Raw genomic sequence first — 41,143 nt, forward strand, 5'->3', positions numbered from 1 at the left:
GGCGGACAGGGTCGTCCGCCCCTACAGGCCCTCTCAGTCGGCTGCGCCGACAGCTCTCCCAGAGGGAGAGCCAAGGCGCGGGGTATAAAAAGGCCGTCCGGCAGGTGCCGGACGGCCTGTTGGCGTGTTCAATTATTCTCCGTAATGGACGTGCAGCAGCTCATGACAGCGGTCGGGACCGTAGTCCTCCAGCAGACGGGTGACGATGGGGTTCTTCTCCGCCCGCTTGAACATGGCGGAGGAGTCCGCCTCGTACAGGCCCGCGCCCCGGCGCTTCTTGGCCGCCGTCAGGCCATAGGGCTGACCGGCGCCGCCTACGCAGCCGCCCTGGCAGGTCATGACCTCCACCAGGTGGTAAAAGCGCTTTCCGGCCTCCACGTCGGCGATCAGCTCCTTGGCGTGGGACAGGCCGTTGACGATGGCCAGGTGCAGCTCCTGCCCCTCCACGGTGAGGTTCACCTCACGGATGGCCCCGTCGCCCCGCAGGTCCGTGACCCGGATGGCCTGAAGGGCGTTGTTGCTCTTGTCCGGCAGACAGTAGCGCACCACGGCCTCGGCCACGCCGCCGGTGACGCCGTAGATCACGGCAGCGCCGGAGCCCAGGCCGAAGGGCAGGTCCGGGGCCTCCGGCTCCAGCTCCGTCAGCTGGATACCGGCCTCCCGGATCATATCCACCAGCTCCCGGGTGGTGATGACCAGGTCCACGTCCGGGCGGCCCTCCTGGGTAAACTCGGGCCGGGCGGCCTCCATCTTCTTGGCGGTGCAGGGCATGATGGCCATGTGATAGGTGCGGCGGCCGTCGGCGGCGTCCTTCTCCCGGTACTTATCCCGCAGCACGGCGGCGAACATCTCCATGGGGGACTTGCAGGAGGAGATGTTGTGCAGATACTTGGGGTCGTTGAGCTCCAGATACTTCACCCAGGCTGGGCAGCAGCTGGTGAACATGGGGAAGGGACCGCCGTTTTTCAGCCGGGCCAGGAACTCCTGGGCCTCGCTGATGGTGGTCATATCGGCGGCGAAGTTGGTGTCGTACACCTCCTCCACGCCCATGAGCTTCAGGGCCTTCACCAGCTTATCCATAACGTTGGCGCCGGCGGGCAGGCCGAACTCCTCGCCCAGGGCCACACGGACCGCCGGGGCGATCTGCACCACCACCCGGTTCTTGGGGTCGTGGAGGGCCTGCCAGGCCTGGCCGATCTGGTTTTTCACGGTGATGGCGCCGGTGGTGCACACGGCGGCGCACTGGCCGCAGCCCACGCACTTGGTCTGGTCCAGCTTCTTGTCAAAGGCGGGCATCACCTGCAGCTCGCTGCCGCGATGGGCATAGTTCAGGATGCCCTGGCCCTGGAGCTCCTCGCACACCCGGACGCAGTCGCCGCAGAGAATGCACTTGTTGGGGTCCCGGAAAATGGCGGGGCTGGTGTTGTCCTGCTCATAGCGCTCCCGGGTGTCCGGGAAGCGGACCCGGCTGACGCCGAAGCGCTGGGCCAGGGCCTGCAGGCGGCAGTTGCCGCTTTTGGCGCAGGTGGTGCAGCTGCAGTCGTGGGAGGCCAGCATCAGCTCCAGGATCATCCGCCGGTGCCGCAGCAGCCGGGCGGTGTTGGTGCGGATCTCCAGCCCGTCCCGAGGCTCCATGGAGCAGGAGGCGTCGATCTTGCCGGTTTTCACGTTTTCCACGATGCACATCCGGCAGGCGCCGTGGACCGAAAGCTCGGAATAGTAGCAGAAGGTGGGCATGTCGATGCCCGCCTTGCGGATCACGGAGAGGACGTTTTTCTCCCCGTCGAACGGCACCCGCTGGCCGTCTACGATCATGATTCCCTTGGCCATGGTCATACCTCCTCCTCAATGGCGTCGATAGCGCCGAAGGGGCAGGCTCCCCAGCAAGCGCCGCAGTGGATACACTTGGTGGTGTCGATGACGTGGGGCATGCGGATCTGGCCGGAGATGGCGTCCATGGGGCAGTTCCGGGCGCACTTGCCGCAGCCCTTGCACAGCTCGGGAATGATCTCCAGATGGCGCTTGCGGCCATTGCAGATGGGACAGTGGTGGTCCACCACATGGGCCAGATACTCGTCCCGGAAATAGCGCAGGGTGCTCTGCACAGGCTTGCAGGCGCTCTGGCCCAGGCCGCACAGAGCCGTCTCGGTAATGGTGTTGGACAGATTCTCCAGCAGCTCCAGGTCCTCCATGGTGCCCTCGTTGCCGACGATGCGGTCCAGGATCTCCAGCATGCGCTTGGTGCCCTCCCGGCAGGGAACGCACTTGCCGCAGCTCTCGTTCTGGGTGAAGCTCATGAAGAAGCGGGCAGTCTCCACCATGCAGGTGTCCTCGTCCATGACCACCAGGCCGCCGGAGCCGATCATGGCCCCGATCTTCTTCAGAGAGTCGAAGTCCAGGGGCAGGTCCAGATGCTCGCTGCTGGCGCAGCAGCAGCCGCCGGAGGGGCCGCCGATCTGCACGGCCTTGAATTTCTTCCCGTCGGGAATGCCGCCGCCGATGTCGAAGATGACCTCCCGGACGGTGGTGCCCATGGGGACCTCGATCAGGCCGGTGTTCACCACGTTGCCGGTCAGGGCGAAGGCCTTGGTGCCGGGACTCTTCTCGGTGCCGATGTGCCGGTACCAGTCCACGCCGTTGCGGATGATCAGGGGAACGTTGGCGAAGGTCTCCACATTGTTGAGGACGGTGGGCTTGCCCCACAGGCCGTGCTCAATGGTGCGGGGAGGCTTCACCCGGGGCATGCCGCGCTTGCCCTCGATGGAGGAGGTCAGGGCGCTGCCCTCGCCGCAGACAAAGGCGCCTGCGCCCCGGTTCACATGGAGGTGGAAATTGAAGCCGCTGCCCAGAATGTCGTCCCCCAGCAGGCCCAGCTCCTGGGCCTTGGCAATGGCGGCTTTCAGCCGGGACACGGCCAGGGGATACTCGGCCCGGACGTAGATATAGCCCTCGTCGCTGCCGGCGGCCAGGCCCGCGATCATCATGCCCTCCAGCACGGAATGGGGGTTGCCCTCCATAATGGAGCGGTCCATGAAGGCGCCGGGGTCGCCCTCGTCGCCGTTGCAGACGATGTACTTCTTGTCGGCCTTCTGGCGGCGGGCGCCGTCCCACTTGCTGCCGGCGGGGAAGCCGCCGCCGCCCCGGCCCCGGAGGCCGGAGTCGATGATATCCCGGCAGATCTGCTCATCCGTCATCTCGAACAGGGCCCGCTCGAAGCCGGAGTAGCCGCCCTTGGCGATGTACTCCTCGATGTCCTCGGCGTCGCTGGTGCCGCAGTTCTCCAGCACCACCCGGTGCTGCTTCTTATAGAAAGGAATGTCCTCCTGCCGGGGATAGGCCACGTCGTTCAGACGGTACACCAGGCGGTCGATGATCTCGCCGCCCAGAACGGTCTTTTCCAGGATCTCGTGGCAGTCCTCGGGCTTGACGTGGATGTACATGATGCCCATGGGCTCGATGTGGACCAGGGGGCCCATCTCGCAGAAGCCGTGGCAGCCGCTCATCTTGACGTGCAGGCTCTTTTCCTCGTCGGTGTCGTGCTTGAGGCCGATGTACACCGGCAGATTCCGGCTTTCGCACTCGGCCCGGAGGTTTTCATAGATCTTCATGGCACCGCCGGCGATGCAGCCGGTACCGGCGCAGATCAGCACGGAGGGGGTCTCCTTGCTGCGGCGCAGGGCCCGCTGGGCCTCGTTGCGCAGGTCGCAGAACGCGTCGCGGGTGAGCTTCATTGGGCGGCCTCCTCCTTCCGGATCTTCTCCAGCAGCTCCAGGGCGCTGGTGGGGGACATTTTGGCGTGGACCTCGCCGTCCACGGTCATCACCGGGGCCAGGCCGCAGGCGCCGAGACAGGCCACCGTCTCCAGGGTGAACATGCCGTCGTCGCTGGTCCTGCGCTTGCCGGACAGGCCCAGATACTCGTAAATGGCGTCGTAAATGGGGCCGGACTTGCGGACGTGGCAGGCGGTTCCGGCGCAGACCTTGATGATGTGCCTGCCCTTGGCCTCCAGGGAGAAGTTTTCATAGAAGGTGGCCACGCTGTATACCTTGGACACGCTGATGCCCAGGCGGTCGGCCACCAACGTCAGGTTGGCCTCGCTGAGATAGTTGTATGCCGCCTGGATGTCCTGCAAAATGGCGATGAGGTTCTCCGTCTTGCAGCCATACTGCTCCACAATGGCGGCAGCACGATCAGTTTGGGGGTTCATTCCTTTCCTCCTCTATGTTTCGTTGGAGATTTTCGTTCCAAATCGTTTTTCATTAAACGATTCGTCTAATATTTTATCATATGGGGAAAATTTTCGCAACATGATTTTGTGAAATTTTTCATAATCATGGTAGTTCTTCACAAATAATGAACACAGTGTGCAAGTGTGCGTTTTATATCCCGGCCAGGCTGGCAGATCGACTGCGCTGCACCCGTTTCGGCCAGCTCCTCCGGCGCACCCGGCTGGATGAGCTGCCCCAGCTGTGGAACATCCTGCGGGGCGACATGAGCCTTGTGGGGCCCAGGCCGGAGCGTGCCTATTTCTATCGGGAGTTTGAGACGTATATCCCGGGCTTTTCCAACCGCATGATGGTGACCCCCGGCCTGACCGGATGGGCTCAGGTCAACGGCGGGTATGATCTGAGGCCGGAGGAGAAGATCGTATACGACATGGAGTATATCGAGCGTCAGTCCGTCCTGCTGGACGTGCAGTGCCTGCTGAAAACGGCTGCTCTCGTATTCACCCACAGGGGAGCCAGATAGATATCCAGCAGATGCTGGGCCTCAGCGTTCTGGCCAGCATCCCCTGTGCCGATGGGAAAAAGACGGGGAAATACGGCTGCTGCCGGGCCTATGGCGCCAAGGAGCGCAGGCCCTATCAAGAGAAGAAGCGGGGGGCAAAGGCGAAGTGAACAAGACTGTTTTAACGCTGCTGGGCACGGTCCGGGAATCGTATGACTATGTGCTCATCGACCTTCCGCCGCTGGGCAGCGTCATCGACGCGGCGGTGGTGGCCGCCAAGTGCGACGGAGCGATTCTGGTGATCTCCGACCATCAGGTGCGCTGCCACCAGGCGGTGGAGGTCGTGGACCAGCTGAAAAAATGCGGCAGCCGGATCCTGGGTGTCGTGCGCAACAACATCCACACAAGCAGCAGCGGCTATTATAAGAAATACTATAAGGACCGCTATCAATAACGTTGACTTATAGAGCTGCAAAAGCCCTCCCTCTGCCGAACGGCAGAGGGAGGGCTTTCGTGCTTCCCTTCCGCTTGTCTGCTGCAGAAGGACAAAATTCTGCAAAGCTATACAGTAAATGGCAGGTTTATTCGGAGGAAAATGTGGAGTTTACAACTTGACAGACGGCCCTGAACGTGATAAAGTACACGATACTGGGGTACCAGGCCGCTGCTTGCAGCGAATGGGCCCAAAAGTTTACAAATCCTTCAAACTTTTTATGATATAATGTCCCGAGAGTAAGATTTTTCGGCCCCGCACCTGACAGGAAGGGATGCGCCGGGCCAGGATGATGAAAAAAGATTTTCCAAGTATCTAAAAAGGTAGTTTCTGCGGTAAAGGAGCGCAGTGTGCTATGTGGATGCCGTCTCTTGATCTGGCGACGGGCCTGTGGGCCCGGATGCGCCGGACTTTGTATACGCTTTTTTCCCGGCTCAGCCGGGCCGCCCAGCGCTTTTGGATGAGCCGGGCGTATTTTCCCGTTCTGCTGACCATGTCTGCGGCGTTCATGGCCGCCGGCGAGCCGGTCTACGGCGTAGCGGCCCTGGGGTGCATCGTCATCTGGCTGCTGGCCGCCTGCCCGGACCTGCTGGCCCCGGTTTGCCCGTTTTTCATGGCCTTTCTCATGTCCACCCAGTGCTATGGCCAGCTGTCGGATTTTCTGCCCTGCGCGGCGCTGGTGCCGCCGCTGGTGCTGGCCCTTCTGTGGCACTTCGCCGTCTGGCCGATGACCCTGCGGATCGGCCGCAGCGGCCTGGGCCTGGCGCTGGTGTCCATCGCCGCCCTGCTGGGGGGCTGCGACGTGGTCTCCCGCAAGCAGGCCATGGAGCCCCTGTCCCTGTACTATACCCTGGGCCTGGGCGTGGGGATGCTGGTGCTGTATGTGCTGTTCCGCTCCCACCTGACGGAGAAGCGGTCCTATGACCTGCACCGCCGGTTCGCGGAGATTTTCTGCGCCCTGGGCCTGTGCATGGCCCTGGCGGTGCTGCTGGCCTATGGCAAGGCCTGGGCGGCCAGCGGGCATATCGGCGGCGTGCCGTATCTGTCTTACCGCAATTTTGCCACCTCTGTGCTGCTGACGACCTTGCCCATGCCCTTTTACCTGAGCCTGCGGCACCGGGGTCACCTGGCCACCGCCGCCGTGCTGGCCCTGGCCCTGGCCCTGACGGGCAGCCGCAGCGCCCTGCTGTTCGGCGGCATTCTCCTGGCCCTGTGCTGCGTGTACCTGATGCGCAGCGGCGTCATCAGCCGGCGCTGCCTGATGCTGCTGGCGGCGGCCGCCGGCATCGGCATCCTGGCCCTGGGCCCGGCCCTGCTGGAGTGCGTGTTACATAGCCGCATAGGCGAGGACATTCAGGACAGCAACTCCGACCGGCTGCAGTTTCTGGCCCGGGCGGCGGACGATTTCCTGCGCCACCCGGTGTTCGGTATCGGCCTGTGCAGTACCCGCAACGCCGACGTGTTCACCGGCGTGGAGGGCAGCATGGTGTTCTACCACAACAGCCTGGCCCAGGTCATGGGCAGTATGGGCCTGGTGGGCATCGTGGCCTATGGCCGCCTGCTCCACGACCGCATCGCCCTGCTGCGCCAGGGGAGCCGGGACCCCTTTGTCCGGATCCTGACCCTGTCCTATCTGGGCATGTTCCTGATCTCCCTGTGTAACCCCGGGGAGTTCTGCCCCTTCCCCAACGCCGCCCTGATGGTGATGGTGTTCGCCCAGGCGGAGGAGGCCGTGGGGGATGTGGCCGTTCCGGTGCGGCAGCTGCTGGCCCGCCATCTGGGGGCCCCGGCAGGCTTCCTGCAATTCTGAATCCGATAACCAAAAGGCCGTCCGGCAAAAGCTGGTATGTGGGGGCAATTGTCCCGGCAAAGCAGCTGACGGAGGCGGTCCAGCAAAAAAAAGCGGTGCAGAACAGAGTTCTGCACCGCTTTAGCTTGTCAAAAAAGGACGGCTTGCTCCGTTATTTTTTCAGCTTCAGGCCGTCCTTGAAGGCCTCGCCCACGCGCTCCGTGACCCGGTAATAGCCGTGGGTATAGGGGTCAAAGGCAATGGCGTCCACCCGGGAGATATCCACCTTGCCGTCCGCCATGACCCGCTCGTCGGCGGTGACGTTCACCACCCGGCCGACGCAGAGGCGTACCGCTGCCGCCCCCTTACTCCCCTGCCAGATAAGCTGTGGCGTGGTTCTTGTCCATTCTGTAATCACAGAACCAGAAAGCCGTGAGGCTTCGGAGGATGTCCGGAGTCTCACGGCTTTTGCTGCGGGGTCAGTCCCGGCAGAAAACGTGGATATCGAAGCTGATGGTCACGTCCAGCGCCGTCAGCGCCGCCAGACGCTCCGCCCCGGATCGGGGCGTTTTCCAATAGTATGGTGTCATCTGGAACAGGGCGTGGATGTCCTCCTGACAGGGCAGATGGATCACCGACTCCACGTGGCGGATCTCCCGGTATGAAAACCCGGGATAGGGGGTCTGCTTCACCTGGTTGGGGTAGGGCCGGTCATACAGCACCTGCTTCAGCTCCCACAGGTGCTTTTCCGACGGCACCACATACACGAAAGCGCCCCCCGGCGACAGCACCCGGCGGAACTCCTCGATGGCCAGGGGGGAAAAGCAGTTCACCAGCAGGTCCACCGCCCCGTCCGCCACCGGCAGATGATACGACGACGCCACGGCGAACTCCACGTCCTTCTCCCGCTTGGCGGCCCGGCGGAGGATGGCCTTGGAGATGTCCGTTCCCGCCATGGTCACGGACCGCCCCGCCCGGACCAGGGCCCGGTACACCCCGCTGGTGTAATACCCCTCGCCGCAGCCGGTGTCCAGCACCGACGGCGCGGGCCCGGTATTGGCCAGGGCGATGCTGCACAGGGCGTCCCGCAGGGGGGCGTAGTAATCCTTGCTCAAAAAGGCCGCCCGGGCGGCGGCCATGCCCTTGTCGTCGCCGGGCATTTTCGAGTGCATCCGGTTGGCGGGCAGCAGGTGGACATAGCCCTCCCGGGCCAGGTCGAAGCTGTGCCCCGCCGGGCAGGAATAGGCGGAAGGCCCCCGCTCCAGGGGGCCGCCGCAGATGGGACAGCAGAATAAGCTCATGGTCGATTCTCCGTTAGGTGATATAGTCTGGTCAGTCGGACCAAAGCGGTTCCGGGTATTCCACAATGCTGCACGCGTGGCCAAACTGCTTGTACAGATCGCCCACCACCAGGTCCTGGTCGCTGTCTGCCTGGGGGAAGGTGGTAATGGTGTGGGGGATCACGAAGATGGAGCACTCCACCATCCAGTTTTCCGAAAGGTATTCCACGCGGATGCACTCATCCACCGGTACCTGGGTGGCGGCGTCGCCGTCGATCCGGCGGAACTGGCCCAGGTTCACAGCCCGGGACTCCGCCCGGTAAACCCGGAGGATCTCCGGGCGGTCCTTGAGCAGGGCCTGGGCAAAATCAAAGGCATCCGACCGCAGAGCGCCGATGCAGAACTCGGGATTCCCGGCCACATAGCCTCCATCCAGGGCATTGGCCCGCAAGGAAAAGTAGCTGCGGATAGGCTCGGCGCAAAAGGCGTCGTCCCGGTGGTTGGTGGCGTAGCCGCTTTCCATGCGTCCGAAGTCGCTGGAAAATGCGTCCCAGGCGACGGTCCAGTTCTCACCGGCCCCGGACAGAGTCAGCCGGTGCTCCTCGGAAAAGTCGATGGACTCCAGATTGGCGTCGCTGGTAAAGGACGTCCGGGAGATGTCCCGGCAGGATTTCAGCGCCGTTTTCAGGCCCGCCGTCACCCGGACCGTTCCGTCCGGATATGTCTCCGGCCGGCTGAGGGTGACTTGTATACTGATCCGGGGATACAGGTTGGTGGAGGCCATCCATCCATAGAGGGTCAGCTCCTGCAGGACCTCCTCCGAACAGCAGACGCTTTCATAGGAGGCCTCCGGGGCGGCGAGGATCGTCCCCATCAGGGTGAAATACTCTGCGGCCAGCGTCCGGATGGCTTCCTGGCCCTCCGCCTCCTCCGCCCATCGGACGGAAACGGTGATGTCCGGATGCTCCACGGCGGCCCGCGCCGTTTCAGGCGGGTCAAATCGCTCCGCCTTTGCCCCGGCGGGGGATTCCAAAGGGTTCTGCCGGGTGGACTGCGCCTTCGCCCCGCATCCGGCCAGCAGCAGGACGCACAGCAGGGCGGTGATGATCTGCAAACAGCGCTTTGACATAACCTTCATTCCTTCCGTTTCGGATTTGGATCGGGAGTCTTATGAGCTTTTACAAATCAAGTATACCGCCGCGTGCGCCGCAATTCAATTACAAACCGGTTACAGATGCTGGGAATTTGGTTACAACTTGATGACAGAATTATATGAAAGTTACAGCTCCCCCTGGGGCAGGGTGACGTCGTGGATCCATTTCCCGGTGCGGATGCGCAGGGCGCACAGAGGCACCTTCAGCAGACTCTCGGCCTGGATGGCCGCGGCCACCAGCCAGTAATTGCTCTTGAACACCAGGGCAAACAGCGCCGTCAGCGGCAGGGCCACCAGCCACTGGGGCGCAATGTCCAGGGCCGCCGACCAGGCCACGTCGCCGCCTGCCCGCAGCACGCCGGTGACGGCGGAGATGGAGTAGGCGTGCAGGGGGATCATCACGAAGGACGTCACCGCCAGGGCGGCGGCAATGGCGGCGGACTGCCCCGCCAGCTTGAACAGCGGGAACACCACCGGCACGAACACCGTGGGCACCAGCGCCAGGGACACCGCCGCCAGCCCCGTTCCCACCAGCAGGGTGAACGCCAGCAGCGTCCGGCTCAGGTCCATGACCTCCCGGTGGCTTCGGCCTTCGCCGATGGCCTTGCCGATCATCACCGCCGTGGCCGCGCCCAGGCCGAAGCACACCACCAGGAACAGCCGGTTCAGGTTGCCCATCACGGCGTTGGCCGCCAGCATCTCCACGGAGTTGTCGGTATAGCCCAGGATCACCGTCAGCAGGCTGTTGCCCAGGCCCCAGGCGGTCTCGTTGAGGATCACCGGGGTGGAATATTTCACGAACCGCCGCAGCATCTCCCACCCCGGCCGGAGGAAGGCGGCCAGGTCCAGGGGCAGAATGCGGCTGCGCAGGGCGCACACCAGGCAGATGAGAAACTCCGCCACCCGGGACAGCAGCGTGGCGATGGCCGCGCCCTGGATGCCCAGGGCCGGCAGGCCGCATTTGCCGAAGATCAGCAGATAGTTCATCCCGGTGTTCAGCAGGGTGGACACCCCGAACAGCTTCATGCCGAAGCCGGGGTTCTCGGCGCTGCGCATGGCGCTGACATAGATGGACGAGAGCATATTGAACACATAGGAAAAGCCGATGAGCTTCAGATACGGCGCGCCCAGCACCGACAGCTCATGCTTGTTGGACAGCAGGTCCATGATCTGCACCGGCCACAGAAACAGCACCAGCGCCAGCACCAGGGTGATCCCCGTGCCCAGCATGGCCGCCACGCCGATGGCCCGGCTGATGCTCTCCATGTCCTTTTTGCCCCAGTATTGGCTTACCAGGATGCCCAGGCCGCTCTGGACCCCGAACACGATGGAGATCAGCAGGAACACCGGCACGTTGGCGGTGGTCACGGCGGCCATCTGGGTGTTGCCCAGCCAGCTGACCATCAGCGTGTCGATGAGGCCCAGAGAGAAGGTAATCAGATTTTGCAGGGCAATGGGACCCGTCAGCCGCCACAGATACCCGTAGAAGCCCGGCCCTCGTTTCAGATATTTCAGCATATGTCACCTCACAGCATGGGAAAACGTTGATTTTTGTGGTCCAGCAGGGCCTGATACAGCCCGTCGATATCCGCCCGGGTGGTCTCCGGGCCGAAGCTGACCCGGATGACCCCGGCGGCGGTTTTCTTGTCCAGGTGCAGGGCCGACACCACATGGCTGGCCTTGCCCCGGTGGCAGGCGGACCCGGCGGAGATGCAGATGCCCTTGGCCCCCAGGTCCGTGACGATGTTGGCGCTGGGGTACCCCACCAGGGACACCGCCAGGATGTGGGGGGCCTCCCCCTGCCCCACCGGCACCACCCCAGGGATGGACAGCAGCCGCTCCCGGCAATAGGCTTTGATGTCCGCCATATGCCGGAGCTTCTCCGCCAGATTCTCCTGCCGCAGGACCACGGCCCGGGCAAAGCCCGCGATCTGGGCGGTGGCCTCGGTGCCGGACCGCAGCCCCCCCTCCTGGCCGCCGCCGGGCAGCAGGGGCCGCAGATTCCGCAGGGCCGGAGCGGTATACAGAGCGCCGGCGCCTTTTGGCCCGCCGATCTTGTGGGCGGACAGGCTCATCAGATCCACACCCCAGCCCACCGGGTCGCAGGGGACCTTCAGAAAGCCCTGCACCGCATCGCAGTGCAGCAGGGCGCGGCTGTTTTTCTCCCGCAGCAGGCGGGCCACCTCCTGCACCGGGAAGATGCAGCCCGTCTCATTGTTTACCAGCATCATGCTCACCAGCACCGTGTCCTCCCGCAGGGCTTGGGCCACCTGCTCCGCCGTCACATGGCCGGTTTTGTCCGGGGCCAAGTACGTCACCTCGTACCCCTGCTGCTGCAGCAGCTTACACGGCTCCAGCACGGCGCTGTGCTCCACGGCGGTGGTGATGATGTGCCGCCCGGTGTGGCGGCCCTGCCACACGGCGGCGGAGATGGCCCAGTTGTCCGACTCCGTGCCGCAGGAGGTGAAGTGCAGGTTCTCCGGCCGGCACCCCAGGGCCCCGGCGACAACGGCCCGGCCCTCCTCCACCAGGGCCTTGGCCTCCCGGCCCAGGGGATACTGGGAGGAGGGGTTGCCGAACTGCTCCGTCAGCACCTGATACATGGCGTCCGCCACGGGCCGGGGCACCGGCGTGGTGGCTGCGTGATCCAGATAAATCATATGCGTTTCCTCACAAATCCTCCGCCGCCGCTTGCCACCGGCGGCAGAATGCTATATAATAAGACACAAGTCTTATTATTATACCGAATTTACCCGAAAAGTGCAAGGAGAATCCCCATGCGAGCTGCCATTTACACGTTGGGCTGCAAGGTGAACCAGTACGAGACCCAGGCCATGGAGCAGGAGCTGCGCCGCCGGGGCCACGAGCTGGTGGACTTTGAGGACAGCGCCGACGCTTACATCATCAACACCTGTTCCGTCACCGCCGTCAGCGACAAAAAATCCCGCCAGATGATCCGCCGGGCCAGGCGGCGCAGTCCCGGCGCCGTGGTGGCCGCCTGCGGCTGCTATGTCCAGACCCACACCGACGAGGCAAAGACCCTGGGCATCGACCTGATCGGCGGCACCGGGGACCGGATGGCCTTTCTGGACCTGCTGGAGCAGGAGGTCCGGGACCGCACCCCCCGGGTGGCGGTGGACGACTCCCTGCGGCGGCGGAGCTTCGAGGTGCTGCCTGCCGGGGGCCTGGCCGCCCGGACCCGGGCCATGCTGAAGGTGGAGGACGGCTGCGTGAACTTCTGCACCTACTGCATCATCCCCTTTGCCCGGGGTCCGGTGCGCTCCCTGCCCATGGACCAGGCCGTGGCCCAGACCCGCCAGCTTCAGGCCGAGGGCTATCGGGAGCTGGTGTTCACCGGCATCGAGATCTCCTCCTGGGGTCAGGATCTCCACAACGGCACCGGCCTCATCGACCTGATGGAGGCCGTTTCGGCGGCCGCACCCCGGCTGCGGCTGCGGCTGGGGAGCCTGGAGCCCCGGACCATCACCGAGGACTTCTGCCGCCGGGCGGCGGCTCTGCCCAACCTGTGCCCCCATTTCCACCTGTCCCTGCAATCCGGCTGCGACGCCACCCTGCATCGGATGAACCGCCGGTACGACACCGCCCGGTTCCGGCAGTCCGTGGACCTGCTGCGGCGGTACTTTGACCACCCCGCCATCACCACCGACGTGATCTGCGGCTTCCCCCAGGAGACGGAGGAGGAGTTCTCCGCCACCCTGGCGTTTCTGGAGGAGTGCCGCTTCGCGGCCATGCACGTGTTCCCCTACTCCATCCGCCCGGGCACCAAGGCGGCGGATATGCCCCAGGTGCCGGGGCCGGTGAAGGAGGAGCGTGCCGCCCGGGCCGGGGCCCTGGCCGCCCGGCTGCACCGGGCCTATCTGGAGGAATGCGTGGGCCGGACCTATCCCGTGCTGTTTGAGCAGCCAGTGGCGGGCCGTTACGGCGGCCACGCGCCCAACTATATGGAGGTGGCCGTGTCCGGTGGTGAGGACCTCCACAACCGGGTGCTGCCGGTGCGCATCACCGGCACCGACGGAGAAATTCTATGGGGGGAGCTGGAATAATGCACCACTTTTTCGCCTATATGGCTCGGATGCGGTTCATTGACCGCTGGGCCCTGATGCGCAACAGCTACACCGAGAACATCCAGGAGCACAGCCACCAGGTGGCCATTCTGGCCCACGCCCTGTCGGTGCTGCGCAATGCGTATTTCGGCGGCCAGGTGGACGCCGGAGCCGTGGCCGTGGCGGCCCTGTATCACGACGCCAGCGAGATCCTCACCGGCGACCTGCCCACGCCCATCAAGTATTATAACCCCGACATCCGGGACGCCTATAAGCAGGTGGAGGCCATCGCCTGCCGCAAGCTCACAGGGATGCTGCCGGAGAAGCTCCGGGGCCTGTACGCGGACCTGCTGACCCCGGCAGACCCCCAGGTGGAGGAGCTGGTAAAGGCGGCGGACAAGCTGTCGGCCCACATCAAGTGCCTGGAGGAGGAGAAGGCCGGCAACCACGAGTTCTGCGCCGCCGCCCGCCAGACCCGCCAGGCCCTGGCGGATATGCACCTGCCGGAGGTGGACCTGTTTTTAGAGGAATTCCTGCCCAGCTTCCGCCTGACCCTGGACGAGCTGGAATAATGAGAGGGGAATGCTTATGACACCCCTTTTCTGCGTGGACATCACCGAAAACAGGAACAATGACCGGATCAATGGCTGCGATACGGAGCTGCTGGAGCAGCGGCGGGAGGATTTCCGGGAACAGTGCCTGTGGCAGCAGCTGACGGAGCTGCTGCGTCAGGCGGAGCTGGACTGCGAAGATCTGTATATGCAGGATTGATATAGAGCCAAAAAATCCCCGGCTGCCTGGCAGCCGGGGATTTTTATGCAATTTGCGGGGTTAAGGCTTTACCGGGCGGCTTCCATGCCGGCGATCAAAGCCTTCTTGTTGCCCTCCAGGAAGCGGGCCTTGCGCTCACCCAGCTCGATGCGGATGGCCTCGGTCATCTGCTCCACGGTGGTGACGGGGACCTTCTCCAGGACAGCGCCCAGAATGGCCACGTTGGCGCCCTTGGGATTGCCGATGGACTCGGCAATGGCGTTGGCGTCGCAGTACACCACCTGGATGTCGTCGCGGACGGCCTTGCGGTCGATGATGCTGCTGTTGATGACCAGCACACCGCCGGGCTTGACGTGATCCTCGAACTTATCCAGGGAGGGACGGTTCATGGCCACGATGACGTCGGCCTTGTCCACCAGGGGGGAGGCCACGGGCTCGTCGGACACGATGACGGAGCAGTTGGCGGTACCGCCGCGCATCTCGGGGCCGTAGGAAGGCAGCCAGGAGACGTGCTTGCCGTCCAGCATACAGGCCATCGCCATGAACTTACCGATCAGGAGCATGCCCTGACCGCCGAAACCGGCGAAAATAAAGGTCTTTTCCATGTTACTTGGCCTCCTTGTCTTTGTAAACACCCAGAGGATAGTAAGGAATCATGTTCTCCTCCAACCAGGTCATAGCCTCCACGGGAGACATACCCCAGTTGGTGGGGCAGGTGGACAGAACCTCCACCATGCAGAAGCCCTTGCCCTCCTTCTGATAACGGAAAGCCTTGGCAATGGCCTTCTTGGCCTTGACGATGTTGGCGGTGTTGTTGACGGCCACGCGCTCGATGTAGTAGGAGCTGGGCACAGCGGCCAGCATCTCGCTCATCTTGATGGGGGCGCCGCACCAGGCCTCGTCACGGCCATAGGGAGAGGTGGTGGTCTTCTGGCCGATCAGGGTGGTGGGGGCCATCTGGCCGCCGGTCATGCCGTAAATGGCGTTGTTGACGAAGATGGTGACGATCTTCTCGCCGCGGTGGGCGGCGTGAACGATCTCGGCGGTGCCGATGGAGGCCAGGTCGCCGTCGCCCTGATAGGTGAACACCATGGTGTCCGGGCCCATGGCGCGCTTGACGCCGGTGGCCACGGCGGGGGCGCGGCCGTGAGCGGCTTCGTACATGTCGCAGTTGAAGTAGTCATAGGCAAACACGGAACAGCCCACGGGGGCCACGCCCACGACCTTGCCGTCCAGGTTCATCTCGTCGATGACCTCGGCCACCAGGCGGTGAATGATGCCGTGGTTGCAGCCGGGGCAGTAATGGAACTGCTTATCGGTGAGCAGCTTCGTCTTTTCAAATAATACGGCCATGTTACTTGCCCTCCTTCATGCTGAGAATCTTCTCGACGATCTCATCGGTGGTGGGCATCTGGCTGCCGCAGTGGCCGGTGAAATCGATGGGCTTGGCGCCGTTGATGGCCAGCTTGACATCCTCCAGCATCTGGCCCTCGTTCAGCTCCACGTCCAGAACCGCCTTGACGGAATCCTGGCTGGCGGCCTCGCGGACGGCGTCGTAGGGGAAGGGCCACACGGTGATGGGACGAACCAGACCCACGTTGATGCCCTTGGTCTTCAGCTCGGCAATGGCGCTCTTGGCGATGCGGGCCACGGTGCCGAAGGCGGTGATGATGTACTCGGCGCCCTCGCAGTTGTAGGTCTCCACCATCTGCTCGTTGGCCACCACTTCCTTATACACGGCCTGCAGCTCGTCGTTGTGAACGGCCAGGCTCTCGGTGTCGATATAGATGGAGTTGATAACGCCGCGCTTGGCGGGATCGTCGCCGGGCTTCCAGCCGGTGCAGGCCCAGGGCTTCTCCTCGGGGTCGACCTTGTAGTCCACCATCTCGGGCAGCTCCACGGGCTCCATCATCTGGGCGATGATGCCGTCGGCCAGGAACAGAACGGGAATACGATATTTTTCAGCCTTCTCATAGGCGAACATCATGATGTCGATGAACTCCTGGATGGAGGAGGGAGCGTAGGTCAGCAGGTGATAGTCACCGTTGCCGCCGCCCTTGACGCCCTGGAAATAGTCGCCCTGGGAGGCCTGGATGTTGCCCAGACCGGGGCCGCCGCGCATGACGTTGACGATCACGGCGGGGACGCGGGCGCCTGCGCAGTAGGAGATGCCCTCCTGCTTCAGGGACACGCCGGGGCTGGAAGAAGAGGTGATGACGCGGGCGCCGGTACCGGCAGCGCCGTACACCATGTTGATGGCCGCCACTTCGCTCTCGGCCTGCAGGAAGCAGCCGCCGATCTCGGGCATACGGGCGGACATGTACTCAGGGATCTCCGTCTGCGGAGTGATGGGGTAGCCGAAGAAGAAACGGGCGCCTGCGCGAATGGCAGCCTCCGCGATAGCTTCGCTACCCTTCATAAGAGTCAAAGCCATTATAAATCCTCCTTAGTCTTTTTCGATGCGGATGACCACATCAGGGCAGGTACGCGCGCAGGATGTGCAGCCGATGCAGGCCTCCATATCAGTGACCTCAGCCGGGTGATAGCCCTTCGCGTTGATCTTCGTCTTGGACAGGGCGATGATGTGCTTGGGACAGGCCCGAACACACAGGCCGCAGCCCTTGCAAAGATTCTCGTTGATAGTAACTCTTACCACACTTTACACCTCTTTTCTGGATTTTTGCCTTTCCAATGGGTATCTATAAAAATCCCGCTTACCGGGGGTCGCGCGTTAATAGATCTCCTTCCGGGGATCGGTGGTGTTCAGACCGTGCTGGATGTAGGAATCCCAGTCGCGGTGCATGTACACGTCGATGGGGACGGGCGTTCCCACATAAGCGGGGTCCGGGTTCCGGGCCAGGAAATCGTCCAGGAACTCCTTTTTGCCGGTGGTGTACGCCACGGGGATACCGGTGCGGTCCGCCACCTCCCGCAGCACCAGATAGCCGTCCCACAGGTCGTCGGCGCTGGTCATGGTGGAGAGGTTGGTGTTGTTGATCATGCCGGTGATGGTCAGCCGGGAGTGCAGCTGCATGGCGTCCTGCAGGTGGTGGATTTTCTCCGGGGTGCTGGCCAGAGGCCGCCGGATATTCACCACGTTCAGCACCTCCAGAGCGCCGGGCTCCAGGCTGACAAAGTCCTGGTGATAGCGGCCCAGGGCCGTGGCGCCCACGTCGTCGCCGCCTACGTCAAAGATGACGCTGTCCCAGTCCAGCACGAAGGCGGACGACACCTCCGCCGGCAGGGACAGAGTCTCGATGCCGGAGCAGGCAAAGTTGGGGGACACCAGACGGATCTCCTTCTGCTCCACCAGCTTGCCCCGCTCGGTCAGGCGGAAGTAGGTGTTCACCATATCCAGGTCCAGAAGCTCCGTTCTGTCGCCCCGGGCAGCGGCCCGGATGGCGAAATTCAGCGCCAGCTCGCTTTTGCCGCTGCCGTAGTTGCCGATCAGCACCTTGACGTTTTTCATGGGTCAGATTCTCCTTAAAATAGTAACGCTTGCATCAGAAACGCGGGATTACCGCAGGTTTTCGCGAATGGTCTGGCACAGAGCCGTGATGCCCTGGACGATCTTCTCCTCGGGCATGCAGCTGTAGTTCAGACGCAGGGTGTTCTCATGGTTGCCGTTGGGGAAGAAGGAACCGCCGGGAACGAAGGCAACCTTCTTTTCCAGGCACTTCATCTGCAGCTCCTTGGCGTCCATATACTCCGGCAGCACCACCCAGGCGAACAGGCCGCCCACGGGGTGGGTGAAGGTGCAGCCCTCAGGCAGCTCCCGCTCCAGAGTCTCCAGCATCACCTTCCGGCGCTTGTCATAGCAGGCCCGGATGGTGGCCACATGGGCGTCCAGATCGAACATGTCGATCCACTTGGAGGTTTCCATCTGGCCGATGGTGGAGGCCTGCAGGGAGGCAGCCTGCTCCATGAAGTTGTACTTGGCCAGAATGTGCTCCTCGGCGCAGACCCAGCCGATGCGGTAGCCGGGGGCCAGGATCTTGGAGAAGGTGCCCAGATAGATCACCAGGCCCTTGGTATCCAGGCTCTTCAGGGCGGGCAGATACTCGCCCTCGAACCGCAGCTCACCATAGGGGTTATCCTCGATGACGGGGATCTCGTAACGGTTGACGATCTCCATGAACTGGTGGCGGCGCTCCAGGTCCCAGGTGCGGCCGGTGGGGTTCTGGAAATCGGGGATGACGTAGATCATCTTCACCCGCTCGGTGGTGGCCAGGATCTTCTCCAGCTCCTCCATGATCATGCCGCCGTTGTCGGTGGGCACCTCGATGAACCGGGGCTCGCAGGCCTTGAAGGCGTTGACGGCGCCCAGATAGGACGGGCTTTCCAGCAGCACCACATCGCCGGGATTCAGGAACACCCGGGCGGAGAAATCCAGACCCTGCTGGGAGCCGGAGGTCACCAGGATGTGGTCGGCGTCGGTGTGGATGTTGTTCTTGGCCAGCATCCGCTCGGCGATCTGCTGGCGCAGACGGGGATGACCCTCGGTGGAAGAATACTGAAGAGCCGCGCGGCCGTTCTCCTCTAAAACGGCCCGGGAGGCCTCCATCATCTGCTCCACGGGGAACAGCTCCGGTGCGGGCATGCCGCCGGCAAAGGAAATGATGTCGGGCTGTGCGGTGAGCTTCAGCAGCTCACGGATTTCGGACCCTTTCAAAAGGTCCATCCTTGTTGAAAATTGTACCATGAATGCTTCCTCCTCAAATTCATAGCCATGTGCTTGTGCAGATTGCCGCCTGCACGCATATGCTTCCGGCTATATTTAAGCACAAATTCACAACGATGTAAAGGAACAGAGGGGGGAAAACCGGGTCCGAAAGGGCCTGATTCCGTAAGTTTGGAGACTGGCACAAAAATTCCGGGAGGAATAACGGCATTTTCCACAAAGGAAACTTATGTGATTTTTTTGGCAAAAATGTTAAAAACATGGCAATTAAAGGCACCAACCCGGTAGGATTATACAGAGTCCCCCGGGGGTACGTTGACTTTTCCCGGCGGGAACGGTATAGTAAAGGAAACTTATGGGGAGGATGTGCAGAAATGGAAGAACATACGCTGAAGGGTGAGTATATTTCCGTCCTGAAGGATGGCCGCCTGTCCTATGGCGGCAGCCAGCGGTGGTCGGACAGCCCGGTTCTGCGGGGGTATGGCTGCGGGGTCATCGCGGCCCTGGACCTGCTGCTGTATCTGGCGCGGCAGCGGGAGGTCGGCTCAGCACGGACGATGCCTGCCGGGGGGCCGGTGCCCTGGACCCTGTATGACCGGTGGGCCAGACAGCTGAGCCGCCGGTATATGCCGGCGGTCCCGCCGGTGGGCACCAACGGCTGGGCCATCGCCCTGGGGCTGAACGCCGTGTTCCTGCGTCAGGGAATCCCCCTGCGGGCCTCCTGGGGGGTCAGCCGGGACCGGCTGTGGACCCGGATGGGGGAGCTGCTGGACCGGGACGTGCCGGTGATCCTGTCCATCGGCAGGAACTTTCCCCGGGTGTGGCGGAACGTGGAAACCGCCTTCTACACGCCGGGCCGGGAAAGCGGCCCTCCGGCCTGCTCCACCAACGCCCACTTCGTCACCGTCACTGCCATGGATGAGGACTACCTCACCGTCTCCTCCTGGGGACACCCATACCGCCTAAGTCGGGAGGAGTTTGACGCCTACAGGAGGGAAGCCAGCGCCTCCCTGCTGTGTACGATATTGGACGTGCGGGAAAAATAGGCGGTGCTTATCATTCCAGGCATACCGGGCCGCGGCCCGGTATGCCTGGATGGGGCAGTGTCGCTTACACCAGCTGCTCCATCTCGTCCACCAGCTCGCCGAACAGAGCCAGGGCGCTGTTGACCGGCTCGGGAGAGCTCATGTCCACGCCGGCGATCTTCAGCAGGCTGATGGGGTCGGTGCTGCAGCCGCCGGACAGGAACTTCTTGTAGTCTGCCACGGCGGGAGCGCCTTCCTTGAGGATGCGGTTGGCAATGGCCACGGCAGCGGAGAAGCCGGTGGCATACTGGAACACATAGTAATTATAGAAGAAATGGGGGATCCGGGCCCATTCCAGAGCGATCTGGTCGTCGGACACCATATCCGGGCCGAAGTACAGCTTGTTGAGCTCGTGGTACTTCTGGCACAGGGCGTCGGCGGTAAGGGCCTGGCCGTTTTCGGCCATCTTGCCCATGGCCAGCTCGAACTCAGCGAACATGGTCTGGCGATACACGGTGCCCTTGAACTGGTCCATGAAGTGGTTGATGAGATAGGCCCGCTGCTTCTTATCGGTGGTCTTTTTCAGCAGGTGGCGCATCAGCAGCACCTCGTTGCAGGTGGAGGCCACCTCGGCCACGAAGATCACATAGTCGCTGGTGCTGACAGGCTGATATTTGCAGCTGTGATAGCTGTGCAGGGCATGGCCCATCTCGTGGGCCAGGGTGAACTGGCAGTCCAGATTGTCCTTGTGGTTCAGCAGGACATAGGGGTGGGGACGGCTGTTGCCGGAGGAGTAGGCGCCGCTGCGCTTGCCGACGTTCTCGTACACGTCGATCCAGCGGTTGCTGAAGCCCTCCTTCAGCAGGTCCACGTAGTCCTCACCCAGCACCTGCAGGGCCTCCAGCACGGTCTCCTTGGCCTGCTCATAGGGGATGGCCTGGTCGGCGTCGGCCACAATGGGGGTGTACACATCGTACATATGCAGCTCGTCCACGCCCAGCAGCTTCTTGCGCAGGGCCACGTAGCGGTACATCTTGTCCAGGTTGTTGTGAACGGCCTCGATGAGGTTCATATACACAGGCACGGGGACCTCGGTGGCGTCCAGGGAGGCCTGGATGGTGCTGTCATAGTGGCGGGCGTTGGCAAAGAAGCACAGCTGCTTGAACTGACCGTCCAGGGTGGCGGCGATGGTGTTCTTGTACTGGCCCAGCTGCTTGTAATAGGTCTCGAAGGCCCGGCGGCGCAGCTCCCGGTCGGGGCTGGTCAGCAGGGGGACGAAGGTGGCGTCCGTCAGGGGATGGACGCTGCCCTGGCTGTCGGTGACGTCAGGGAAGATCTGGTCGGCGTTGCGGAAAACGCCGGCAATGTTCTCAGAAGCGTTGGCCATCTCACCGGCGGAGGCCAGCAGACGCTCCTCGGCAGGGGAGAGAATGTGGTCCTTGCGGCGGCGGATCTGGTACAGGCTGCGGCGATAGGTCTCCAGCTCCGGCTCCTGTGCGTAGAACCCGTTCAGGGTCTCCTCGGGAATGGCCATGATCTCGGGGGTGGCAAAGGCGGCGGCGCTGGCGATGGACACATACACGTTCATGGCCTTGCCCCGGACGTCCTGATAAAAGCTGTTGCCGGTGTCCTCGTCGCCCTTGCAGCTGGCATAGCCCATGAGCACGCTCAGCCGCAGCTCGATCTCGTCCTGCAGCCGGAACCAGGCCAGCAGGTCCCCGGCGCTGCGGGCCAGGGTGCCCTGAAAGGCGGCGATTTTGGCGGGGAACGCCTTCATGGCCTCGTATTCCGTCATCCAGGCCTCGTCGCTGGCGAACATGTCCTTCAGGTTCCAGGTCATCTCCTCCGGAACTTCACTGCGCTTGGGAATAGTCTGATTGGTCATAAGATTACCCCTCCATAAAATTTGTCGGATTCCACCGAATCAATTCGGTGAACATTATAGCACACCTATATTTTATTTGCAAACTTTCTTTGCCTGAATTGTGAAAAAAATTTCCCTGCCGGTGGCTGTCTGCCCTGTGCGCACATATACTGGGGCGGGAGGAGGCGAGACATGGATTTCGGAATCGCGGGCGTGGCCGCCATCACGGTGATCGCTTATGCGGTGGGGCAGGCCATGAAGGCCTGGGGCCGTCTGGACCGGTGGATTCCCACGGTGTGCGCCGCCCTGGGCGGCGCTCTGGGGGTGGCGGGACTGTATATCATGCCGGGCTTCCCGGCGGGGGATGCCATCACCGCCGCCGCCATCGGCGTGGTGTCGGGCCTGGCGGCCACCGGCGCCCAGCAGGCGGTGAAGCAGCTCTGCACCGGGCCGGACTGCGGCAAGGGGAAGTGAGCTTCGCCGGTGGGAAAAGGGGCAGCTTTTGCCCCCTCCCCCGGCTTCGAAAAAAACTGAAAAATTTTGAAAAAAGTTGTTGACAAATGGGGCCGGACGTACTATACTAAGCAAGTCGACAGCGATGAGCCGCGGCGCAGAACTGAATCGGGGGTATAGCTCAGCTGGGAGCCCGGTTGAAGCGGTAAACAACCCCCGCACTAATTGAATAAGAAATTACTCAGCGCACCCCTTATATGGGGGTATAGCTCAGCTGGGAGAGCGCTTGAATGGCATTCAAGAGGTCAGCGGTTCGATCCCGCTTATCTCCACCAAACGGGTGCGCTGAGTATTCTTAATAAAGACTTGCTTTGAAAAAAGCGAGTTTTTTGTTTTATGCCCACTTCTCTTTTGAAGCGGGCTTTTCTTATGCGGCGATTGCCGAAATGTCCAGCCCGGCGCTGAACTGCTCAAAGTCAATGTTGAAGTCGATATGCAGCCGATAGTCCCGATACACCTCCACGCGCCGGATCAGGCAGCTCACGATCATTTTCTTTGACTCCATGCTGGCGCTATCATACATTTCTGCCCATGATATAATATCGTCGTATTGAGCGTTTAAGGCATCCAGCATGGCCTGTCCCTCGTCGTAGGCCGCCTGCGCTGTCTCCATAGTATGCTGAACTTCGAGACATTTTGTCTCACAGTCAGAGATCAGAGAACTAAGCAAGTCCTGCGGAAAAGCGCTTTCGCCCCGGAGGGATTTAATGACCTCCGCCCGGAGCGTATCAAACTCGGCGGCAGCCTTGGCATAATCGGATTTAGCGCTTTTGAGAAGCGCCTTCCGTTCTTCCATCTTTTCACGGTAGCGGATATTGACGATCTCGCTTTTAGGGATTGCTTTCATCCGCTCAAAGATCTGCCGCACCACCTTATCAATGATACCGTCAAGTATATGCGCCGTGTAGCCCGTTTGCCCGTCACATTCGGTTTGCTTTCGTGTCTTGCCGTAGCAGATATACCGCACACGCTTTACAATGCGGTGAGCATCTTCCTTACACGGGTAAGCCTTGCCGTTGGTGGTGAGCGCCAGCCGGGAGCCACAATGCCCGCAAAAGACATTCCCGGCCAGCAAGGACTGACCACGGGTATTCAGCGGTACACGCCGTTCCTGTTCGGCGGAGTTGGCGCGGGAAGTACGAATGTGCTGTGCGGCCTCAAACAGCTCCTGTTCTATAATCTGTAAGTGGGGTAGCGTTTGGGAGCGGCTTTCACCGCTGCGAAGCACCCCGGTATATGTCAGATTGCAAATGATACCCCGGATGCTGGCGTGATGCCACATTTTACCCGTTCTCGCCCGATAGCCGAGGTTATTTAAGTAGGTGGAGATCCGTTGAGCACCGAAACCCTCATGCACATATTTGTCAAAGATGATCCGTACCACAGCGGCCTCGGCCTCGTTGACAGCCAGTTCAAAAACCTCGTGCTTGCGTTTATTGAAGCGCCCACTCTTTACAAGGTCATATCCATAAGGAGCAAGACCGCCCTTGAAACCGCCGTCCTCGACGAGCTGGCCAAGAGCGGTTTTTGTTCGAATTGAAGTCTTTTCGCTTTCGCCGTCGGCCTGCCAGAAGCGAATGTAGTTGGTGAGCTTGTCCGTGTGATTATCAAAACGCTGCTCACCCTCCTGCGTACTCCAGACCCGGATGCCGTTCTTGACAAACCATTCCACTACAAAGGGCGTTTCGTCAGCGATACGCCCGATGCGGTCAAACATGAACACAAGCAGAATATCGAATTTTCCCTGCTTGGCTCGTTCCTTGATGATTTGCAGCTTGTCCCGGTTTTCGGCTCTAACCTTATGCCCGGACACACCGTCCTCCTGTTCCTCATGAACAATCGTCCAGCCCATTTTTTCACAGAAGCGATGGCACTCTCTGCGTTGCATGGGAATGTCGGCTTGGCTTTTGTCGTTGTAGTCCACCTGCTTGTCGGTGGACACGCGGTATAGGCAATCAACTCGATTACCTGTCATCATTCTGTTTTCTATCATATTGATCCGTCCTTTCATTTGTCGATGGGTCAATGAAAAAACGCAATCAATACGCGGGGAATATGAAGTTTTCAAGGTACATAGGGACTACCCCCACTATTATTATCCCTCTGTTCGGGAGGGATTGCAAGGATGTCGCCGGAGCTATTTTTTGCCGTATTGTTGGCAAAGGAAGATAGTAAAATCTGCTTTATATGATGGAGCGCTGCCGCATTTTTGCAGTCTGCAAAGCTGGCGGTGATGGCGTAGCCATCCACAGCAAATGCGGTATGTTGTTTTCTCTGCTGCATAAAGACCTCCTTTTCAATTCTTGGCAACAGGGAAAGGCCAGCGCCTCATAAAAGCGCTGGCCTACGGCTTATGACCTTGGGACGAAATGTCCCAAGGTGTTTTTGAAAGGCGGGAGCGCCGCACCCGCTCCTGTTGGCCTGTCATAAGACAGCTCATATTCAATGCGGCGCTCCCTCACAGCGGACAGCGACGATCCGTGACGGAGCATCAACTACCTTGCTGCGGAGAAGTGAAAACTACCTCTCATATACCAAGGACAAAAATCGGGCAAATGGAGCCCCGCTCACAGAACTTTTTTCAAATATTTTTTCATAGCAGCTATGCCGCGCTTCACCGAGCGTCGGACAACGCTCTTGTCCACATCCTGCTCTTGGGCAATCTGGCGGTAGCTCTTGCCGAGGATCAGATGCGCCTCCACCCGGATGCCCTGCACCTCCGGCAGAGAGTTGAGGGCGTTCCACAGGTGGATGAACAACTCCATGCGATCCAGAAGCTCCTGCGGCGTCGGCTCATGCAGGCAGGCCGAGTATTCGATCCCATCGTCACAGTCGAGGGAATACTGCGCCTTGTTGCGGGTCGTGCGCCGCTGATAGGCTGCCTCATACAGCTTGTCCGCCTTCAGCTCGGCGGCCACTTCGTCGGAAACTTCGATGTATTCATCATGGGTGTACCAAGCGTAAAAGTCCTTCAGATTGATGGTCGTCATTTGTATTTCCTCCATTCAGTTCATGTGTGGGTGGGTGAACAGAACGGAGGAACGGCGGGGATCGGCAGCCGGGGCTGGTTGCTTTGGGACAAATTGTCCCAAGGTGCGGGCATATAAAAACGCCCGCATAGCATGACGCTATACGGACGCAAGCAAATAAATATCCTGTTACATGATGTTTAATTTCACTTTCAAAGCCGGACTGCTCCGATGGAGGGGCTACGCTTTTTTTAGCTGGTGCAGATCATGAACGCTATGGAAAAGTAAAATGGACACGGCAGATTAACCTCCAATCGGCTACCGTGTCCCTGCAAGTCGTCATCAGTTTGTGCAAGCGCAAAGAAACGGCGGCTCTGAAATTCAAAGCCGCCGTTTCATATAGGCGTGTTGATGGGACTGCTGTACGACGGCTTTTTTTCTTTTGCCGTCGTGCAGCAGATTTGGCAGAGTTAGTGCAACGCTTTATTACAGGTTATAGTTAATTTATTCATACTTCTTTCCAACCACATATATTGGCAACAGCACACCGCAAAGGAACATAGCCAAGAAAACATATTTCCCTATGTTTTCCCATACATCTGCTACAATGCTGCCCGCCACGATGTTGATAATCGGGAATAGTATCATACACAGGCACAAACTCAAGCGGAGAGTTCTCACAATATGTGGCCAGTTGCGATTATTGAATTTTACTCCCGGCACATTCATGCGGAATGGGCCATCATAAAAAATGTTTACACTGTTTTCATCATAAAAGCTTGATAACTTAGTGCGGACGAAGCAGCAAAAGTACGCGCCGAATACCGCACTTAGAAGCGCAAGCGTTTCCAAGGTTTCCATGCAGGGCTGCGCCGTTGTATAGTTCAGAAATGTACCGATACAACAAATCAAAAGGGAAAATCCGTAAAAGACAATCCACTTGCTCTTTACATGATATGCCCTTTCAGGGCTTTCGTCCGCATAAGTGATTGCCGTCTTAACAATATCCTCAACTTTATCAGGTTTTAGTACATCATCGTTCGGCAATCTCTCACACATCAAAAGTTCCGTAACGGAAACATCCAACAGATTTGCCAGCGGGATCAATAGAACGGTATCGGGCAAGCTAACTCCCGTTTCCCATTTGCTTACAGCCTTATCAGATATACAGAGTTGTTCTGACAACTCTTTTTGAGTGATTCCTTTTTCTTTGCGAAGTGCGGCGACAAATGCGCCAAATTTCTTCTTGTCAATATTGAACATTGATTTTGACCTCCTGTGATTGCTAAGAGCATTATCGCTCTAACGCTGCCATTTAGCAACCGAATGGCAAGCGAGTATATCATTTTGGATGTTGAATGATAGTAGAGTTGTGATATTTCTTTCGTGAAAGGTACACTATTGTTTATTTTATCATTACAGTATCACAAGTTCAACTGTGTACATGAAATAAAAAATGAGTACGAATGAAATGTAACACCGTTCAAATACTATCACCCGAAATGTAAAATTACATTAGGTGGTGATGACATGAAGAACGAAAAAAGCGAACGCAAATTTGATTTTCGTCCGATGGGGCTTGCAATCAAGAAAGCCCGCGAGAAGAAAGGCATGACACAGGAGCAATTGGCTGACATCATCGGGCGGGACACTCGTACTGTCATGTACCACGAAAACGACGGTCAACATCCGAGCTTAGATATTTTCTATCAACTGGCAACCATGTTCGACCTGTCAGTAGATGAATACTTCTACCCCGATATGGGAGCCGATGAAGCCGCAAAGAAGCGGATCAACATTCAGCTTAATTCCCTCAATGAAAGTGAGCTGCGGCTCGTCGAGGGGATTATCAATGCGATCATAGAAAACCGTGAAACGGAGGAGGCGTAAGAAACGGCGCTGCCTCCGTTTTTCGCGGGGATTCCGGGGAACGCACTAACGGCAAGCAGGGCAAGTGTAGCCACACTTGCTATTTTTGCATCCCGGCGGGCTGCAAAAACGCTTGTTGGGGAGCCTCCCCAAACCCGGCTTTGGGACATTTTGTCCAAAAGTAATTTGTCAGCGTCACCGTGCGCTATCGCTCCTGTTCCTTTTTGCGCTGGCCGTCCGTGACACCCAGCAGATGGTCGATGTTGGCCTTGACCGCCACGGCCTGCCGCATCTCCTCCTGCGCCGAGCGGTACTCGGTATAGAGTGCCTTTTTCCGCGCCGCCAGTTGGCGGCGCTTTTCTTTCAGCTCTGCCATCTTTGGCAGCTTCTCACCGCCCAGCAGCTCTCCCATTGTGGCCTTGGCCGCTCGGTAGTCCGCCAGCTCCGCCTCATGCTCGGCAAGGTATTTCCGGCTGTACTTGGCGGCCTTGTACCCATCAAAGACAGGGCGGGTCTTGGCGTACCGCACCACGGCTCCCATCAGCTCGGATGTTGTGGACAGGTCAGCCTCCGTCCGCCGGAGCTGCTCGGTCAGGGAATGAAAACGGGAAACGGCGTCCTCGGCCTTGGCAGAGAGCTGGTCATACTCGGTGATATTCTGCTCCTGCATGAATTGAAGCGCCGCCGCCATCTGCTTGAGGTTATACACCTTTGCCCACCGCGCATAGGCCGCGCCTTTGCCGGAGCGCAGGCGCTCCTGTATATCCACGATCAGATTGACACGGCGAGGGGCAGCAGGCGCAGGGACAGGCTGCTCCGGGATCGGGCGCTCCCCGGCGATGACGGTCTTGATGTCCTCGGGATCGTAGCCGTCCCCGAGGGTGGACGCCCGAAGCCGGGTCGCCCGCTCCTGCCCCGGAACAAGAAAAGAGATCGTACCGCCGCGCCCATGCTTGACCGTGAAGCCGGACGCCTCCATGAGCCGGAGAAAAGCGTCAAAATCGGCGGGGCGTTTAGCAAGAGCTTCATTGATGGCAAGCCGTAGCTGCTCCTTGTATGGGGGCTGCCGCTCCGTCCCCAGCCATGCCCCGTAATGGAGAAATCGTCCCTTGCTGTGCAGTTTGGGATTGGTAATGACGGACAGATCATTTTCAAGACAAATGCGGTCAGAGAGCCGCCGCACCGCACGGCCAGAGCCGATAAAGTCCCGGAACTTCCGGGTGCAGTCCAGCGAGGTCGAGTTGTAATAAATGTGATTATGGATGTGCGCCTTGTCCGTGTGGGTGGCAACGAAAAAGGCGTACTTGCCCTTTGTCCAGCGCATCGCCGTTTCATAGCCGATGCGGTTGGCCTCCTCCGGCGTGATCTCCCCGGGCTTGAATGACTGGCGGATCTGATAGCAAAGCACATCCGCGTCCCGCCGCTGCTCCCGGTCTGTGGCGGCCTTGTACTTGGCCTTGCTCAAAAGGAACTCGGCATCGGCAGTCATGTGGTCGCAGCCGTAGGACGAGATCAATTCGCCGCCCTCGGTCTTGTCCGGGTTTTGCCCGTAGTCAAACCGCTCTTTCAAGGACTGCGCGATGGTTTCGCCCTTGCTGATTTTGTGCTTCTTGTAGTAGGTCGTGGCCGTAGGCAGCCCTCCTTCCGATATGACAAACGGCGGCTGTGGTCAGCCGCCGTCGTTTCAGCTTTGGGACATTTTGTCCCGAAGTATCAGCCGGTGATGAAATCACGCAGGGCAAACTTGGCCGAGTGCAGCTTGTCCAGCAGCCACTCAGCGATGGCGGGAACGCCAAAGGGAGAAACGAGGAACGCAAGGACGAGGAACACGATCCCGCCTACCGTCTGCCCGCCGATGAACAGGATCAGGGAGAGCAGCGTCAGCACGATGCAGCCCAGCTCGCACACGGCGGACGCCACGCAGAACAGGAATGTGACCATAGCGGCCAGCAGGGACAGCGCCACCATCACGGGGGCGGCAAGGATTTTGAGAACGATCATAGCAGCTACCTCCATTAGAAAATCGGGTTGGTTTGTCCTTCTACCCATATTATACCGCCGGGAAAATAGGCACACAAGGATGTCGAGCTTTCACGACCTCGAGACATTTTGTCCCGAGGTCGTGAAAGCCGGGGAACGGCACAAGGCCGCTCCCCGACAAATCATAGGCTCACCACAGCCGACAGCTTTTTCAGCAGCTCGGACAGCGGCTCCCAAAGGTCGGCATAGTCCTTTTGGAGCGCCGCGATCTCCGAGGGATAGATACCATAGGTGTTGGCATGGACGGCCACTTGGTTTAGGTTGTTGGCACACCGCCGCTGCAAGGCCACCAGCTCCCGGATGTCCGAGAGGTCAACATGGAGGACATAGCCGTTGAGCGCCATTTTCCGCATATAGGCTCCCATGTTGGAGATTCCGGCTTCGGCCATACGGTCAGCGATCAACGCCTGTTCCTCCGGCGTCACCATCACATGAAGATGAACAAAGCGCCGCCGCTTTTTCGTCAACGCTCCTCACGCTCCCGGCTGCGGCGCTTGGGCGGGTGTTCCCGCACCTTGTCCAGCGGCTTTTCTGACCGGGGCGACACAGGCAGATTGTTGATGATGCCGTCAATCATGTTCCCGTTCTGCTCCATAAAAAGCTCGGCGTTCTTGTTGGGATTGCGTTCCTGCTCCATAAATGTCCTCCTATCTGTCGCCCCGGTCAGGGGCATTTTTCTTTGGGGCGGCTTGCCCCCGGTCAGCCTCGACCTGTTTTACGGCGGTTTTCATCTGCTCCCGGATCGAACGGGGTCTGTCGGGATTGTCGGGCGCAGGCCGCAGCTCATAGTCAGACGCCTGCCGCTTGGTCAATGGCCGTGTGTAGGTCAAATGCCCCCACGCCAGAAACGATCCGTTTTCAACCGGGACGCGCTGATCGTAGTTGACGATCTCATCCGGGGCGTTGCGGGGCGGCTTGGGGAATGTCCCAATGTCCACGGGGCGCTGGGTGGAATAATACTTGTAAAGGCCGGGAGCCTCGCTCTGCTTGACACCGACATTGTAAAGGCGCTGGTACTCCTGCACCCGCGCCGCAAAGTCCTGTTCCAGAGCGGCACGGTCGCTGCCGTAATGCCCCCATTCATACTGCCGCTGGCCGTCCTTGTCATCGTAGCAAGCCCATATGACATAGGGCGAGGGAGCGGTAGGATGATGCCCCAGCGCAAAGCCCCTGCCGTTTTCCAGCATGACGGCCTTGATGATCTCATAGCCTTGGTTTTTGTCCATATACCCTCCTCACCGTGATACATCCTTTTCCGCCCGTTTCGCAAAGGGCTGAAGCTGATAGGGACTTTTGCCGTCCTCCGGGCGCAGGAAGTCCAGCCTTGCGGCGGCACGGATGGCGTTCTGATTGAGCTGCCGCTGCCATGCCTCTTGGCTGGGCGCCCATTTGAAGCCTTCGCTTTTGAGCGCCTGCCGGGTGTCGGCGTCTGGCTTTTCCTCAAAAATGAGCTGCAAGCGGTTCTCCGCCTCATTGACCTTGGCCTCCCCGCCGGGGAATGTCCAACCCACAAACTCCGCCTTGTGGCTCAGTTCCTCGATGCGCTGGCGCACACGGCGGATGTTGGCGTTATTGTTGGTGAGCAGATAGGACGGAAACGGAACGGGGTCTTTGCGCCAGTCTTGGGACATGGACGCCTTGACCTTTTCCACCTGCTCCGCCGTCAGCTCGGGACAGCCCTCCAGCGTCTTATGCTTGCGATAGTAGGCATTGACCGCCTTCATCATGGCCTGCTGTGACTTCATTCCCCCCAGCTTTTTCGTGAGCTTTTCCACAGCAAGGTCATCATCGGCGCTGATCCCGCCCCGGCCTGTGGAGCGGATCTTGTCCAGCAGCTTTTTAATTTCGGCGTACTCGCCGTAATTTCGATCCCGGGCGGCGTTCTGCTTGGCCTTTTTCGCCACGGGGAAATTGCCGCCCCCGGTGATCAGAATGGACGGAACACGGGCGTCAATGGCGTTGCGCTCATTGAGGTTTTCCGCCAGCCTGCGGGCGTAGCGGTCAACAAGGGCATCAATCTTATCATGGTACATGGGATCGACCTGCGCTTTCTGCTTCTCTGCCAGCGCGTAGGCTTCATCCACCATCGCCCGGTAGCCCGCCGTGGCCGAGCCGGGGGCATAGTCGGAATAGCTGTTCATGTCCTTTGCCCGCTTTGCCGCCGCCTCGCTGATCTCATAATATTTAGGCATAAGTCCTCCTTTCAGCCGGGACTTCGGGACAAAATGTCCCAAAGCCCCGGCGCTTGGATGTGGAAAGCATTTCTGCGAAAACAGGGGCGGGCGGGAAAACATACCGCCCACCCCAAAATCGCCCCGGAAAAGCCTTGTAAATGCAGGCATTTTCCGGGGCTATTTTTCCACGCACTACCTCCGCTTGCGGCGCATATACGCCCGCTTCTGCTCCCGCAGGGCAGCCCCGGCGCAGACCGGGGAGCAGTACCGCTGCCGCCGCCCATCCGGGAGAAATGCCCTGCCACATACCGGGCAAGGACGGGTTTCCGTGATACGCTCCACGGTCAGCGACCTTTCCAGCATGGGATCAAGGGGAAGCACCGCCGAACGGAAATAGCGGCAATAAGCGCCCGTCCAGCACTTGCCCAGCATATAGCAGGGACAGTCCAGCGGCAGGCAGCCATAGTCTTTATCATAGTTGGCGCACCACTTTGTCACCAGCTTGCGGATCGCCGCCTTTTCCTGCCGGGTCAACTCACGGCTCATTTTTGCCCCCTGTCTTTGGCGTGAGCTGCTCCCGATAGCAGAACATACAGCCGATGCCGCGCCAGTAGGGACAGCCGTCGCAGCGGGAGCCTTTGGGCGGCAGGCTGGGCGGAACACCCTTGAAGTAACTTTTTTCTTTCATAAAATCCTCATAGGGACTGTTGGTAAATCTCATGCTTCATCCTCACTTTCCGTTTCGTCCTCGTCCTCCCAAGGCGAGGTATCGTCATAATCGTCGCCGTAGTCCTCCGCAGCGTCGGCAACCTGCTTCTTGGGACGGTAGATCTTAAAATACCAGCCCGCCGCGCCGCCGATGACCGCCACGGCCAGTACCAGTAGGAGCGTTCCTCTGCTGCTCTCGGGCTGCTCCGGCTCGGGTTCAGGCTCCGGCTCCGCCACGGGCGCAGGCTCGGGGGCTTTGCCCTGACACTCACCCATGTTCACGGCGCAGACGGTACAATCCGTGTTAATGGCACCCACGGCGCATTTATCGGTGCAGGAACACTCCGGCAGCTCGCCGCCCGCCGCCTGCATCGCCGCCAGCAGGTCAGCCTCGTCCACCATATTCAGAAAGTAGGTTTGATACTGTTCGCCGTCCTCGTCGGTGGGCTTATCGTAGTCAATAACGATGTAAAAGGTGCTGCCGCCGCTGGTCTGCACCGTGATGAGCTGCTTGTTGGTGGCCTTATCGTAGAGCAGATCACGGGTCACAAGGTTGCCATCCTCGGTGAAGCCCTCGCCGGGGTCAACGGTTTCGGCGGGCAGCGGCTCTACCGGGGCAAGGCCATCCCATTCCTCACCGCCTCCGGCGTAGGCCGTGACCGCCATGCCGCACATCAAAACAGCGGCGCAGAGCGCCGCTGTCAGCTTCTTCATCCACTTGTTCATTCGCTGTCCTCCTTGTCTGTGGGATCGGACTTCGGGACATTCTGTCCCAAAGTGCCGCCGTTCTTGATGGTCTGGAGCAGCACGGGCAGGTCGGTGAGCGAAACACTCATGCCGCGCACGATCTCCACGATCTCGCTGTTCTCGGCCTCCAGCTTTTTCTGCTCCAGCTCCTTGAGCCGTGCCTGCTGCTCGTTGATCTTGGCCGTGACCTTTTCGATCTCGGCCTGAATTTTTGCGCTTTTGGAGATAGCCATAAAAACCTCCTGTCAAAATAGTTTTCCGTAGGCGTAGAAATGGGACTGCCAGTAACTTGTGTTGAGGTTGGCGTAGCTGATGGGGTCGCCACAATGGAGCATCCAACCATCACCCACATAGATGCCCACATGGGAGATCCCTGGCGTGTCATAAGTCCCCGTGAAGAATACCAAATCGCCGGGCTTGGGGCTGCTCGTCCGGGCGGAGATGTTGTATAGCCCCTGCGCCCCCAGCCGTCCGAAGTCCCAGCCGCATTGGTTGTAGACATAGCTGACGAAGCCGGAGCAGTCGAACGAGGTATTCGGAGAACTGCCGCCCCACACATAGGGGTATCCCACATACTTTTCTGCCTCTTTCAGAATGGCGGCAAAGGTTTCGTCGGCAAGGTAGTCCTCCGGGATCTCATGTGCCGGGGGCTTGTTGGTGTACTTGCCCACATAGGGCGAGGACGGGAACAGGTCGGGGCGGTTGCCCAGCGTCGCCATGTAGAGGGCGTACCGGGACAGGGTTTCCTCGCCCATAATGTAGACAGGCAGATGGGAGAGATTGAAGTTTTCCAGCGTGACAGTGCAGATGTAATAATCGTAATACACCCGGTAGGTGTCGCTGTGGGTATTGCCGTCCTCGTCTGTCCAAGTATCCGTTTCCAAGTAATACCGCCGTTCCACCACCACATCCTCGGTCAAAATGTACTGGCGGTCAAAGAGCATTTGGAGCGTCCCTTGTACCTCGCCCAGCGTCCACTCGCCCTCATGGAGCGCGCAGACGATGGACAGCAGCACATAGGGATCGTGTTCGATGGTGTCGAGGTCAAAGTGATATTCGTCATAATCGTGGGTACGGGTGTAGGTATCGAGATAGCGTTGCAGTTCATTTTCCAAGGCGCAGTAGGCGGCCTCCGCCCCCAGCAGGTCAGCGTCCTCGGCGGCATAGGTGGACGCGCCGATGGCTCCGGCCACGCCGTTGCCCACCGTCACCAGCGAGGACATACACGATTGCAGCACCACCAGCAGAAGAAACGCCGCCACCAGCAGGAGCAGCCCGCTGGGATGCTCCTTGATATAGGCGGACACCTTTTCCGTCAGCTTGCCCGTAACGGATGCCGTACCCTCGGCGGCCTTGGCGGCCTGTCTGGCAGCCTCCCGTGCCTGTTTTGCGTACTGGCGCTTGATCTTCTGCTTTTGCAGATACCGGGACACCGCGCCGCCCTCCTGCATTTCCGGGTGTTCCTCCACGGTCTTGCGGTAGTAATAATCCGCCGTGGCCTTGATGTGCTTGCTTTCGGCACGCTCCACCGCCTTTGCCGGGTGTTCCCGGATGGCCTTGCGGAGCTTGCGCCTGCCGAAGCGGTACACGGACTCCGCCGCCAGCTCGGAACGGTGTGCGCCCTCCGTGCCGGCATTTTCATGCTCGACCTCATAGAGCTTGCCATGAACAAAGCTGTGGACGCCGTGTCCGGCGGTATGAGCAAGGCGCTTGACCGCACCGGGCTTTTTCGGCGGCTTCTGCTTTGCCAGCTTCTCCCGGGCGGCATCCAGCTTTTCGCCCCGGCGTTCCATCCGCAGCTTGGACGCCGCCGTTTGCTCCTGCCGGCTTTTCCACCGAAACTTGGACTTCGGGACATTTTGTCCCAAAGTGGGGTTATTCGTCTGTTCGTTCATGGGCAAGATCCTCCGGGCGGGTCGTCAGCAGGTCATAGATCTCTCCACGGGGGAAACGGTCTACAAACGGGATGGTGACATTTCCATAGAACAGCAAGCCTTCGCCGGAATTGGAGTGTGTGATGTAGGAGAGCTGATGTTCGGAAATGCCGAGCTGCTTTGCCAAAATCGCACGGTCGCTCTGCGCCTGCGACAGCAGCACCATGAAATCCGTGTTGTCCAGAATGTTCTCGATCTCTCGGCTGGCCAGCAGGTCTTTCACATTCTGCGTCAGTGCCGAGGGAACACAGCCCTTTTTACGGAGCATTTTCCAGACCGCCACAAAGTAGCTGGCCGTCAGCGGATCACGGAGCAGGATATGGAACTCGTCAAAGTAGCACCAAGTCGCCACGCCCTCGGCATGGTTGGCGTTTACCGCCGCCGTGACAAATTCATTGGTGGTGTGCATGGCGATCTTGCGGAGGTTTTCACCCAAGCCCTTTAGGACGATGCAGACCACACGGGAATTGAGGTCAACATTTGTGGGATGGTTGAAAAGGTTGAGTGAGCCGGTGCAGTAAAGCTCCAGAGCCGTCGCCACCCGCCGCGCCTCCGGCTCGGGCTGGCGCAGCAGCTCCTCATACAGATCTTGCAGCAGCGGCGTTTTTGCCGTTTCCAGCCCCAGCGCCATCTCCCGGTAGACCAGCCGCACACAGCGGTCAATGACGGTTTTCTCGATGGGCTGCAAACCCTCCTTGCCGCCCACGATCAGCTCGCAAAGGGACAGCAAAAAATCCGCCTTCATGGAAAGCGGACTGTCCTCGTCGTTGATATTCATTTGCAAGTCCATAGGCGAAATGTGGTGTGGGCTGTCCGGGGCGATCTCGATGACCTGCCCACCCAAGCGCCGCACCAGCGGGGCATATTCGCCCATCGGGTCAACGACGATGATGCGGTCGTTGGTGGCGAGGAACACATTGATCAGCTCGCGCTTGGCGGCAAAGCTCTTGCCGCTGCCCGTAGAGCCGAGGTACATCCCGTTGGCGGATTTCAGCTTTTTGCGGTCAGCCATGATGACATTGTTGGAAAGAGCGTTCATGCCGTAGTAAAGCGCCTGCCCGTCCATACGAAGCTCCCGGGTCATAAAGGGAATGAAAATGGCGGTAGAGCTGGTGGTCATGCCCCGCTGGATCTCAATGCCGTTATAGCCCAGCGCCAGCGAGGACACAAAGCCCTGCTCCTGCTGCCAGTCCAGACGGCGCAGGGCGCAGTTATATTTCTGCGCGATGCCGCTCACCGTGAACACATCGTTTTCAAGGCGCTGCCGGGTGGGAGCGAGGTTTACCACCGTAAAGGTCAGCAGGAACATTCGCTCGTTACGGCTTTGCAGGTCGGAGAGCAGCTCGGCGGCGTCCTTGGAAAAGGTAATGAGGTCGGGCGGCAAAATCTCCATGTCGTACCCGGCACGGACAGCCTTTTTCTGCTCCTCCGCTTTCATGCGGCCTATGTCGGAGATTTTTCCCTTGATCGTCTTAATGGCCTTGAGCTGGTCTACCGTCTGAATGTGCATGGTGACGGTCAGCTCGGCGTCCAGTTCCAAAATCTCCGCCAGCAGCTTATCCGAAAGCTCCGACGCCATGATCTGCAAATAGGACGCCGCGCCCCACATCTGGCCGACACGGAAAGTCCGGCTCTGCCGGAAGTCGAAACTGTCCGGGGCGATGTAGTCCTTTGTCCCCATGCCCGTCTTGGGAATGTCTTTCCACGCAAAGCGGAATGGCTCGCGCCCGCCCGGGTGCATCTGCCCATGCAGCACCGCAAGCCGATCCCGGCCATCCAGCGGGCGGGACTGGACGCCCAGCCGTTTCAGATTGCCCATGACATCGGCCTCCACGCGCCCCAGCCGTGGACGCGCCTCTGCCACGCCCTCGGCGGGTAGGCCAAAGGTGATGTACTTATACCGTTCAATGCCGTTGTTGCTCTTGGCGATCTGGCCTTTGAGCATTTCCACATACTCACCCCGGATGCTGTTGAAATCATCCTCCTGTGCCGGGATATTCACCTTGTATCGGTTGGCGTTGCGGCTGCGGCGGTTGACAAAGGAAAGCTGGAACGGCAGAGAACTGTCAAAATAATTCAGGCACGCACTCCACCCGCTGATAATGGCAGTCTGATCCTCCGTGGACGCCACGGCATAATTGATGTCCTCATATTCCAGCGTCTTTGTGTAAAGCCCGCCGGGGATTTGGCAGATCCCGTCTGGGTGCATGGCGATATAGGGAATGGTCTGCTGGGCGGACAGCGCCCGGTGCTTATTTCCGTTTTTCTGCTTTTTTGCTTTGCTCAATAGGCTCCTCCTTTCGCGCAAATGGGGCATAGATATTTTCCGTTCGGTACGGTCGGATGCCGGGGCGGGTAAACTTGACCCGGATGATGTTGCGGATCACCTTTTCAAAGGGTAAGCCATCCTTTTCGTACATCGCCAGTAGGAACGCCGGGAGCATGATCGCCAGCATAGCGAACAGCGCCCCGGTGTTGCCGATGGCCTGCCGGGTCAAAAGGTAGGTTGGAACGCCGATAGCCGCCCCCATGCCAAAGCAGATTAGCTGCCGCTTGGTGAGGTTGAACGCGATTTTTGTCTTGATCTTGGAAAGGTCATTCGGGACATTCACATAGGGCATCAGTCTGTCACCTCCAGTTTGGGACAACTTGTCCCAAAGTCCGGGATCGTCGGCTCCACCTCGTTGCCCCACACATCCCAGCCGGGAGAGGTCTGCCGTGCGAACAGCTCCACACGGGGCATGTCGCCCATGAGGGCAACGATCTTGTCACGGGTTTCGTCCGGCTTTTTGCTGTGGGCTTCAATGGGCGAAATGATAAACTGGTGAATGTCGGCGGCCTGCCGCTTGGGGTGTCCCTTGGTCGCCAGCAGGCAGATCTCGGCGTTCGCCCTCGTCCAGAAGCCCAGCCCATAAAACCAGCTATCCGCCTTTTTGTTCTTTTTGAGCCAGACGAACGCAACGGATTTATAGGTGAAGCCCCACGCACGGATGAGCCGCAGAGCCTCCGGGAGCTGGGGAAAGGTCGCCCACATGAAAAGGGCGCTGTCCTTGGCCGCAAGCTCGGCCACAGGCAGCGCACACAATTCATCAATGCTCATGGTGGGGTAGTGATTTTCCGCCGCGCCCTGCACTTTCTTAGCCGAGTAGCGCCACGGCGGGTCGGCGTAGATAATGGAATATTTTTCGATATTGTCACGCTCCTTTGGACATGAAAAAACCGCCTGCATAAAAGCAAGCGGTCTTGTCGGATCATTTTGTTAGGGTCAGCAAAAATGATGTTTATTCGGTTGTTTCTTCGCGCAGCAAGTCTTTGAACAGGACGCTCATGTAATCGCTGCGGCCATACAGAACACGGTCAATGTAGACATCGTTGCCTTGCACACGATAAAACACCATATAATTGCCGCTGACAAGAAAACGATAGTCAGTTCCTATATCTGCAATAGAGGATAACGGGGTTCCCATTTCTGCGAAATTTTTCAACGGGTCAACCGCGTCTATAATGCGATTGATCACGCGCTCCGCAGCAGAACGATTTTGAAGTTCCGATACGATGTAATCCCAAATGTCATCCAAATCACGACGGGACTCGGGTGAATAATGAATTTTATTCTTCATTCGCTCTTGCGCGGAAATGCGCCCTCATATCGTCCAGTGTCAGCCAGCCTTCCGTTTCGCCGGAGTGACGGCCTTTTGCAAGCTCATTCATCAGGCGGATGGTCGCTTGTGTTCTCTCGTAATCCTGCATATCCACGATAGCGTACCGCCCGCGCCCGTTTTTCGTCAAAAAGACAGGAGCGCCCACAGCCACATCATGCAGTACCTCACTGTAATTTCGCAGGTCAGAAATGGGTTTAATGTTCGGCATATCTATCAACTCCTTTCAAACACAGTATACCCCATTCTGCTGTAAAATTCAACAGCAAATTTGCTGCAAAATTAGGTGCCTTTCCCGCCCCCGGCCACGGCCAGCCGCGCCTGCTCGATGCGCTGGGCGGCGATGGTATAGATGGATGGGGCATTTTCAAAGCAGATGAAGCGGCGGCCTGTGTTCATGGCGGCAACGGCAGTCGTGCCGCTGCCCGCGCAGATGTCCGCCACTACCTCTCCTTCGTCGGTATAGGTTTTGATGAAATACTCGCACAGCTCCACGGGCTTTTGCGTGGGATGGATGCCGCCCGTCACCGTCGGCACAAACAGCACATTTCCCGGATAACGCCGCCCGTCGCTGGACTCTGAGCCTGTCCGTTCAAACTTGCCGTAGTTGGTACTGCACCCACTGCGGGGATTGGTCTTGCGGTACGGCTCCCCATAGGTGAATTGCGGATGGTACACCGGGGACTTCTGATAGAACACCAAAATGTTCTCGGACTTTTTCAGCGGCGCACGGTTGGCATTGAGGAAGCCCGTTGCCCGGGACTTGTACCATACCCACTCATAGCGGAGCATGGCGAGGTTGGATGCGCCCAGCACCTTATCAAAGGGGCATTGAGCAAAAAACAGGATGGCTCCGTTTGGCTTCACCGCCCAGCACACCGCCTCCCACAGCTCCGGGAGCGGCAGCGGCACATCCCAAAAGTTCCGTGTCGTGCCGTAGGGCGGATCGGTCAAGAGCATATCCACGCTATGTTTTGGCAGAGAGCGCAAGCCCTCGATCCCGTCCATAAGGTGCAGCGCATCCAGCTTTGGGACATTTTGCCCCCAAATAGTGCTTTCTGCTATCAACGCATTCCTCCCTTCAGAAATTTTATCCATGGTACATCTGATGCCGGTCTTGTCATTAAACACGGTTTGTCAAAAGCAAATCACGTTTCCCCAAATCACTATATATTGTGAGTCTTTCTATTGACATTTCCAATATTTAGTGTTACCCTTGTATTAGCACTTAAATAAATTGAGTGCTAATACGATAGAAAGGAGTATCAAATGGCTAATTCCTATAAACCCGGCGAAAAAGCCGACCGTTCAGGTCAGTATGAAATTGTCGGCCCTCGCGGTGGACGCACGGGAATCGAAAGAACCGTCGTAAAAGGCGAACCTCTTCCGCCCACGCAGCACAGTGGTCAGCGGTACATCATGGTTGACCCGACCAAGAACGGCGCTGGTCGCAAAAACTGAATAGCTCTTCCAACTGAGCCACCTGAAAAGGTGGCTCAACTCTTTTAATGTGCGCTGAACACGCTGCGGGCGATGGAGCCAGTCTTGAACAGGCAGAAGCAAAGCAGCACGGAATAGCCCATGCAGCCCCATATCGCGCCGATGGGGTCGCCGCCCGTGGCGATACCCTGTATCAGCACCGCATAGATGGCAACACAGACGAGGATCAATAGCCCTTGAAAGCCCACGGCAAACAGGGACTTCAAATAGTTCTGCCCGGTATTGCCCAGTTCCCGGTTGGAGAGCGTGGCAACGGGGATGGGGGCTAAGCTGGTCAGCAGGTATATTTCGATCATGCGGCCATAGACGATGACGAAAATCACGACGTTGATTGCCCACATGGTCACATGAATGAGCAGGGATTGCAGCCACAGCCCCAGCAGAGAGCCAAGCCCCAGCGTTTCCAGCGTGGCCTCCAAGTCGGCAAGCATGGCCTCCGAAATGTCCGTTGAGCCTTGCACGATCCCGGCTGCCCGAGCGATGACGCTTTGGGACACATCGAACACGGCCATGACGATATTGAAAGTGTTGGACAAAATCAAAATGGCGCAGGCCGTTTTGAATATCCACTTGAAGAAGATCCAGTAGTCCAGATCATGCAGGTTGTTCTTCTCGATAATGAGCTGGATCAGCTCATAGGTGGCAACAAAGGTGAGGATCAGACCGGCGATCGGCAGTATCACCGTTTCAGAAAGCTGCCGGATCAGGGAGAACACCCCGGCGTTCCACGCCGCCGGGGTGGTTCCCACTTGCACCGCAATCTCTCCGACACGGGAATTGACCGTATCAAAAAGCCCCGTGAGGTTGCCCATGATACCCTCGATCAGCAGCTCTTTTAGCCAGTCTGTCAGCCAGTCGGTGAGAAATCCCATGCTTTACGCCCTTAAAACAGGGTGGACAGCAGAGGGATCAGGGTCGTACCCAGCACGATGATGCCGCCGCCCGCCATGAGCTGTTTCATGCCCTGAGATTTTACTAATGTGTGATAAAGAAGTAATAGAAGTGTAAAAAATTTTGCCGTTCCTATCCGGCACTTGCGCATTGTGTCGGATAGGTCGGGCGGTTATTCGGGCAAGTCCACCTTGCCAACAAAAGAATAATAAATCTCAATGTCCTGTCTGCGGGTCTTGTTCTCGTCATAGCTGCACTCATGCACAACGATTTTCTCTACAAACTCCCGCA

The 41,143-nt window shown here is 59.4% G+C and carries 49 protein-coding genes, 1 tRNA gene and 1 pseudogene; 12 read left to right on the forward strand and 39 right to left on the reverse strand.

Going from position 1 to position 41,143, the window contains the following annotated elements:
• Nucleotides 1–132: 132 nt before the first annotated feature.
• Genes LKD37_RS09555 through LKD37_RS09565 form a run of 3 tightly spaced genes read right to left on the reverse strand, consistent with a single transcriptional unit; the run spans nucleotide 133 to nucleotide 4,207 of the window.
• The gene (locus tag LKD37_RS09555) at nucleotides 133–1,830 is read right to left on the reverse strand and encodes a [FeFe] hydrogenase, group A (protein ID WP_302928994.1); all 1,698 of its coding nucleotides are present in this window, start codon (nucleotides 1,828–1,830) and stop codon (nucleotides 133–135) included.
• A gap of 2 nt (nucleotides 1,831–1,832) precedes the next feature.
• On the reverse strand, nucleotides 1,833–3,731 hold the full coding sequence (locus tag LKD37_RS09560) for an NADH-quinone oxidoreductase subunit NuoF (RefSeq protein ID WP_302928995.1): 1,899 nt from the start codon (nucleotides 3,729–3,731) through the stop codon (nucleotides 1,833–1,835).
• Complete coding sequence (locus LKD37_RS09565; protein WP_302928996.1) at nucleotides 3,728–4,207, reverse strand: NADH-quinone oxidoreductase subunit NuoE family protein; 480 nt, start codon at nucleotides 4,205–4,207, stop codon at nucleotides 3,728–3,730. Before LKD37_RS09565 ends, LKD37_RS09560 begins: the two co-directional genes overlap by 4 nt.
• 146 nt (nucleotides 4,208–4,353) lie before the next feature.
• On the opposite strand from LKD37_RS09565, the gene LKD37_RS09570 reads away from it, so the two are divergent.
• The 4 genes from LKD37_RS09570 (at nucleotide 4,354) to LKD37_RS09585 (ending at nucleotide 7,031) form a co-directional block, all read left to right on the forward strand.
• On the forward strand, nucleotides 4,354–4,749 hold the full coding sequence (locus tag LKD37_RS09570) for a sugar transferase (protein WP_302928997.1): 396 nt from the start codon (nucleotides 4,354–4,356) through the stop codon (nucleotides 4,747–4,749).
• Nucleotides 4,750–4,760: 11 nt separating this feature from the next.
• Nucleotides 4,761–4,898: a hypothetical protein gene (locus LKD37_RS09575; protein ID WP_302928998.1), complete on the forward strand. Its 138-nt coding sequence runs from the start codon at nucleotides 4,761–4,763 to the stop codon at nucleotides 4,896–4,898.
• Nucleotides 4,895–5,182, forward strand: coding sequence for a P-loop NTPase (locus LKD37_RS09580; protein WP_302928999.1), 288 nt, complete (start codon nucleotides 4,895–4,897; stop codon nucleotides 5,180–5,182). The genes LKD37_RS09575 and LKD37_RS09580 overlap by 4 nt, the downstream gene beginning before the upstream one ends.
• Nucleotides 5,183–5,576: 394 nt before the next feature.
• On the forward strand, nucleotides 5,577–7,031 hold the full coding sequence (locus tag LKD37_RS09585) for an O-antigen ligase family protein (RefSeq protein WP_302929000.1): 1,455 nt from the start codon (nucleotides 5,577–5,579) through the stop codon (nucleotides 7,029–7,031).
• A gap of 151 nt (nucleotides 7,032–7,182) precedes the next feature.
• On the opposite strand, the gene LKD37_RS09590 is transcribed toward LKD37_RS09585, so the two are convergent.
• The 5 genes from LKD37_RS09590 to LKD37_RS09610 form a co-directional block, all read right to left on the reverse strand.
• The gene (locus LKD37_RS09590; protein ID WP_349048706.1) at nucleotides 7,183–7,428 is read right to left on the reverse strand and encodes a hypothetical protein; all 246 of its coding nucleotides are present in this window, start codon (nucleotides 7,426–7,428) and stop codon (nucleotides 7,183–7,185) included.
• A gap of 61 nt (nucleotides 7,429–7,489) precedes the next feature.
• Nucleotides 7,490–8,311, reverse strand: a complete 822-nt coding sequence (locus tag LKD37_RS09595) for a putative RNA methyltransferase (protein ID WP_302929001.1) — start codon at nucleotides 8,309–8,311, stop codon at nucleotides 7,490–7,492.
• Nucleotides 8,312–8,342: 31 nt separating this feature from the next.
• Nucleotides 8,343–9,419 carry a hypothetical protein gene (locus LKD37_RS09600; RefSeq protein WP_302929002.1) on the reverse strand — a complete coding sequence of 359 codons (1,077 nt, stop codon included), beginning with the start codon at nucleotides 9,417–9,419 and terminating at the stop codon, nucleotides 8,343–8,345.
• A 150-nt stretch (nucleotides 9,420–9,569) separates the two neighbouring features.
• Nucleotides 9,570–10,961 (reverse strand): MATE family efflux transporter, encoded by a 1,392-nt coding sequence (locus LKD37_RS09605; protein ID WP_302929003.1) that lies wholly within the window; start codon nucleotides 10,959–10,961, stop codon nucleotides 9,570–9,572.
• A gap of 8 nt (nucleotides 10,962–10,969) precedes the next feature.
• A complete protein-coding gene (locus tag LKD37_RS09610; RefSeq protein ID WP_302929004.1) occupies nucleotides 10,970–12,103 on the reverse strand; it encodes a cysteine desulfurase family protein in 1,134 nt (377 codons plus the stop codon).
• A gap of 117 nt (nucleotides 12,104–12,220) precedes the next feature.
• Here LKD37_RS09610 and mtaB point away from each other — a divergent pair, with 117 nt between their 5' ends.
• From mtaB to LKD37_RS09625, 3 genes are read left to right on the forward strand one after another with little or no spacing between them, the layout of a single operon-like run.
• Nucleotides 12,221–13,507 (forward strand): tRNA (N(6)-L-threonylcarbamoyladenosine(37)-C(2))-methylthiotransferase MtaB, encoded by a 1,287-nt coding sequence (gene mtaB / locus LKD37_RS09615; RefSeq protein WP_302929005.1) that lies wholly within the window; start codon nucleotides 12,221–12,223, stop codon nucleotides 13,505–13,507.
• Nucleotides 13,507–14,079 (forward strand): 5'-deoxynucleotidase, encoded by a 573-nt coding sequence (yfbR, locus tag LKD37_RS09620; protein WP_302929006.1) that lies wholly within the window; start codon nucleotides 13,507–13,509, stop codon nucleotides 14,077–14,079. Before mtaB ends, yfbR begins: the two co-directional genes overlap by 1 nt.
• A gap of 16 nt (nucleotides 14,080–14,095) precedes the next feature.
• Nucleotides 14,096–14,278: a hypothetical protein gene (locus LKD37_RS09625; RefSeq protein WP_302929007.1), complete on the forward strand. Its 183-nt coding sequence runs from the start codon at nucleotides 14,096–14,098 to the stop codon at nucleotides 14,276–14,278.
• Nucleotides 14,279–14,346: 68 nt separating this feature from the next.
• Here LKD37_RS09625 and LKD37_RS09630 read toward each other — a convergent pair whose 3' ends face one another.
• From LKD37_RS09630 to LKD37_RS09655, 6 genes are all read right to left on the reverse strand, one after another.
• Complete coding sequence (locus LKD37_RS09630; RefSeq protein ID WP_302929008.1) at nucleotides 14,347–14,883, reverse strand: 2-oxoacid:ferredoxin oxidoreductase subunit gamma family protein; 537 nt, start codon at nucleotides 14,881–14,883, stop codon at nucleotides 14,347–14,349.
• Nucleotide 14,884: 1 nt separating this feature from the next.
• On the reverse strand, nucleotides 14,885–15,631 hold the full coding sequence (locus tag LKD37_RS09635) for a thiamine pyrophosphate-dependent enzyme (RefSeq protein WP_302929009.1): 747 nt from the start codon (nucleotides 15,629–15,631) through the stop codon (nucleotides 14,885–14,887).
• Between the two features lies 1 nt (nucleotide 15,632).
• Nucleotides 15,633–16,712, reverse strand: a complete 1,080-nt coding sequence (gene vorB / locus LKD37_RS09640; protein WP_302929010.1) for a 3-methyl-2-oxobutanoate dehydrogenase subunit VorB — start codon at nucleotides 16,710–16,712, stop codon at nucleotides 15,633–15,635.
• A 12-nt stretch (nucleotides 16,713–16,724) separates the two neighbouring features.
• Nucleotides 16,725–16,934 (reverse strand): 4Fe-4S dicluster domain-containing protein, encoded by a 210-nt coding sequence (locus LKD37_RS09645; protein WP_022176868.1) that lies wholly within the window; start codon nucleotides 16,932–16,934, stop codon nucleotides 16,725–16,727.
• Nucleotides 16,935–17,009: 75 nt separating this feature from the next.
• On the reverse strand, nucleotides 17,010–17,747 hold the full coding sequence (locus tag LKD37_RS09650) for a CpaE/TadZ family protein (protein WP_302929011.1): 738 nt from the start codon (nucleotides 17,745–17,747) through the stop codon (nucleotides 17,010–17,012).
• A 48-nt stretch (nucleotides 17,748–17,795) separates the two neighbouring features.
• Nucleotides 17,796–18,980 carry an aminotransferase-like domain-containing protein gene (locus LKD37_RS09655; protein ID WP_302929013.1) on the reverse strand — a complete coding sequence of 395 codons (1,185 nt, stop codon included), beginning with the start codon at nucleotides 18,978–18,980 and terminating at the stop codon, nucleotides 17,796–17,798.
• A gap of 353 nt (nucleotides 18,981–19,333) precedes the next feature.
• Between LKD37_RS09655 and LKD37_RS09660 the strand changes: the two genes are divergently transcribed.
• Nucleotides 19,334–20,005, forward strand: a complete 672-nt coding sequence (locus LKD37_RS09660) for a hypothetical protein (RefSeq protein WP_302929014.1) — start codon at nucleotides 19,334–19,336, stop codon at nucleotides 20,003–20,005.
• A gap of 64 nt (nucleotides 20,006–20,069) precedes the next feature.
• On the opposite strand, the gene pepF is transcribed toward LKD37_RS09660, so the two are convergent.
• On the reverse strand, nucleotides 20,070–21,869 hold the full coding sequence (pepF, locus tag LKD37_RS09665) for an oligoendopeptidase F (RefSeq protein WP_302929015.1): 1,800 nt from the start codon (nucleotides 21,867–21,869) through the stop codon (nucleotides 20,070–20,072).
• Nucleotides 21,870–22,040: 171 nt separating this feature from the next.
• Here pepF and LKD37_RS09670 point away from each other — a divergent pair, with 171 nt between their 5' ends.
• Nucleotides 22,041–22,322, forward strand: a complete 282-nt coding sequence (locus tag LKD37_RS09670) for a phage holin family protein (RefSeq protein WP_302929016.1) — start codon at nucleotides 22,041–22,043, stop codon at nucleotides 22,320–22,322.
• Between the two features lie 238 nt (nucleotides 22,323–22,560).
• Nucleotides 22,561–22,636: transfer RNA gene (locus tag LKD37_RS09675), tRNA-Ala, on the forward strand.
• A gap of 92 nt (nucleotides 22,637–22,728) precedes the next feature.
• On the opposite strand, the gene LKD37_RS09680 is transcribed toward LKD37_RS09675, so the two are convergent.
• The 4 genes from LKD37_RS09680 to LKD37_RS09695 all read right to left on the reverse strand — a co-directional run bounded on the left by LKD37_RS09680 (nucleotide 22,729) and on the right by LKD37_RS09695 (nucleotide 26,593).
• A complete protein-coding gene (locus tag LKD37_RS09680; RefSeq protein WP_302929017.1) occupies nucleotides 22,729–24,354 on the reverse strand; it encodes a recombinase family protein in 1,626 nt (541 codons plus the stop codon).
• A 71-nt stretch (nucleotides 24,355–24,425) separates the two neighbouring features.
• Nucleotides 24,426–24,644: a hypothetical protein gene (locus LKD37_RS09685; protein ID WP_118645419.1), complete on the reverse strand. Its 219-nt coding sequence runs from the start codon at nucleotides 24,642–24,644 to the stop codon at nucleotides 24,426–24,428.
• A gap of 284 nt (nucleotides 24,645–24,928) precedes the next feature.
• The gene (locus LKD37_RS09690) at nucleotides 24,929–25,351 is read right to left on the reverse strand and encodes a sigma factor-like helix-turn-helix DNA-binding protein (protein ID WP_302929018.1); all 423 of its coding nucleotides are present in this window, start codon (nucleotides 25,349–25,351) and stop codon (nucleotides 24,929–24,931) included.
• 483 nt (nucleotides 25,352–25,834) lie between these two features.
• Nucleotides 25,835–26,593, reverse strand: coding sequence for a helix-turn-helix domain-containing protein (locus tag LKD37_RS09695; RefSeq protein WP_118482307.1), 759 nt, complete (start codon nucleotides 26,591–26,593; stop codon nucleotides 25,835–25,837).
• Nucleotides 26,594–26,860: 267 nt separating this feature from the next.
• On the opposite strand from LKD37_RS09695, the gene LKD37_RS09700 reads away from it, so the two are divergent.
• Nucleotides 26,861–27,220 carry a helix-turn-helix transcriptional regulator gene (locus LKD37_RS09700; RefSeq protein WP_302929019.1) on the forward strand — a complete coding sequence of 120 codons (360 nt, stop codon included), beginning with the start codon at nucleotides 26,861–26,863 and terminating at the stop codon, nucleotides 27,218–27,220.
• 184 nt (nucleotides 27,221–27,404) lie between these two features.
• Here LKD37_RS09700 and LKD37_RS09705 read toward each other — a convergent pair whose 3' ends face one another.
• The 17 genes from LKD37_RS09705 to LKD37_RS09785 form a co-directional block, all read right to left on the reverse strand.
• Entirely contained in the window at nucleotides 27,405–28,769 is a 1,365-nt protein-coding gene (locus LKD37_RS09705; protein ID WP_302929020.1) for a relaxase/mobilization nuclease domain-containing protein, read from the reverse strand.
• A gap of 143 nt (nucleotides 28,770–28,912) precedes the next feature.
• Complete coding sequence (locus LKD37_RS09710; protein WP_302929021.1) at nucleotides 28,913–29,200, reverse strand: CD1845 family protein; 288 nt, start codon at nucleotides 29,198–29,200, stop codon at nucleotides 28,913–28,915.
• Nucleotides 29,201–29,361: 161 nt separating this feature from the next.
• Nucleotides 29,362–29,706 (reverse strand): plasmid mobilization protein, encoded by a 345-nt coding sequence (locus LKD37_RS09715; RefSeq protein WP_302929023.1) that lies wholly within the window; start codon nucleotides 29,704–29,706, stop codon nucleotides 29,362–29,364.
• Nucleotides 29,703–29,876, reverse strand: coding sequence for a DUF4316 domain-containing protein (locus LKD37_RS09720; protein WP_302929024.1), 174 nt, complete (start codon nucleotides 29,874–29,876; stop codon nucleotides 29,703–29,705). Before LKD37_RS09720 ends, LKD37_RS09715 begins: the two co-directional genes overlap by 4 nt.
• A gap of 10 nt (nucleotides 29,877–29,886) precedes the next feature.
• Nucleotides 29,887–30,465 (reverse strand): defense against restriction DarA-related protein, encoded by a 579-nt coding sequence (locus LKD37_RS09725; protein ID WP_302929026.1) that lies wholly within the window; start codon nucleotides 30,463–30,465, stop codon nucleotides 29,887–29,889.
• A gap of 9 nt (nucleotides 30,466–30,474) precedes the next feature.
• Nucleotides 30,475–31,431: a DUF8626 domain-containing protein gene (locus LKD37_RS09730; RefSeq protein ID WP_302929027.1), complete on the reverse strand. Its 957-nt coding sequence runs from the start codon at nucleotides 31,429–31,431 to the stop codon at nucleotides 30,475–30,477.
• Between the two features lie 174 nt (nucleotides 31,432–31,605).
• Nucleotides 31,606–31,959: a cysteine-rich VLP protein gene (locus tag LKD37_RS09735; RefSeq protein WP_302929028.1), complete on the reverse strand. Its 354-nt coding sequence runs from the start codon at nucleotides 31,957–31,959 to the stop codon at nucleotides 31,606–31,608.
• Entirely contained in the window at nucleotides 31,949–32,134 is a 186-nt protein-coding gene (locus tag LKD37_RS09740; RefSeq protein WP_302929029.1) for a hypothetical protein, read from the reverse strand. Before LKD37_RS09740 ends, LKD37_RS09735 begins: the two co-directional genes overlap by 11 nt.
• On the reverse strand, nucleotides 32,131–32,847 hold the full coding sequence (locus LKD37_RS09745; protein WP_302929030.1) for a DUF4366 domain-containing protein: 717 nt from the start codon (nucleotides 32,845–32,847) through the stop codon (nucleotides 32,131–32,133). The genes LKD37_RS09740 and LKD37_RS09745 overlap by 4 nt, the downstream gene beginning before the upstream one ends.
• Entirely contained in the window at nucleotides 32,844–33,101 is a 258-nt protein-coding gene (locus LKD37_RS09750) for a DUF4315 family protein (RefSeq protein WP_302929031.1), read from the reverse strand. Before LKD37_RS09750 ends, LKD37_RS09745 begins: the two co-directional genes overlap by 4 nt.
• Nucleotides 33,102–33,113: 12 nt before the next feature.
• Nucleotides 33,114–34,763, reverse strand: a complete 1,650-nt coding sequence (locus tag LKD37_RS09755; protein ID WP_302929032.1) for a C40 family peptidase — start codon at nucleotides 34,761–34,763, stop codon at nucleotides 33,114–33,116.
• Nucleotides 34,744–37,119 (reverse strand): VirB4-like conjugal transfer ATPase, CD1110 family, encoded by a 2,376-nt coding sequence (locus LKD37_RS09760; protein WP_349048754.1) that lies wholly within the window; start codon nucleotides 37,117–37,119, stop codon nucleotides 34,744–34,746. The genes LKD37_RS09755 and LKD37_RS09760 overlap by 20 nt, the downstream gene beginning before the upstream one ends.
• Nucleotides 37,055–37,423: a PrgI family protein gene (locus LKD37_RS09765; protein WP_302929033.1), complete on the reverse strand. Its 369-nt coding sequence runs from the start codon at nucleotides 37,421–37,423 to the stop codon at nucleotides 37,055–37,057. Before LKD37_RS09765 ends, LKD37_RS09760 begins: the two co-directional genes overlap by 65 nt.
• Nucleotides 37,423–38,031 carry an MT-A70 family methyltransferase gene (locus tag LKD37_RS09770; RefSeq protein WP_302929034.1) on the reverse strand — a complete coding sequence of 203 codons (609 nt, stop codon included), beginning with the start codon at nucleotides 38,029–38,031 and terminating at the stop codon, nucleotides 37,423–37,425. The genes LKD37_RS09765 and LKD37_RS09770 overlap by 1 nt, the downstream gene beginning before the upstream one ends.
• 52 nt (nucleotides 38,032–38,083) lie before the next feature.
• Nucleotides 38,084–38,422 carry a type II toxin-antitoxin system RelE/ParE family toxin gene (locus tag LKD37_RS09775; protein WP_302929035.1) on the reverse strand — a complete coding sequence of 113 codons (339 nt, stop codon included), beginning with the start codon at nucleotides 38,420–38,422 and terminating at the stop codon, nucleotides 38,084–38,086.
• Nucleotides 38,412–38,672, reverse strand: coding sequence for a type II toxin-antitoxin system prevent-host-death family antitoxin (locus LKD37_RS09780; protein WP_302929036.1), 261 nt, complete (start codon nucleotides 38,670–38,672; stop codon nucleotides 38,412–38,414). Before LKD37_RS09780 ends, LKD37_RS09775 begins: the two co-directional genes overlap by 11 nt.
• 71 nt (nucleotides 38,673–38,743) lie before the next feature.
• Nucleotides 38,744–39,469, reverse strand: a complete 726-nt coding sequence (locus tag LKD37_RS09785; RefSeq protein ID WP_302929037.1) for a DNA-methyltransferase — start codon at nucleotides 39,467–39,469, stop codon at nucleotides 38,744–38,746.
• 261 nt (nucleotides 39,470–39,730) lie between these two features.
• Here LKD37_RS09785 and LKD37_RS09790 point away from each other — a divergent pair, with 261 nt between their 5' ends.
• The gene (locus LKD37_RS09790; protein WP_302929038.1) at nucleotides 39,731–39,922 is read left to right on the forward strand and encodes a hypothetical protein; all 192 of its coding nucleotides are present in this window, start codon (nucleotides 39,731–39,733) and stop codon (nucleotides 39,920–39,922) included.
• A 44-nt stretch (nucleotides 39,923–39,966) separates the two neighbouring features.
• On the opposite strand, the gene LKD37_RS09795 is transcribed toward LKD37_RS09790, so the two are convergent.
• The 3 genes and pseudogenes from LKD37_RS09795 to LKD37_RS09805 form a co-directional block, all read right to left on the reverse strand.
• On the reverse strand, nucleotides 39,967–40,833 hold the full coding sequence (locus LKD37_RS09795) for a VirB6/TrbL-like conjugal transfer protein, CD1112 family (protein WP_302929039.1): 867 nt from the start codon (nucleotides 40,831–40,833) through the stop codon (nucleotides 39,967–39,969).
• An 11-nt stretch (nucleotides 40,834–40,844) separates the two neighbouring features.
• Nucleotides 40,845–40,934 (reverse strand): annotated as a pseudogene (locus tag LKD37_RS17825) (Maff2 family mobile element protein); the annotation flags it as partial.
• A gap of 90 nt (nucleotides 40,935–41,024) precedes the next feature.
• Nucleotides 41,025–41,143 (reverse strand): DUF4368 domain-containing protein (locus LKD37_RS09805; protein WP_178881828.1); only part of this gene is annotated, 119 nt, incomplete at its 5' end.

This window comes from Brotocaccenecus cirricatena (assembly GCF_020687045.1).
GTDB lineage: Bacteria > Bacillota > Clostridia > Oscillospirales > Oscillospiraceae > Vescimonas > Vescimonas cirricatena.

What these genes read in the sequence shown, in the direction of transcription:
- LKD37_RS09555 (WP_302928994.1), bottom strand. Translation starts at nt 1,830, where the DNA reads ATGGCCAAGGGAATCATGATCGTAGACGGCCAGCGGGTGCCGTTCGAC.
- LKD37_RS09560 (WP_302928995.1), bottom strand. Translation starts at nt 3,731, where the DNA reads ATGAAGCTCACCCGCGACGCGTTCTGCGACCTGCGCAACGAGGCCCAG.
- LKD37_RS09565 (WP_302928996.1), bottom strand. Translation starts at nt 4,207, where the DNA reads ATGAACCCCCAAACTGATCGTGCTGCCGCCATTGTGGAGCAGTATGGC.
- LKD37_RS09570 (WP_302928997.1), top strand. Translation starts at nt 4,354, where the DNA reads ATGAACACAGTGTGCAAGTGTGCGTTTTATATCCCGGCCAGGCTGGCA.
- LKD37_RS09575 (WP_302928998.1), top strand. Translation starts at nt 4,761, where the DNA reads ATGCTGGGCCTCAGCGTTCTGGCCAGCATCCCCTGTGCCGATGGGAAA.
- LKD37_RS09585 (WP_302929000.1), top strand. Translation starts at nt 5,577, where the DNA reads ATGTGGATGCCGTCTCTTGATCTGGCGACGGGCCTGTGGGCCCGGATG.
- LKD37_RS09595 (WP_302929001.1), bottom strand. Translation starts at nt 8,311, where the DNA reads ATGAGCTTATTCTGCTGTCCCATCTGCGGCGGCCCCCTGGAGCGGGGG.
- LKD37_RS09600 (WP_302929002.1), bottom strand. Translation starts at nt 9,419, where the DNA reads ATGTCAAAGCGCTGTTTGCAGATCATCACCGCCCTGCTGTGCGTCCTG.
- LKD37_RS09605 (WP_302929003.1), bottom strand. Translation starts at nt 10,961, where the DNA reads ATGCTGAAATATCTGAAACGAGGGCCGGGCTTCTACGGGTATCTGTGG.
- LKD37_RS09610 (WP_302929004.1), bottom strand. Translation starts at nt 12,103, where the DNA reads ATGATTTATCTGGATCACGCAGCCACCACGCCGGTGCCCCGGCCCGTG.
- mtaB (WP_302929005.1), top strand. Translation starts at nt 12,221, where the DNA reads ATGCGAGCTGCCATTTACACGTTGGGCTGCAAGGTGAACCAGTACGAG.
- yfbR (WP_302929006.1), top strand. Translation starts at nt 13,507, where the DNA reads ATGCACCACTTTTTCGCCTATATGGCTCGGATGCGGTTCATTGACCGC.
- LKD37_RS09625 (WP_302929007.1), top strand. Translation starts at nt 14,096, where the DNA reads ATGACACCCCTTTTCTGCGTGGACATCACCGAAAACAGGAACAATGAC.
- LKD37_RS09630 (WP_302929008.1), bottom strand. Translation starts at nt 14,883, where the DNA reads ATGGAAAAGACCTTTATTTTCGCCGGTTTCGGCGGTCAGGGCATGCTC.
- LKD37_RS09635 (WP_302929009.1), bottom strand. Translation starts at nt 15,631, where the DNA reads ATGGCCGTATTATTTGAAAAGACGAAGCTGCTCACCGATAAGCAGTTC.
- vorB (WP_302929010.1), bottom strand. Translation starts at nt 16,712, where the DNA reads ATGGCTTTGACTCTTATGAAGGGTAGCGAAGCTATCGCGGAGGCTGCC.
- LKD37_RS09650 (WP_302929011.1), bottom strand. Translation starts at nt 17,747, where the DNA reads ATGAAAAACGTCAAGGTGCTGATCGGCAACTACGGCAGCGGCAAAAGC.
- LKD37_RS09655 (WP_302929013.1), bottom strand. Translation starts at nt 18,980, where the DNA reads ATGGTACAATTTTCAACAAGGATGGACCTTTTGAAAGGGTCCGAAATC.
- LKD37_RS09660 (WP_302929014.1), top strand. Translation starts at nt 19,334, where the DNA reads ATGGAAGAACATACGCTGAAGGGTGAGTATATTTCCGTCCTGAAGGAT.
- pepF (WP_302929015.1), bottom strand. Translation starts at nt 21,869, where the DNA reads ATGACCAATCAGACTATTCCCAAGCGCAGTGAAGTTCCGGAGGAGATG.
- LKD37_RS09670 (WP_302929016.1), top strand. Translation starts at nt 22,041, where the DNA reads ATGGATTTCGGAATCGCGGGCGTGGCCGCCATCACGGTGATCGCTTAT.
- LKD37_RS09680 (WP_302929017.1), bottom strand. Translation starts at nt 24,354, where the DNA reads ATGATAGAAAACAGAATGATGACAGGTAATCGAGTTGATTGCCTATAC.
- LKD37_RS09685 (WP_118645419.1), bottom strand. Translation starts at nt 24,644, where the DNA reads ATGCAGCAGAGAAAACAACATACCGCATTTGCTGTGGATGGCTACGCC.
- LKD37_RS09690 (WP_302929018.1), bottom strand. Translation starts at nt 25,351, where the DNA reads ATGACGACCATCAATCTGAAGGACTTTTACGCTTGGTACACCCATGAT.
- LKD37_RS09695 (WP_118482307.1), bottom strand. Translation starts at nt 26,593, where the DNA reads ATGTTCAATATTGACAAGAAGAAATTTGGCGCATTTGTCGCCGCACTT.
- LKD37_RS09700 (WP_302929019.1), top strand. Translation starts at nt 26,861, where the DNA reads ATGAAGAACGAAAAAAGCGAACGCAAATTTGATTTTCGTCCGATGGGG.
- LKD37_RS09710 (WP_302929021.1), bottom strand. Translation starts at nt 29,200, where the DNA reads ATGATCGTTCTCAAAATCCTTGCCGCCCCCGTGATGGTGGCGCTGTCC.
- LKD37_RS09720 (WP_302929024.1), bottom strand. Translation starts at nt 29,876, where the DNA reads ATGGAGCAGGAACGCAATCCCAACAAGAACGCCGAGCTTTTTATGGAG.
- LKD37_RS09725 (WP_302929026.1), bottom strand. Translation starts at nt 30,465, where the DNA reads ATGGACAAAAACCAAGGCTATGAGATCATCAAGGCCGTCATGCTGGAA.
- LKD37_RS09730 (WP_302929027.1), bottom strand. Translation starts at nt 31,431, where the DNA reads ATGCCTAAATATTATGAGATCAGCGAGGCGGCGGCAAAGCGGGCAAAG.
- LKD37_RS09735 (WP_302929028.1), bottom strand. Translation starts at nt 31,959, where the DNA reads ATGAGCCGTGAGTTGACCCGGCAGGAAAAGGCGGCGATCCGCAAGCTG.
- LKD37_RS09740 (WP_302929029.1), bottom strand. Translation starts at nt 32,134, where the DNA reads ATGAGATTTACCAACAGTCCCTATGAGGATTTTATGAAAGAAAAAAGT.
- LKD37_RS09745 (WP_302929030.1), bottom strand. Translation starts at nt 32,847, where the DNA reads ATGAACAAGTGGATGAAGAAGCTGACAGCGGCGCTCTGCGCCGCTGTT.
- LKD37_RS09750 (WP_302929031.1), bottom strand. Translation starts at nt 33,101, where the DNA reads ATGGCTATCTCCAAAAGCGCAAAAATTCAGGCCGAGATCGAAAAGGTC.
- LKD37_RS09755 (WP_302929032.1), bottom strand. Translation starts at nt 34,763, where the DNA reads ATGAACGAACAGACGAATAACCCCACTTTGGGACAAAATGTCCCGAAG.
- LKD37_RS09760 (WP_349048754.1), bottom strand. Translation starts at nt 37,119, where the DNA reads ATGCCCCATTTGCGCGAAAGGAGGAGCCTATTGAGCAAAGCAAAAAAG.
- LKD37_RS09765 (WP_302929033.1), bottom strand. Translation starts at nt 37,423, where the DNA reads ATGCCCTATGTGAATGTCCCGAATGACCTTTCCAAGATCAAGACAAAA.
- LKD37_RS09770 (WP_302929034.1), bottom strand. Translation starts at nt 38,031, where the DNA reads ATGCAGGCGGTTTTTTCATGTCCAAAGGAGCGTGACAATATCGAAAAA.
- LKD37_RS09775 (WP_302929035.1), bottom strand. Translation starts at nt 38,422, where the DNA reads ATGAAGAATAAAATTCATTATTCACCCGAGTCCCGTCGTGATTTGGAT.
- LKD37_RS09780 (WP_302929036.1), bottom strand. Translation starts at nt 38,672, where the DNA reads ATGCCGAACATTAAACCCATTTCTGACCTGCGAAATTACAGTGAGGTA.
- LKD37_RS09785 (WP_302929037.1), bottom strand. Translation starts at nt 39,469, where the DNA reads ATGGACGGGATCGAGGGCTTGCGCTCTCTGCCAAAACATAGCGTGGAT.
- LKD37_RS09790 (WP_302929038.1), top strand. Translation starts at nt 39,731, where the DNA reads ATGGCTAATTCCTATAAACCCGGCGAAAAAGCCGACCGTTCAGGTCAG.
- LKD37_RS09795 (WP_302929039.1), bottom strand. Translation starts at nt 40,833, where the DNA reads ATGGGATTTCTCACCGACTGGCTGACAGACTGGCTAAAAGAGCTGCTG.